Origin of the sequence: Microvirga sp. KLBC 81 (assembly GCF_003075415.1) — a bacterium.
Taxonomy (GTDB): domain Bacteria; phylum Pseudomonadota; class Alphaproteobacteria; order Rhizobiales; family Beijerinckiaceae; genus Microvirga.
Genome location: NZ_QDAH01000002.1, coordinates 166801 through 223135, shown reverse-complemented (window position 1 = coordinate 223135; position 56335 = coordinate 166801). Strand labels below are relative to the sequence as shown.

General features: G+C 63.8%; 55 protein-coding genes (2 of these 55 running past the window's edge). 35 read left to right on the top strand and 20 right to left on the bottom strand.

All coding sequences use genetic code 11. From position 1 onward, the window contains the following. Nucleotides 1–1304, bottom strand: the 5' portion of a protein-coding gene (locus DC522_RS02635) for an HlyD family type I secretion periplasmic adaptor subunit (protein WP_116527129.1). It extends 19 nt beyond the left edge of the window; only the first 1304 of its 1323 coding nucleotides appear in the window; its start codon is at nt 1302–1304; its stop codon lies off the left edge, out of view. Beyond that, nucleotides 1305–3140: a type I secretion system permease/ATPase gene (locus DC522_RS02630; RefSeq protein ID WP_245443923.1), complete on the bottom strand. Its 1836-nt coding sequence runs from the start codon at nt 3138–3140 to the stop codon at nt 1305–1307. A gap of 339 nt (nt 3141–3479) precedes the next feature. Here DC522_RS02630 and DC522_RS35345 point away from each other — a divergent pair, with 339 nt between their 5' ends. Then, nucleotides 3480–4328, top strand: a complete 849-nt coding sequence (locus DC522_RS35345) for a hypothetical protein (RefSeq protein WP_205769471.1) — start codon at nt 3480–3482, stop codon at nt 4326–4328. On the opposite strand, the gene DC522_RS36790 is transcribed toward DC522_RS35345, so the two are convergent. The 7 genes from DC522_RS36790 to DC522_RS02595 all read right to left on the bottom strand — a co-directional run bounded on the left by DC522_RS36790 (nt 4329) and on the right by DC522_RS02595 (nt 10010). Beyond that, a complete protein-coding gene (locus tag DC522_RS36790) occupies nt 4329–4460 on the bottom strand; it encodes a hypothetical protein (protein ID WP_256369827.1) in 132 nt (43 codons plus the stop codon). Next, nucleotides 4460–5509, bottom strand: a complete 1050-nt coding sequence (gene cydB, locus DC522_RS02620) for a cytochrome d ubiquinol oxidase subunit II (RefSeq protein ID WP_116527128.1) — start codon at nt 5507–5509, stop codon at nt 4460–4462. Before cydB ends, DC522_RS36790 begins: the two co-directional genes overlap by 1 nt. Nucleotides 5510–5521: 12 nt before the next feature. Next, nucleotides 5522–6958 carry a cytochrome ubiquinol oxidase subunit I gene (locus tag DC522_RS02615; protein ID WP_116527127.1) on the bottom strand — a complete coding sequence of 479 codons (1437 nt, stop codon included), beginning with the start codon at nt 6956–6958 and terminating at the stop codon, nt 5522–5524. Nucleotides 6959–7133: 175 nt separating this feature from the next. Beyond that, nucleotides 7134–8012, bottom strand: a complete 879-nt coding sequence (locus DC522_RS02610; protein WP_116527126.1) for an MBL fold metallo-hydrolase — start codon at nt 8010–8012, stop codon at nt 7134–7136. 75 nt (nt 8013–8087) lie between these two features. Beyond that, the gene (locus DC522_RS02605; RefSeq protein WP_133239215.1) at nt 8088–8423 is read right to left on the bottom strand and encodes a hypothetical protein; all 336 of its coding nucleotides are present in this window, start codon (nt 8421–8423) and stop codon (nt 8088–8090) included. Nucleotides 8424–8482: 59 nt separating this feature from the next. Next, nucleotides 8483–9652: a DNA topoisomerase IB gene (locus DC522_RS02600; RefSeq protein ID WP_116527124.1), complete on the bottom strand. Its 1170-nt coding sequence runs from the start codon at nt 9650–9652 to the stop codon at nt 8483–8485. 28 nt (nt 9653–9680) lie between these two features. Continuing rightward, a complete protein-coding gene (locus tag DC522_RS02595) occupies nt 9681–10010 on the bottom strand; it encodes a SemiSWEET family sugar transporter (RefSeq protein ID WP_116527123.1) in 330 nt (109 codons plus the stop codon). Between the two features lie 105 nt (nt 10011–10115). On the opposite strand from DC522_RS02595, the gene DC522_RS02590 reads away from it, so the two are divergent. From DC522_RS02590 to DC522_RS02565, 6 genes are all read left to right on the top strand, one after another. Further along, nucleotides 10116–11261, top strand: a complete 1146-nt coding sequence (locus DC522_RS02590; protein ID WP_116527122.1) for a glycosyltransferase family 4 protein — start codon at nt 10116–10118, stop codon at nt 11259–11261. Continuing rightward, entirely contained in the window at nt 11258–11902 is a 645-nt protein-coding gene (locus DC522_RS02585) for a methyltransferase (protein WP_116527121.1), read from the top strand. Before DC522_RS02590 ends, DC522_RS02585 begins: the two co-directional genes overlap by 4 nt. 236 nt (nt 11903–12138) lie before the next feature. Continuing rightward, entirely contained in the window at nt 12139–13410 is a 1272-nt protein-coding gene (ispG, locus tag DC522_RS02580) for a flavodoxin-dependent (E)-4-hydroxy-3-methylbut-2-enyl-diphosphate synthase (RefSeq protein WP_116527120.1), read from the top strand. A 289-nt stretch (nt 13411–13699) separates the two neighbouring features. Then, entirely contained in the window at nt 13700–15637 is a 1938-nt protein-coding gene (locus DC522_RS02575) for a potassium transporter Kup (protein WP_116527119.1), read from the top strand. A gap of 45 nt (nt 15638–15682) precedes the next feature. Further along, entirely contained in the window at nt 15683–16231 is a 549-nt protein-coding gene (locus tag DC522_RS02570; protein WP_116527182.1) for a GNAT family N-acetyltransferase, read from the top strand. A 79-nt stretch (nt 16232–16310) separates the two neighbouring features. Beyond that, complete coding sequence (locus DC522_RS02565; RefSeq protein WP_245443921.1) at nt 16311–17225, top strand: DMT family transporter; 915 nt, start codon at nt 16311–16313, stop codon at nt 17223–17225. A gap of 142 nt (nt 17226–17367) precedes the next feature. On the opposite strand, the gene DC522_RS02560 is transcribed toward DC522_RS02565, so the two are convergent. Beyond that, nucleotides 17368–18294: a polyprenyl synthetase family protein gene (locus DC522_RS02560; protein ID WP_116527118.1), complete on the bottom strand. Its 927-nt coding sequence runs from the start codon at nt 18292–18294 to the stop codon at nt 17368–17370. Here DC522_RS02560 and mtgA point away from each other — a divergent pair. From mtgA to DC522_RS02545, 3 genes are all read left to right on the top strand, one after another. Then, a complete protein-coding gene (gene mtgA, locus DC522_RS02555) occupies nt 18293–19084 on the top strand; it encodes a monofunctional biosynthetic peptidoglycan transglycosylase (protein WP_371678701.1) in 792 nt (263 codons plus the stop codon). The genes DC522_RS02560 and mtgA overlap by 2 nt on opposite strands. Nucleotides 19085–19228: 144 nt before the next feature. Then, the gene (rpmF, locus tag DC522_RS02550; protein ID WP_116527117.1) at nt 19229–19411 is read left to right on the top strand and encodes a 50S ribosomal protein L32; all 183 of its coding nucleotides are present in this window, start codon (nt 19229–19231) and stop codon (nt 19409–19411) included. A gap of 284 nt (nt 19412–19695) precedes the next feature. Then, nucleotides 19696–21318 (top strand): EAL domain-containing protein, encoded by a 1623-nt coding sequence (locus DC522_RS02545; RefSeq protein WP_116527116.1) that lies wholly within the window; start codon nt 19696–19698, stop codon nt 21316–21318. Nucleotides 21319–21454: 136 nt separating this feature from the next. Here the strand turns inward: DC522_RS02545 and phaR are convergent, their stop codons facing one another. Then, nucleotides 21455–22027 carry a polyhydroxyalkanoate synthesis repressor PhaR gene (phaR, locus tag DC522_RS02540; RefSeq protein ID WP_116527115.1) on the bottom strand — a complete coding sequence of 191 codons (573 nt, stop codon included), beginning with the start codon at nt 22025–22027 and terminating at the stop codon, nt 21455–21457. Nucleotides 22028–22242: 215 nt separating this feature from the next. Between phaR and DC522_RS02535 the strand changes: the two genes are divergently transcribed. The 4 genes from DC522_RS02535 (at nt 22243) to DC522_RS02520 (ending at nt 26473) form a co-directional block, all read left to right on the top strand. Further along, entirely contained in the window at nt 22243–23421 is a 1179-nt protein-coding gene (locus DC522_RS02535) for an acetyl-CoA C-acetyltransferase (protein ID WP_116527114.1), read from the top strand. A gap of 238 nt (nt 23422–23659) precedes the next feature. After that, the gene (phbB, locus tag DC522_RS02530) at nt 23660–24385 is read left to right on the top strand and encodes an acetoacetyl-CoA reductase (RefSeq protein ID WP_116527113.1); all 726 of its coding nucleotides are present in this window, start codon (nt 23660–23662) and stop codon (nt 24383–24385) included. An 82-nt stretch (nt 24386–24467) separates the two neighbouring features. Continuing rightward, nucleotides 24468–25214: an SDR family NAD(P)-dependent oxidoreductase gene (locus tag DC522_RS02525; protein WP_116527112.1), complete on the top strand. Its 747-nt coding sequence runs from the start codon at nt 24468–24470 to the stop codon at nt 25212–25214. Between the two features lie 383 nt (nt 25215–25597). Then, nucleotides 25598–26473, top strand: a complete 876-nt coding sequence (locus DC522_RS02520) for a DMT family transporter (protein WP_116527179.1) — start codon at nt 25598–25600, stop codon at nt 26471–26473. Here DC522_RS02520 and DC522_RS02515 read toward each other — a convergent pair. Together DC522_RS02515 and gloB are read right to left on the bottom strand one after the other, a co-directional pair. Next, nucleotides 26451–27209 (bottom strand): GNAT family N-acetyltransferase, encoded by a 759-nt coding sequence (locus DC522_RS02515; protein ID WP_165820022.1) that lies wholly within the window; start codon nt 27207–27209, stop codon nt 26451–26453. The two genes, DC522_RS02520 and DC522_RS02515, sit on opposite strands and share 23 nt — an antisense overlap. Nucleotides 27210–27336: 127 nt before the next feature. Next, nucleotides 27337–28104 carry a hydroxyacylglutathione hydrolase gene (gloB, locus tag DC522_RS02510; RefSeq protein WP_116527110.1) on the bottom strand — a complete coding sequence of 256 codons (768 nt, stop codon included), beginning with the start codon at nt 28102–28104 and terminating at the stop codon, nt 27337–27339. A gap of 117 nt (nt 28105–28221) precedes the next feature. On the opposite strand from gloB, the gene DC522_RS02505 reads away from it, so the two are divergent. The 4 genes from DC522_RS02505 to DC522_RS02490 all read left to right on the top strand — a co-directional run bounded on the left by DC522_RS02505 (nt 28222) and on the right by DC522_RS02490 (nt 32911). Further along, complete coding sequence (locus DC522_RS02505; RefSeq protein ID WP_116527178.1) at nt 28222–28965, top strand: class I SAM-dependent methyltransferase; 744 nt, start codon at nt 28222–28224, stop codon at nt 28963–28965. 236 nt (nt 28966–29201) lie between these two features. Next, on the top strand, nt 29202–30155 hold the full coding sequence (locus DC522_RS02500) for an acetyl-CoA carboxylase carboxyltransferase subunit alpha (protein WP_116527109.1): 954 nt from the start codon (nt 29202–29204) through the stop codon (nt 30153–30155). A gap of 423 nt (nt 30156–30578) precedes the next feature. Continuing rightward, the gene (locus DC522_RS02495; protein WP_116527177.1) at nt 30579–31871 is read left to right on the top strand and encodes a murein L,D-transpeptidase family protein; all 1293 of its coding nucleotides are present in this window, start codon (nt 30579–30581) and stop codon (nt 31869–31871) included. 128 nt (nt 31872–31999) lie between these two features. Then, nucleotides 32000–32911: an oxygenase MpaB family protein gene (locus tag DC522_RS02490; RefSeq protein ID WP_205769469.1), complete on the top strand. Its 912-nt coding sequence runs from the start codon at nt 32000–32002 to the stop codon at nt 32909–32911. A 77-nt stretch (nt 32912–32988) separates the two neighbouring features. Here the strand turns inward: DC522_RS02490 and secA are convergent, their stop codons facing one another. Next, nucleotides 32989–35802, bottom strand: a complete 2814-nt coding sequence (gene secA, locus DC522_RS02485; protein ID WP_116527108.1) for a preprotein translocase subunit SecA — start codon at nt 35800–35802, stop codon at nt 32989–32991. Nucleotides 35803–36057: 255 nt separating this feature from the next. Here secA and DC522_RS02480 point away from each other — a divergent pair, with 255 nt between their 5' ends. Then, the gene (locus DC522_RS02480; protein WP_116527107.1) at nt 36058–36954 is read left to right on the top strand and encodes a peptidylprolyl isomerase; all 897 of its coding nucleotides are present in this window, start codon (nt 36058–36060) and stop codon (nt 36952–36954) included. 67 nt (nt 36955–37021) lie between these two features. Here the strand turns inward: DC522_RS02480 and DC522_RS02475 are convergent, their stop codons facing one another. Beyond that, on the bottom strand, nt 37022–37234 hold the full coding sequence (locus DC522_RS02475; RefSeq protein WP_116527106.1) for a hypothetical protein: 213 nt from the start codon (nt 37232–37234) through the stop codon (nt 37022–37024). Nucleotides 37235–37404: 170 nt separating this feature from the next. Between DC522_RS02475 and argJ the strand changes: the two genes are divergently transcribed. The 3 genes from argJ to DC522_RS02460 are packed head-to-tail and all read left to right on the top strand — an operon-like array spanning nt 37405 to nt 40042. Beyond that, nucleotides 37405–38646: a bifunctional glutamate N-acetyltransferase/amino-acid acetyltransferase ArgJ gene (gene argJ / locus DC522_RS02470; protein WP_116527105.1), complete on the top strand. Its 1242-nt coding sequence runs from the start codon at nt 37405–37407 to the stop codon at nt 38644–38646. 42 nt (nt 38647–38688) lie between these two features. Further along, nucleotides 38689–39114, top strand: coding sequence for an 8-oxo-dGTP diphosphatase MutT (mutT, locus tag DC522_RS02465; RefSeq protein WP_116527104.1), 426 nt, complete (start codon nt 38689–38691; stop codon nt 39112–39114). A 10-nt stretch (nt 39115–39124) separates the two neighbouring features. Beyond that, on the top strand, nt 39125–40042 hold the full coding sequence (locus DC522_RS02460; RefSeq protein ID WP_116527103.1) for a DMT family transporter: 918 nt from the start codon (nt 39125–39127) through the stop codon (nt 40040–40042). Here DC522_RS02460 and DC522_RS02455 read toward each other — a convergent pair. The 4 genes from DC522_RS02455 to DC522_RS02440 all read right to left on the bottom strand — a co-directional run bounded on the left by DC522_RS02455 (nt 40026) and on the right by DC522_RS02440 (nt 43191). Beyond that, nucleotides 40026–40460 (bottom strand): thioesterase family protein, encoded by a 435-nt coding sequence (locus DC522_RS02455; RefSeq protein WP_116527102.1) that lies wholly within the window; start codon nt 40458–40460, stop codon nt 40026–40028. The two genes, DC522_RS02460 and DC522_RS02455, sit on opposite strands and share 17 nt — an antisense overlap. Nucleotides 40461–40468: 8 nt before the next feature. Continuing rightward, nucleotides 40469–41617, bottom strand: coding sequence for an iron-containing alcohol dehydrogenase (locus DC522_RS02450; protein ID WP_116527101.1), 1149 nt, complete (start codon nt 41615–41617; stop codon nt 40469–40471). 243 nt (nt 41618–41860) lie between these two features. Then, nucleotides 41861–42226: a DUF427 domain-containing protein gene (locus DC522_RS02445; RefSeq protein WP_116527100.1), complete on the bottom strand. Its 366-nt coding sequence runs from the start codon at nt 42224–42226 to the stop codon at nt 41861–41863. A gap of 80 nt (nt 42227–42306) precedes the next feature. Further along, a complete protein-coding gene (locus DC522_RS02440; protein ID WP_116527099.1) occupies nt 42307–43191 on the bottom strand; it encodes a methyltransferase domain-containing protein in 885 nt (294 codons plus the stop codon). A gap of 432 nt (nt 43192–43623) precedes the next feature. Here DC522_RS02440 and DC522_RS02435 point away from each other — a divergent pair, with 432 nt between their 5' ends. The 6 genes from DC522_RS02435 to nhaA all read left to right on the top strand — a co-directional run bounded on the left by DC522_RS02435 (nt 43624) and on the right by nhaA (nt 47901). Continuing rightward, on the top strand, nt 43624–44340 hold the full coding sequence (locus DC522_RS02435) for a ComF family protein (RefSeq protein WP_245443919.1): 717 nt from the start codon (nt 43624–43626) through the stop codon (nt 44338–44340). A 48-nt stretch (nt 44341–44388) separates the two neighbouring features. After that, the gene (gene grxC, locus DC522_RS02430; RefSeq protein ID WP_116527098.1) at nt 44389–44646 is read left to right on the top strand and encodes a glutaredoxin 3; all 258 of its coding nucleotides are present in this window, start codon (nt 44389–44391) and stop codon (nt 44644–44646) included. A 15-nt stretch (nt 44647–44661) separates the two neighbouring features. Further along, nucleotides 44662–45528: a carbon-nitrogen hydrolase family protein gene (locus DC522_RS02425; protein ID WP_116527097.1), complete on the top strand. Its 867-nt coding sequence runs from the start codon at nt 44662–44664 to the stop codon at nt 45526–45528. Nucleotides 45529–45565: 37 nt separating this feature from the next. Further along, nucleotides 45566–46009 carry a DUF1178 family protein gene (locus DC522_RS02420; RefSeq protein ID WP_116527096.1) on the top strand — a complete coding sequence of 148 codons (444 nt, stop codon included), beginning with the start codon at nt 45566–45568 and terminating at the stop codon, nt 46007–46009. 54 nt (nt 46010–46063) lie between these two features. After that, nucleotides 46064–46582, top strand: coding sequence for a metallophosphoesterase family protein (locus DC522_RS02415; RefSeq protein WP_116527095.1), 519 nt, complete (start codon nt 46064–46066; stop codon nt 46580–46582). 104 nt (nt 46583–46686) lie between these two features. Further along, nucleotides 46687–47901 carry a Na+/H+ antiporter NhaA gene (gene nhaA, locus DC522_RS02410; RefSeq protein WP_116527094.1) on the top strand — a complete coding sequence of 405 codons (1215 nt, stop codon included), beginning with the start codon at nt 46687–46689 and terminating at the stop codon, nt 47899–47901. Here the strand turns inward: nhaA and ubiG are convergent. Then, entirely contained in the window at nt 47874–48617 is a 744-nt protein-coding gene (ubiG, locus tag DC522_RS02405) for a bifunctional 2-polyprenyl-6-hydroxyphenol methylase/3-demethylubiquinol 3-O-methyltransferase UbiG (protein ID WP_116527174.1), read from the bottom strand. The genes nhaA and ubiG overlap by 28 nt on opposite strands. Before the next feature lie 129 nt (nt 48618–48746). On the opposite strand from ubiG, the gene DC522_RS02400 reads away from it, so the two are divergent. From DC522_RS02400 to DC522_RS02370, 7 genes are all read left to right on the top strand, one after another. Further along, the gene (locus tag DC522_RS02400; protein WP_116527093.1) at nt 48747–49985 is read left to right on the top strand and encodes an aspartate kinase; all 1239 of its coding nucleotides are present in this window, start codon (nt 48747–48749) and stop codon (nt 49983–49985) included. A 103-nt stretch (nt 49986–50088) separates the two neighbouring features. Next, nucleotides 50089–52356 carry a phosphoenolpyruvate--protein phosphotransferase gene (ptsP, locus tag DC522_RS02395; RefSeq protein WP_116527092.1) on the top strand — a complete coding sequence of 756 codons (2268 nt, stop codon included), beginning with the start codon at nt 50089–50091 and terminating at the stop codon, nt 52354–52356. Further along, on the top strand, nt 52356–53444 hold the full coding sequence (gene prfA, locus DC522_RS02390) for a peptide chain release factor 1 (protein WP_116527091.1): 1089 nt from the start codon (nt 52356–52358) through the stop codon (nt 53442–53444). Before ptsP ends, prfA begins: the two co-directional genes overlap by 1 nt. Next, nucleotides 53441–53863, top strand: coding sequence for a FosX/FosE/FosI family fosfomycin resistance hydrolase (fosX, locus tag DC522_RS02385; RefSeq protein WP_116527090.1), 423 nt, complete (start codon nt 53441–53443; stop codon nt 53861–53863). The genes prfA and fosX overlap by 4 nt, the downstream gene beginning before the upstream one ends. A 9-nt stretch (nt 53864–53872) precedes the next feature. Beyond that, nucleotides 53873–54352 (top strand): endonuclease domain-containing protein, encoded by a 480-nt coding sequence (locus DC522_RS02380; protein WP_116527089.1) that lies wholly within the window; start codon nt 53873–53875, stop codon nt 54350–54352. A gap of 91 nt (nt 54353–54443) precedes the next feature. After that, nucleotides 54444–55271, top strand: coding sequence for a peptide chain release factor N(5)-glutamine methyltransferase (prmC, locus tag DC522_RS02375; protein WP_116527173.1), 828 nt, complete (start codon nt 54444–54446; stop codon nt 55269–55271). A 355-nt stretch (nt 55272–55626) separates the two neighbouring features. Continuing rightward, a protein-coding gene (locus DC522_RS02370) for a DUF4167 domain-containing protein (protein ID WP_205769468.1) crosses the window boundary here: on the top strand, nt 55627–56335 show its 5' portion. The gene runs 227 nt beyond the window's last position; the window shows 709 of its 936 coding nt (coding positions 1–709); it begins with the start codon at nt 55627–55629; its stop codon lies off the right edge, out of view.

Below are 56335 nucleotides of genomic sequence, written 5' to 3'. Positions count from 1 at the left end.
CGGGCGATCTGGTCCTTCATGGGCTTGAAGAAGTATTCGAGAGGCGTGCGCTCGTTGACCTCGACGAAGACCTCTGCCTGCATGCCGGCGATCAGATGCAGGTTTTCAAGGCGCTTGATCTCGTCCTGCGGCAGCTCCACGCGAATCGTGTAGAAGGTCGCACCCGTTTGCTGGTCGCGGGATACGTCGGCCGAGATGCGGCTGACGGTGCCATGGAGGTCAGGCATGTTGCGCGCATTCGAAGCATGCACCTTCACGGTCGCTTTCTGCCCGATCTTCACCTGATCGATCTCGTTAGGGAGAACCTTGGCTTCGAGCTCGAGCTTCTCGTTGGTCGGAACGATGAGCATGACAGGCTCGGCCGGCGAGATGACGCCACCGATGGTGTGGACATTCAGCTGGTGCACATAACCGTCGCTGGGGGCGCGGATGTCGATACGCTTCAGCTGATCCTCAGCCGCGACGCGACGCTCCGTGTACTCGGCGATCTTGCTCTGCATCTCGCGCAATTCCTGCATGGCTTCCGCGCGCATCTGCTCGTCGATCTGGATGATCTGGAACGAGGTTTCGGCAATGCGGCTCTCCGCCTGCGCCACGGATGCGATCAGCTGGCCACGCTGGCCTTCGATGCTGGCGGCATCACGCTCGAGAGCGTTCAGGCGCGGAAGCTGCACCAGGTTCTTCTGGTAGAGTTCGCGGACGCCTTTGAGCTCCTCGGTGATCAGCGCCGCCTCGCGGGCCTTCGCCTCCTGCTGAGCCCTCAGACCCTTGATCTCATCCTGAGACTGGGCGATCCGCTTCTTGAGCTGATCCTTCTGCGCATCGCGCGTGGCGCGGCGCGCGTCGAAGAGGGTACGCTCAGAAGACATGATCTTCTGAACGGCCGGATCGTTGAGGCGATTGGCGAACTCCGGCGGCATCTTGATCTCGGAGGCGCCGTCGCGCTCGGCCTCGAGGCGCGCCTGGCGACCGATATATTCGTCGAGCTGCTTTGCAACCACCTGGAGATTGGCGCGGGTCACCGTCTCGTCCAGACGGACCAGGAGATCGCCCGCTTTGACGCGCTCGCCATCCTTCACCTTCAGCTCGCCGACGATGCCGCCGGTGGCGTGCTGAACCTTCTTGACGCTGCTGTCGACCACGAACTGACCGCCGGCGACGACCGCACCCGACAGGGTCGAGGTGGCGGCCCACAGACCGATCGTGCCGGCGAACAATGCGATCATGGCCACGCCGGCAACGCTCGACTGACGCAGAACCTTCTCGTGCAGCGAAGGCTTCTGAGGCTGCTGTAGGACGATCATTTAACCAACCTCCCGCAGGTTCGAGGCCTGCGCCTGCGCCGGCTGCACCCGTACCGTCGGGGTCTGCGCCGGGACCGTATTGCGTTTCATCACGCTCTGCAGGACTTCGTCCCGCGGGCCGAAGGCCTTGATGCGGCCCTCTTCCATGATGGCGACCTGATCGACCTGTCCGAGAGCGGCAGGACGATGGGTGATGACGACGACGATACCGCCACGCTGCCGGACCGAAAGGATCGCCTGATTGAGCGCCTCGTCGCCGGCGCCGTCGAGGCTGGCATTCGGCTCGTCGAGCACGACCATGAACGGATTGCCGTAGAGGGCGCGGGCCAGGGCGACACGCTGGCGCTGACCACCCGAGAGGGAGGCGCCGGCCTCACCGAGAACCGTATCGTAGCCGTCCGGCAGGTTGAGGATCAGCTCGTGAGCGCCGGCCGCCTTCGCCGCGGAGATGATGTCCTCCGGCTTGGCCTTCGGCTGGAAGCGCGCGATGTTCTCGGCAACGGTGCCTTCAAACAGCTCCACGTCCTGCGGCAGATAGCCGATGTGGCGGCCGAGAGCATCCGCCTCCCACTGGTCGAGCGCCGCACCATCGAGGCGGATTTCGCCGCGCATGGCCGGCCACACGCCGACGAGGGCGCGGGCGAGCGTCGACTTGCCGGAGGCGCTGGGGCCGATCAGGCCCAGACCCTGGCCGGCCTGAAGCTTTAGCGAGGCGGCCTGGACGATCGGGAACTGAGCTCCCGGAGCGGCGATGTAGACGTCTTCCACCGAGACGGCTGCTTTCGGAGCAGGCAGCGGCATGCGCTTTCCCTGCGGCGGAACCAGGGTCATGATGTGCTGGAGACGACGGTAGGCCTGACGGGAAGCGGTGAAGCCTTTCCAGTGGGCCACGGCGATTTCGATGGGCGCGAGAGCGCGGGACATCAGGATCGAGCCTGCGATCATGAGGCCGCCCGACATCTGCCCTTCGATCACCAGGAGAGCACCAAGACCCAGGATGCCCGACTGGAGAATCATGCGGAACACCTTGGCGAAGGCACTGATTCCGGCGGAAGATTCGCTGGCGGCCAGGCCGTCATTGACGTGGCGGACATGCACCTCGTCGTAGCGCTTGCCAAGAAAGCTCAGCATGCCGAGCGCCCGGATGGCTTCCGCATTGCGGCGGCTGGTCTCAGCGATGGCGTGGCGCTCGGCACCGCTCTTCGTCACCTGCAGGGACGGCTCCTTGCTCTTGGCGTCCGTGTAGATCGTCAGGAAGATGATGCACACGCCGCCGATGACGGAAAAGACGCCGATCCAGGGATGGATCATGAAGCAGCCGATGAGGAAGATCGGCATGAAGGGCATGTCGAAGAGAGCCGTGGGGCCGAGGCTCGAAAGGAAGCCGCGGATCGTGTCCACGTCACGGATCGGCTGCATGCTCTCGGCCTGCTTGGCGCCCTTCAGCGGCATGGTCGCAACGAGATCGAACACGCGGGGCGCGAGGATCTCGTCGAAGCGGGCGCCGATGCGCGCCAGCATCCTGCCGCGCAGCATGTCGAGGCCGCCCGAAAGGGCATAGGCTGCCAGGACGATGAGGGAGAGACCGATCAGGGTCGGGATGCTCCGGCTCGACAGCACGCGGTCATAGACCTGCAGCATGTAGATCGAACCGGTCAGCGCCAGGATGTTCACGACGGCCGAAAAGCCAGCCACACTGGTAAAAGAAGGTAAGCACGATTTCAGAGCGTCTTGGACCTCCGTGCTCTCTTCCCGATGTCTCGATGCCTGCTTCATTATCTTCTTTCCATCGATGGTCCGGTTGCCCGGCACATCGTTCAGCTGCAGTGCCGCCATGCACGGTTATATCCTAGCATGGCGTTTGCCATCTTGCGATGGCTTCGATGTCGGGCTTTGGACCATAAAAGCATATCTTAGCAGGACCAGGCAGAAGCGCCCGGCTTTTTCATGGCTCTTATGGATATGAGATGCCCCCAAAGTCGGCGCCTTCCGTTACGCCACTTCTGTTGTAACCCTATTTCATGTATCTATGTCAACTAAAACTCTTGGCAACATTTAGGCAAGATTTTCTTGCCCTCCATTCGGAGAGGGAACGTAACGTGACCCTCTCCCTAACGTAACTATTTAGTAAAATTTGATGGTTAAGCAGATGTGACCCACAAATGAGGTCGCAATATGGACTCGATCAATCTCTCTTGCCCTCTCCCTGCGGACCATGGTCGCACCGGCGAACCGGCAGCGGGCCCTGTCCAGATCGACCCGGCCGCCAGCGCGGCTCTGGCCGAAGCCGTCAGAAGTGCCCGCCAGGGTCTGATGCCGACGCCTACGCCTGCTCAGGAGGAAAGCACAAACCAGGAAGCTCCTGCCGCTGCGTCATCTTCCAGAAGCTCCTTTCTGACGCAGGCCGCGACGGCTGTCCTGCTGATCGGTGCCGGATGGCTTGCCTCCTATATGGGGACCTTGGCCAATCGGGAGGCCATTCACCGCATGGAGGCCGAAACCGCGCGCAGCCAGGAGATCCTGTCCAAGCTCACGGATGATCTGGCGGCCCTGAAGAGCACCATGGCGGCGGCCCGGGACGTCGCGCATACCGCATCCATCTCCAAGGCCTCTGACCAACCCAAGCTCGCAGAAAAGGTCGATCGCCTCGCCATTGCGATCCAGGAGCCCGGGAAGAAACTGTCTGCTCTTGAGGAACGGCTCAACCGCATGGAAAGCCAGATCATGGCGAGCCTGAACGGCTTGAGCGCGAGCAAGCCTGCCGCGACGGCGGCAGCCCCTGCCAACGAGTCCGAGCGCGAGAGCGCCCCCGCTGCGAAGCAGGCCAGGACCGAACCGGTCGAGGGCTGGGTGCTGCGCGAGGTCTATAACGGTTCGGCTCTCGTGGAGAGCCGCAATCGCGGCATCTATGAGGTGATGCCCGGCAATGTCATCCCGGGAGTCGGGCGCGTGGAAGCCATCGAGCGCCGGGGTGGCCGCTGGGTCGTAGTGACTGACAAGGGTCTTATCAGCACCTACCGCTGATCAATGCGGAATGATGAATCTCAGGCCATAGACGAGAGCGGCGAAAGCCGCGAGGCTCACGAGATAAATCAGCACGAACCAGAAAAGGCGTTTGATACGCCTCTCCGGCGGACGATGGGTATCGGCTTGCATCAATGATATCCGTAGCCGCCGCCCTGGATTTCCTCGGCCACCTTCCCGCGGAACACGTAATAAGCATAGGCCGTGTAGGCGAAAGTGATCGGCAGCACGATGGCAAATCCCACAAGCGCGAAGAGCTGAGAGTTCACCGTATTGGCCGTATCCCAGATCGTCAGGTTCGGCGGCACGTTGAACGGGAAGAGGCTGACGCCGAGGCCGAGATAGCCGAGCAGGAAGAGCGCGATCGCGAGGAAGAAGGGCCTGTAATGCCGCCCGACTTCCAGATCGCGGAACAACCGATAGGCCGTATAGACCGTGATCAGCGGGATCGGAGCGAGGAACGCAATGTTGGGCCAGGAGAACCAGCGCGTTTCGATTTGCCGCCCGAGGAACGGCACCCACAGCGACACGACGCCCATGGCGATGATCGTTGCGATCAGAAAGCGAACCGCCATGCGCCGCGCCCAGATCTCCAATTCACCCGTCGTCTTCATCACGCACCAGGTGGAGCCGAGAAGTCCGTAGCCGCAGATGAGGCTGATGCCGGTGACGACACTGAAAGGAGTGAGGAAATCGAACGTGCCGCCGGTGAACTGGCGGCCATCATTGGCAAAGCCCTGCACGAAGGCGCCGAGAACCATGCCCTGGAAGAAGGTCGCGAGCAGCGAGCCGAAGAAGAAAGCATTGTCCCACAGGAACTTCGAACGCTCCGATTTGAAGCGGAATTCGAAGGCCACACCGCGAAAGATCAGCGCGATCAGCATGAGAATGATCGGCACATAGAGCGCCGGCATGAGCACCGCATAGGCGACGTGGAACACGGCAAAGAGGCCGCCGCCGCCGAGGATGAGCCAGGTCTCGTTGCCGTCCCAGATGGGAGCGACGGAGAACATCATCCGGTCGCGCCAGTTCTCGCTGCGCGCGGCCTTGAAGAGAATGCCGACGCCGAGATCGAAGCCGTCGACGATCACATACATGGCCACCGCCACCGCGATCAGCCCCGCCCAGATCAGCGGCAGCCAGAAGGCGAGGCCCTCGTATTCGTTGCCAAACCCGAACATGCCCTCACCCTCCTATTCCGCCGGCTGCGCCCGGTGACCGGGCCTGCCTTCGATTCCTTCATCCGGCACGGAGAACGGCCGCTTCGGCTTCTTGGAAATATCGTCGCCGCGGATATCCTCGACCGGATCGGGTCCACGCCGCAGGAGCTTGGCGAGATAATAGGAGCCGAAGCCGAAGATGAAGGCATAGACGACGAAGAACGTGAGAAGCGATGCCGTCACCGCGCCCGCGGCCACGGGCGACACCGCATCCGCCGTGCGCAAGTGGCCATAGACCACGAAGGGCTGGCGGCCGATCTCGGCGGTGAACCAGCCGAAGAGCACCGCGCCAAAGCCTGAGGGCGTCATGAGCATCGTGGCGGTGAGGAACGGCCTGTTCGTGAACAGCGTGCCCTTGAAACGAAGATAGAGGCTCCACAGGCCGATGCCGAGCATCGCGAAGCCGAGGCCCACCATGATGCGGAAGGAGAAGAAGACGGGCCAGACCGGCGGACGATCCTCCTTCGGCACTTCCTTGAGACCCAGCACGACGCCGTCATAGGCATGGGTCAGAACCCAGCTTCCGATCTTCGGAATAGCGATCTCGTAATGATTGGTTTCCGCCTCCTCGTCGGGAATGGCGAAGAGGCGCAGCGGCATGTTGGACATGCGATCCCAGTTGCCTTCGATGGCTGCAAGCTTCGTCGGCTGATGCTCCAGCACGCCCAGGCCATGAAGGTCGCCGATCACGATCTGGACCGGCACGAAGATGGCGGCGAACCAAAGAGCCATCGAGAGAGAGCGACGCGAGCCCGCGAGCTTTGCCTCCGGCGCATCGTGCGGATGACGAAGCAACATCCAGGCGGACATCCCAGCCACCGCGAAAGCCGTGGTAATGTAGCAGCCCAGCACCATATGCGCATAACGCAGCGGGAAGGACGGGTTGAAAACGACCTTGAACCAATCGACGGGCACCGCCTTGCCGTTCTCGATGGCAAATCCATCCGGCGTCTGCATCCACGAATTGGCGGAGAGGATCCAGAAGGCGGAGATCAGCGTGCCGAGGGCCACCATGCAGGTGGCGAAGAAATGCAGGCGATCACCTACCTTCTCCCAGCCGAAGAGCATGATGCCGAGGAAGGCAGCTTCAAGGAAGAAAGCGGTAATCACCTCATAGGCGATGACAGGGCCCAACACATTGCCGGTGAATTCGGAGAAGCGCGACCAGTTCGTGCCGAACTGATAGCTCATGACGATGCCCGACACGACGCCAAGGCCGAAGGACACCGCAAAGACCTTCACCCAAAAACGGAAGAGGTTGCGGTAGAGCGGGTTGCCCGTGCGCAGCCAGTTGAATTCCAGCGCCGCGAGCCAGCTCGCCAGACCGATGGTGAAGGCCGGAAAGATGATGTGGAACGCAATCGTGAACGCAAACTGGATGCGCGAAAGCATCAGGGCATCGAGTTCCATACCGCTTCCCCTTCAAAGCATCGGACGAGAAAAGTGGAAGGCACTTTCGGGATCGGTCCGATGCTTCTCCTATGATGAGCGCATCGCTTGGGGCGAACCGGAGGTCCGCACGATGCGCTGACGTCCTGCCCTGCTTTTAGGGCGGCAGGGATGCTGGGACCAGAGGCCCGGTGTATTAGGAGTAATGCATATAAGGAATGGATTCAGCCCTCAGCGGCCGCCATCCTGTACTGAGGCGCTGCAAGGCTTCGAGTTCCACGGGGTCGTGGCTGCAGAAGATTCTCACGTTGCTGTGAGGGTCGTTGGCCAGGGTTCTGAGGCGCTCCTGGTTGTGGAGGCGCAGGGGCCGGTCCTCCTCCATCAGGCGCTGATAGGCAAGGAGCCCCGGGGTGCAGGACGGCTCCTCGTCCATCTCATGACGATGGAAATAAGCATCGCCCGCATTGAGCAGCCAGCCTTCCGGCGTGTCGATGGCAATGCCGGCGTGGCCCATCGTATGACCGGGCAGCGGAATCATCAGGATTTCGGGCGGCAGGCCGTCGAGATCGCGCACGGAGCCGAAACCGAACCATTTTTCCCCGGACGGATCATAGAAATGCCAGTCGCGTACGCCATCCCATTGTTCCGGACGGTAGCGACGGCGATGAATGAAGCCTCGGCGCACCTCGGCCTCTTCGGCTTCGGCGCGCAGCACATGCACCGTCGCCTCGGGGAAATCCTCCAGGCCGCCCGCATGATCGAAGTCGAGATGCGTCAGAACGATGTGCCTCACATCCCGGGGAGAGAAGCCCAGGCTCTTGACCTGCTCCAGGGCGGTGTAGCGATGATCCAGCTGGATGCGATTGACGTGGACGAAAAGCGGACTGATCCGCTCGTAAGGATCCTCCACGTCGCGGGAGCCGATCCCCGTATCGACGAGGACAAGTCCGTGACGGTCCGTCTCGATCAGCTGGCAATGACACACGAGTTGTCCGGTCAGACCCCGGCTCACGCCATCCCAGAGCTTTCCACCCAGAGGGCACATGCAGCCGCAATTGAGATGATGAATGCGCATGGAGAGCCTCGCTGCCGGGATGGAGCGAAACCCTAACGCCGGAGCTAAAGAGAATGTTCGAATCCGCAGCCGCTCTTAACGTTCCTTGCGGCAGGCGAACGGCGGGAACGTGCTCGCGGTTCCGGCATTCATGGCGGCGACCACCATCATGTTCGCGAGCGCCAATTCCTCGGAGGACCGGGGACACACATCGGCCTTCGTCGTGCAGCCGGAGGACAGGAAGGCTTCGTGCCGGTCGAGGAACTCCTGCCCCAGCCCCTTCTTGCCCGTACGCGAGAGAGCTTCGGACCATGCCTTCTTGTAGCGGGCGCATTTGACCTCGGGCCAGCTCGGCTCCTGCGCAGAGGCGCCGACATTCAAGCCAGCCAGCATCAATACGGGAACGACAAGTGCTGTGATCGTGCGGCCCATCCTATCCTCACCTTCATCGCCGATGGGATGGAGCATGGAGGAGGATGAGGGTCAAGGTGTCACGCGCGCATCTCGGGCTGACCTGTGCCCTGCTTCTTGGCCGCCGTTGCGGGACGGCCTTTCGCGGGCTCCGTCGCCTGCTGCTCGACCTCACGGGACAACCGCTCCTGCAGCAGGGTCAGCACCGCCGCTTCTTCCGGCCTCAGGGACGGCAGATCCTCGCGCAGCTCGGTCTCGATCTCCTCCTTGATCTCCAGAAGCAGGCTGCCTTCGAGATAGCAGGAGAACACCTCCGGGTGCACATAGCACTTGCGGCAGATCGTGGGCGTGTTGCCGAGGCGGGCAGAGACCTGCTCGATGGCCGCGCGGATGTTCTTCTTCGCCTTGGCCTCGCTGTCGAACTGCTCGAATTCAGACAAGGCCATAGCGGCGAGCACGGTGCCCGCCCAGGTCCGGAAATCCTTGGCCGTGATGTCGCGCCCCGTGATTTCTTTCAGGTAAGCATTCACGTCCGAGGACGTGATCGATTGCTGCTCGCCATTCTCGTCCAGATACTGGAACAGATCCTGCCCCGGCAGATCCTGGCAGGCCTTCACGATCTTCGCGACACGACGATCCTTCACCTGCAGTTTCCAGGTCTTGCCGCTCTTGCCTTTGAACTGGAAGCGCAGCTCGCTGCCATCCACCTTCACATGCGGATCGCGCAGGGTGGTGAGACCGTAGCTCTTGTTCTGCTTGGCGTAATCTTCGTTGCCGACGCGGATCAGCGTGTTTTCGAGAAGATGCACCACCGTCGCCAGCACCTTCTCGCGCGGCAGGCCACGCCGGCTCATATGCTCGTCGATGGTCTTGCGGATATCGGGCAGGCCCTTGGCAAATTCAAGCATGCGCTCGTATTTCGTGCTCTCCCGCACTTCACGGAAAGCAGGATGATAGCGGTATTGCTTGCGCCCCTTCACGTCACGCCCCGTCGCCTGGATGTGACCGTTCGCCTTGGGGCAGATCCACACATCCGTATAGGCGGGCGGAATGGCGAGCGACTTGATGCGATCGAGCGTCGCCTTGTCCTCGACCTTCTTCTGGTCGGGACGTAGATAGGTGAAACCCTTGCCGGACTTCTTGCGCCGGATGCCGGGCTCCTCGTCGGAGACATAAGTCAACCCCGCCGTTTCGGCGGCGTCCCGCGGATCGACGATCGTGTCGTTGGAGGAGTTCGGGTCCAGCAGCATGGTTCGCCTTGCTTTGAAAAGCAGAGGGTCAACCGGGCTGCGCCATGCCCGGTTCCCTGCGTGATGCCGACGCATCTCTCCCCGCACGGGCATCCTGCCGGTCGTTACGGATCTTCAGGGCAAGGATGGTGCCACTCAAAGCCAGACTCAGCAGGTTGAAGACGATGAGCGGCATGGCGCCGATGAGGAAGCCGTAAGTCGACCACAGAACGAAGGCGGTGACGGTCACCATGTACATCCGCTTGGAGATCGCCGCCGTATCGCGCTCACGCCAGGCCTTGAGCACCTGCGGGACGAAGCTCGCCGTGGACAGAATCCCCGCCATTGTCGCCAGGATCGTCGGCAACCACTCACTCATTCACGCCTCCTTTCCGGGCCGAGTGCAACGGGCTCACGAAATGGGTGGTTCCCTCGAAGGGTCTGGACCGTTAGAACGGCACGGCTCTTTCATTTAAGGTTCCCCTTGTCCGATCTTCCCAACCTCTCGGGCCGCAAGCTCGTCTTCATCGTCACCGAGGACTGGTTCTTCGCCTCGCATTTTCTGCCGATGGCGCGGGCCGCGCGCGAGCTGGGGCTTGAGGTTGCGGTCGTCACCCGCGTGCGTGCGCATCGAGAGGTCGTCGAGGCCACGGGTGCGCGGGTGATTCCGCTCGAGGCCGAACGGCGCAGCATCAACCCCATGAAAGCCGGCTATGCCGCAGGCCAGCTCGCCGCGATCCTGAAGGACGAGAAGGCCGACATCGTCCATTGCATCGCACTGAAGAGCATCCTGGTCGGAGGCTTTGCCGCGACCCTCGCCGGAATCGGCCGCCGGGTCTACGCGCTCACAGGCCTTGGATTCCTGGGCGCGAGAACCGACCGGATCGGGCGCCTGTCGCAACGTGCCGTGCGGCTGCTGGTCCGTAGCCTCGAAACCGCGAAGACGCGGTATCTTTTCGAGAACACGGACGACCCCAGGCTCCTCGGCCTCGATCCGACAGGATTCAACGTCACCGTTATCGGAGGCGCGGGTATCGACCCTGAGGCCCTTGAGCCCTCTCCCCTGCCCCCGCAGCCGCCGCTGAGGATTGCCCTCGTCGCCCGCATGCTCTGGTCGAAAGGCGTCGATCTCGCCGTCGAGGCTTTGCGCGCGGCTCGGGCGCAAGGAGCGGCCATCGAGCTCTCCCTCTATGGGGCGCCCGACCCGTCGAATCCAAAGGCCATTCCGGAAGAAACCCTGGAGACCTGGAGCGCGGAACCGGGCATCTCCTGGCATGGCGCGACCCGGGACATCCCCTCCGTGTGGCGCGATCATCATGTCGCCTGCCTGCCCTCCCGGGGCGGCGAGGGCCTTCCTCGCACGCTCCTCGAAGCGGCCGCCTGCGGACGTGCGATCGTCACCACCGACGTTCCCGGCTGCCGCACCCTGGTGCGCAACCGCGTGGAGGGCTTCCTTGTCCCGCCCAGCGACGCTGCGGCTCTCAGCGACGCTTTCCTGTCGCTTGCCACCGATCCGGCGCTCGTTGCGCGCATGGGCGAAGCAGCGCGCGCCCGCGTTCTCGATGGCTTTACGGAACGGGACGTGATGGATAGCGTCAAAAGGCTTTACGCATCGATGCTGAGCCCATGATCGTCGATCCTAAAGCCTTCATCCGCGCCGAGACACGGCTTCTGCCCGTGCCTCACACGCCGGAACTCTCTCTCTACGTGGCCGACGAGGCGACGGAGCTGTGGCAGCGTACGGAGGAGGAGCTGGGCGAGATCGGCCTGCCTCCGCCCTTCTGGGCCTTCGCCTGGGCCGGTGGACAGGCACTGGCCCGCTACATCCTCGACCACCCGGAAACCGTGCGCGGACGACGCGTTCTCGACTTCGCATCGGGCTCGGGCCTTGTGGCGATTGCAGCCATGAAGGCGGGCGCCGCCGAGGTCGCCGCCTGCGATATCGACAGCTTCGCCATCGCCGCAATCCGGCTCAACGCCGAGGCAAACGGCGTCACCGTCACGCCCGTTCAGGCGGATTTGATCGGGCAGGATCTGGGATGGGACACGGTTCTGGCAGGCGACATCTGCTACGAGCGCGATCTCGCGGAGCGGGTCACGGATTGGCTGTTCGCCCTGAGCCGGAGAGGCGCCACCGTTCTCATCGGCGATCCGGGCCGCAGCTACCTTCCCAAGGAGCGGCTCGACAGGCTTGAGGTCTACGAGGTTCCGGTCACGCGGACCCTGGAAGATGCCGAGATCAAGAAGACCAGCGTCTGGGAATTTCGGTAAAGATACCAATAGCTTACGGCAGACACCGTTGCAGGAGAGCAAAATCTGTGAGCGGATTGCGGCAATGCCCCCTCAGGACGTCGCTTGAGGTTCTCGCGCCTGCTGGCCGCTGCGCCCATTGCTGATTCAAGACCGCTCCTGCCGGCCTGTTGACCATGCCGCGCTTGACGGGAAAGGCTTTTGGCATCAGCTAAACGGCGACGGCCTGATCCCGAACGGCCGCCGTGGATTGCAGCATGTCTTTGATGTCCCCTTCCCCTGAGAGCCTCGCAGGCCCCGCCCCGCGCCACCGCACGGTGGGTGTGCGGGTCGGCTCCGTCATGGTCGGTGGCGGCGCGCCGATCGTCGTCCAGTCGATGACCAACACGGATACGGCGGATGTGGATTCCACCGTCGCCCAGGTGGCGGCGCTCAGCAGGGCCGGTTCGGAACTCGTGCGCATCACGGTGGACCGGGACGAGGCCGCGGCAGCGGTGCCGAAGATCCGCGAGCGGCTCGACCGGCTTGGGCTGTCGGTGCCGCTCGTGGGCGATTTCCACTATATCGGCCACCAGCTCCTCGCCGATCATCCGGCCTGTGCGGAAGCCCTCGACAAATACCGCATCAACCCCGGCAATGTGGGCTTCAAGGAGAAGAAGGACCGTCAGTTCGGCACAATCGTCGAAATGGCGATCAGGTACGGCAAGGCCGTGCGCATCGGTGCCAACTGGGGCTCTCTCGACCAGGAGCTTCTCACCCACCTGATGAACGAGAACGCTGCTTCCGCGAACCCGCGCGACATGCGCTGGGTGACGCGAGAGGCGATGATCCAGTCCGCCCTACTCTCCGCGGCCCGTGCGGAAGAGATCGGCCTCGCTAAGGACCGCATCATCCTATCCGCCAAGGTCTCGGCGGTGCAGGACCTGATCGCCGTCTATCAGGAACTGGCCCGCCGTTCCGATTACGCGATCCATCTGGGCCTCACCGAAGCCGGCATGGGGACGAAGGGCATCGTGGCCTCTTCCGCGGCCATCGGCATCCTGCTGCAGCAGGGCATCGGCGATACGATCCGTTATTCCCTCACGCCCGAACCGGGCGGCGACCGCACGATCGAGGTGAAGACGGCTCAGGAATTGCTCCAGACCATGGGTTTCCGCACCTTCGTGCCTCTGGTCGCGGCCTGTCCGGGCTGCGGGCGCACCACCTCGTCCGTCTTCCAGGAGCTGGCGCGGGATATCCAGAACTGGATTTCCTCTTCCATGCCCGCGTGGCGGCGCACCTATCCCGGCGTCGAGAATCTGAACGTGGCCGTGATGGGCTGCATCGTGAACGGCCCCGGCGAGTCGAAGCACGCCAATATCGGCATTTCGCTCCCCGGCACGGGCGAGCAGCCGGCCGCGCCCGTCTTCATCGACGGAAAGAAAGCTATGACATTACGCGGCCCGACGCTCGCTCAGGACTTCCAGAAGATCGTGCTCGACTATATCGAGAAGACCTATGGTCAATCGGGGCGCGATGCCGCCGAATAAGGTGCATGGAACCCTGATCGAAATTCCGTTTTAAGCTCAGGCGCGATATGCTAGACAGCCGCCGCGCCGGCAGTGACGGCCGCTGCACTCACCAGCGCATCGTGTGGAAAAGTGGATCCGGTTTTCCACTTAAACGATGCGCTCCCTGAGGAAGAGAGCATCGGATGGATCCCAAAAGTGGTATCCACTTTCGGGTCCGAGGCTCAGAGAAGGGGCCGCCCTTCGTCGTTATTGCAGAGTGACTTGGAACAAGGGCCGCCCGCGGGCCATCCGCAGCAGAAAAGCACACATGGCAGAACAACAAGCTGTCGCTCCCGGGCACGCGGATTCCGCAGCTCCGGAGGCTACCCTCCCCGAAGCTCATGCCCATACCCCCGGGGGTTTTTGGACACTCATGCTCGGCGCCATCGGCGTCGTGTTCGGCGACATCGGCACGAGCCCGCTCTACGCCTTCAAGGAATCCGTTGCCGCGGCTTCCGCAGGTGAACCTCTGACGCGCGATGTCATTCTCGGCGTCCTGTCCCTGATCCTGTGGTCGCTCGTTCTGGTCGTGACCATCAAATATGTCGTGATCCTGCTGCGCGCGGACAACAAGGGCGAAGGCGGAACCTTGACCCTCGTCGCTCTGGCGCAGCGCGCCGTCCGACACAGAGGCGGCCTCGTGCTTGCGCTCGGCATCATGGGCGCGGGCCTCTTCTATGGCGATGCGGTTCTCACCCCCGCCATCTCGGTTCTTTCCGCGGTGGAAGGCCTGAAGCTCGTCGCCCCTGACCTCGAATCCTACGTGGTGCCGATCACGCTCGGAATTCTGGCCGCCCTCTTCATCGTCCAGAGCCGCGGAACGGGCAAGGTCGCCTCCTTCTTCGGCCCCATCATGCTCGTCTGGTTCGCGGCTCTCGCCATCGCGGGCGCAATGCATATCGCCGACGACCCCACGGTTCTCACCGCCATCAACCCGCTTCACAGCATCAGCTTCTTCATCAACCATCCGGCCGTTTCGCTCGCCGTCCTGGGTGCCGTCTGTCTGTCGGTGACCGGCGCCGAAGCACTCTACGCGGACCTCGGCCATTTCGGTGCAAAGCCGATCCGCAGCGCGTGGCTCTATCTCGTTTTCCCGGCGCTCGTGATCAACTATTTCGGCCAGGGCGCGATGGTGCTTGCCCATCCCGAGACGGCCGAGTCGCCTCTCTTCCATCTGGTCCCGGAATGGGCGCTGGTGCCCATGATCATCCTGGCGACGCTCGCCACGATCATCGCGAGCCAGGCCGTGATCACCGGTGCGTTCTCTCTCACCCGCCAGGCGATCCAGCTCGGTCTTCTGCCGCGCTTCGAGATCCGCTTCACGTCGGAAACCCACCAGGGCCAGATCTATCTGCCGCGCGTCAACTGGATGCTGCTGTTCGGCGTGATCGTGCTCGTCCTGATCTTCGGCTCGTCGAGCAACCTGTCGCACGCTTACGGCGTGTCCGTGTTCGGATCGATGTCGGTGGATGCGATCCTCGCCATCATCGTGATCTGGAAGGGCTGGCGCTGGTCGCCGGGCCTGACGCTCGCGATGATGCTGCCCTTCCTCTTCATCGATCTCGCCTTCTTCGGCGCGAACCTGCTGAAGCTGTTCACGGGCGGCTATGTGCCAATCATCCTCGCCTCGGTTCTCATCGTCACCATGTGGACCTGGGTGAAGGGCACGAACATCCTCTTCGAGAAGACCCGCAAGATCGACGTGCCCCTGCTCGAACTGGTGCAGATGCTCGAGAAGAGCCCGCCGCACCGGGTGAAGGGCACCGCCGTCTTCCTCACGAGCGATCCCGACACCGCACCCGCGGCCCTTCTGCACAACCTCAAGCACAACAAGGTGCTGCACGAGAAGAACGTGATTCTCACCGTTCGCAGCGAGGACATTCCGCGTGTGGAGGACGAGGACCGCGTCGCCATCGAGCATGTGGGCGACTCGTTCTGGCGCATCCGCCTGAGCTACGGCTATATGGAGACTCCGAATATCCCGCGCGGTCTCGCGATCCTGCGCAAGCAGGGCTTCAAGTTCGACATCATGGCGACGTCGTTCTTCCTCTCGCGACGCTCGATCCGCCCGGCCAGCCAGTCCGGCATGCCTCTCTGGCAGGACAAGGTGTTCATCAGCCTTGCGAAGTCGGCGAGCGACGCCACCGACTTCTTCCAGATCCCCACCGGCCGCGTGGTGGAAGTGGGCACTCAGGTCACTGTGTAACGCTTGCAAGTTGCCATTCCATCTCCGGAGTGGCAGCTTCCCGGCATGACGATCACGCTCCTTCGCCCATGCCTCGAATGGTTGCCGGCCTATGAGCAGGCGCTCATACAAGGCTGGTCTCCCAATGCGGACAGCAACAACGGCCCTCAGCAGCTGATGGCGCTGAGGGCCGATCCCGAGCGCTTTCTTCACGAACTCCGCAACAGCACGACCGTCCGCCAGCCTGACGGACGTGTCGTGCCGCGTTTACCCGCGCATGATTTCTGGATCAGCGATGGAGAATTCTGCGGACGCATCAGCTTCCGCTTCGAGTGGGGCGTGAAGGAACTCACTCCCACATCCTACGGCCATGTCGGCTATTCCATCGTGCCTTGGAAGCAACGGCGCGGCTATGCGACCGAGGCCCTGCGACAGGTTCTCTTTGTCGCTCATGAAGAGGGGTTTGCGCGGGTTCAGATCACCTGCGACGACGACAACGAAGGCTCTCGCAAAGTGATCCTCGCCAATGGCGGCATTCCGGATGGCACCTTCCCGCATCTCACGCGGCCGGGCCATCGGAAGCTCTCCTTCTGGGTGCCCACGCACGCGCGCTGATCGCCCGTCACCATCCGACTGCCTTGACCAGGGGAGAGATTGCTCCTAACCGACGCTCTTTCCGCCGAGGACTTCTCTCTTGAGCACCGCTCCTTCTTCGTCCACCCCTGCCTTCACCCTCAGCCGCAGCGAGGCTGTGCTGGTGGCCGTCACGATGATCTGGGGCGCAACCTTCCTTACCGTCCAACTCGCTCTGAGCGTGAGCGGACCGTTGTTCTTCGTCGGTCTTCGCTTCGGCACCGCCGCCCTGATGATGGCGCTCATCGCCGCGCCGGTGCTGCGCGGGCTGACGTGGAAGGAGATCAAGGCGGGCGTGATGATCGGGATCGCGATCTTCTTAGGCTACACGCTGCAAACCTGCGGGCTGCAATACATCCCCAGCAGCAAATCGGCCTTCATCACGGCGCTCTATGTGCCCATCGTGCCGCTGCTGCAATGGCTCGTGCTGAAGAAGCCGCCTGGCATCATGGCCTGGACGGGCGTCGCCTTCGCCTTCATCGGCCTCGCGCTGCTGGCAGGTCCCGATGGAACCTCCATCGGCCTTGGTCTCGGTGAATTGCTGACGCTCCTTTCCTCCATCGCCATCTCGGCCGAGATCATCCTCATCGGTGGCTTCGCCGGAAAGGTCGATGCGCGCCGCGTCACCGTCGTGCAGCTCGCGACGACGTCTCTTCTCGCGCTCGGCCTCATGGCGCCGCTCGGTGAGCCGCTGCCGGAACCGTCATGGCTTCTCATCCTCAGCGCTGTCGGTCTCGGGCTTGCCAGCGCCGGCATTCAGCTCGCGATGAACTGGGCGCAGAAGACGGTGTCGCCCACGCGCGCCACGGTGATCTATGCGGGCGAGCCTGTATGGGCCGGAATCGTCGGCCGCATCTATGGCGAGCGGCTGCCTGCCGCTGCATTGATCGGCGCAGCGCTGATCGTTGCCGGCGTGATCGTCAGCGAGATGAAGCTGCCGCGCTGGTTCAGGAGCCGGCAATCGGCGAGCGCATAAGACACATCACACCACCGCCCTCATCCTGAGGAGGATTGCGTCAGCAATCCGTCTCGAAGGAGGTTTCAGAATGCACTGGAGCTTCCTTCGAGACGCAGCCTAAAGGCTGCTTCTCAGGATAGGGGGAGAAGATGGAAACGTACTAAACCTCGCGCTCGACGACGAAACGCACGGCATCGCGCAAGGTCTGCGCCCTCTCGCCGAAACCCTCAAGCGCGGCATCCGCCTTCTCGACGAGCTGACGGCATTCGCGCTTGGCGCCATCGAGTCCGAGCAGATCGACCAGCGTCGCCTTGCCTTTTTCCTGATCCTTGCCCGTGCGCTTGCCGAGCGCCTCAGGCGTTGCCTCGCGGTCGAGGATGTCATCGGCCACCTGGAACGCAGCACCGAGAGCGCGCCCGTACTCCACGAGGCTTCGGCGCGCACCCGCATCGGCCTTTCCGAGGATCGCGCCGGCTTCCACCGAAAAGGCGAGGATCGCGCCCGTCTTCATCATCTGAAGCTGGCGCACCGCCGCTTCGCCCATGGTTACAGCGCCATAGCGGCCCTCCGCCGAGAGATCGAGCAACTGCCCGCCCACCATGCCGCCAAGACCGGAAGCGCGGGCAAGCCCCAGCACGAGATCGGAACGCACGGCGGGATCCGAATCGGTTTCAGGATCGGCCAGCACCTCGAAGGCCAGCGTCTGGAGCGCATCTCCCACGAGAATCGCAGTCGCCTCGTCATAGGCTTTGTGCACCGTGGGACGGCCACGGCGCAGGTCGTCGTCATCCATGGAGGGCAGATCGTCATGCACCAGGGAATAGCAATGCAGGAGCTCGATGGCCGATCCTGCCCGCAACGGGCCCTGCCCCTCGGAGCCGAAGAGACGAGCCGCCTCGATGGTGAGGAAAGGCCTCAATCGCTTGCCGCCTGCCAGTACAGCATGCCGCATGGCCTCCATGAGCCGGGCGGGCCGGGCAATCTCGCCGTGGCGGAGATTGTCTGCTAGCAAGGCTTCGAGATTGGCTTCGACAAGCCTTGCGGCCTCGTTGAGTCGCGCGCTGAAGGTGCTGGTGGATGGCGTCATGATGAGCCCGAATTCGGAAGGGGCGGCCGCTCCCTCCGAGGAGAATGTTGGTGGACGAACGGGCCGGCGATGGACGTTGCGGTGGGAGCACGCGCGCGAGCCGATGACGGCCGCCCGTTTCTTCCGCCGCCTCGTCCAGATCGGCCTTGGCGCTATTCTCTTATGGGTTGGAGCCGTTCTTTGGCTAGGGCTTTCGTACTGGGTCGTGCCCCCGGTCTCGACTCTCATGCTCGGCCGCTGGCTCACCCTGCAGAGCGTGGAACGGGACTACGTGCCCCTCGACGAGATCTCCCCTCACCTGCCGCTCGCGGTCATGACCTCGGAGGACAGCCGGTTCTGCGAGCACATGGGCGTGGACTGGACCGCCCTGCGCGAGGTGGTGGAAGAGGCCGACGAGGACGGGCCCTCCCGCGGGGCCTCGACCATTCCCATGCAGGTGGCCAAGAACCTGTTTCTCACGCCGAGCCGCTCCTATATCCGCAAAGGACTGGAGATACCGGTTGCCCTTTATCTCGACCTCATCTGGTCCAAGCGGCAGATGATGGAAGTCTATCTCAACATAGCCGAGTGGGGCGAAGGGGTCTTCGGAGCCGAAGCTGCGGCGCAGAAATATTTCCGGAAACCCGCCAAGAACCTGACCCGCCGGGAGGCCGCCCTGCTCGCCCGGGCGCTTCCCAATCCGCTCAGGCGCAATCCGGCCCGGCCGACCGCCCGTCTGAGTGCTCTGGCAGGCCAGCTTCAGGCGCGGATGGCGGGGGCTGCCCCCTACAGCGAATGCCTGAAGCCCTGACCTGCGACCACGAAAGCCCTTTTGATGCAGGAAAGGGCTAGATATTTCCTCCAAGACCTTGTATGAGGCGCAACCTCATCAAGTTTGAGATGTGAGCGTTCCCCGGTTGAGCGGGCGCTCCGCTTTTTTGACCGGAGACGAGAAATGGCCGTTCCTAAGAGAAAAACGTCGCCCTCGCGGCGTGGCATGCGTCGCTCCGCCGATGCCTTGAAGGCCCCGACCTACATCGAGGACAAGGATTCCGGCGAGCTTCGCCGTCCTCACCACATCGACCTGAAGACCGGCATGTACCGTGGCCGTCAGGTTCTGAAGGTGAAGGCTGAGTAAGCTGACGCGGCATGCGAGATAAAAGAGCCGGCGCGCAATGCGCCGGTTTTTTTTATGCCCGCAATCCCCAAGAGCATCGTTGACTGCGGAACGGGAGATCCGCGTCAGCGAAAACCGGATCCACTTTTCCGCATAATCCCCAAAATCCCTGATTTTCCTTGATCTTTTACAGTTCATTAAGCCTGAAGGCCGATCCTTGAGCCTCGATTTCGAACGGGGCGAAGCCTTCCGGCGCATCGCGCGTCTCCGCCCCCTCTGTGTTTGCGTATCCGAGGGTGAGAGTGATGGCGACGAAGCGGCCGGGTCGGGCGGGGATTTTTGAAGGAACACCCCGGACGCCGCGCAAGCGCCAAGGCCCTGAGGCCTTCCCGACCTCCCATTCCGGCGCCGCCTATTCCTGGGACATTCTGTCCGACACCCTGGCCTGGAGCCCCAATGCGGCCGCTCTGCTGGGCCTCTCGGCCCGCGATCTGCCACGGACAGGCAAAGCCTTCGCCCAGCTCGTGGAGCCGGGAAGCGGCGCCGACCGCCAGGAGGCGATCGCCGCTGATGGCAATTGCAGCTTCGAGACCCGCTATGCCCTGCGTCTCGGGCCCGATCAGATTCTCATGGTGGAGGATGCGGGCCGCTGGCAGCCGGATATCCAAGGCCGCCCCGCTTTCGTACGGGGCCTGCTGAGGGCCGACAGGAGCTTGGCCCCCCAGGCGCTGCCCGCACGGATCCAGGCCCGGTCCGGCCTGCTGCGGCAGATCCAGAACGGCATCAACGAGGCCCTTCGCCTCTCCCAGACCTGCACCCTGATCGCCGGTTCTCTCGACGGGGAGGATGCGGATGCGCTCGATATCATCGCCCGCAAGCTCCGCCCGATGATGCGGCGGCACGACCATTTCGGGGCCCTGAGCGCGAGCCGCTTTACCCTGACCCTGACCGGCTGCCCGGCCCTGGAGGCCGCCGGCGCCATGAAGCGGGTGGCGAGCTTGCTGAAGGATTGCTCGGGCCGGCTGACCCTCGCCGCCGCCTGCGCTCCCGACCATACGTTCAAGGCCACGAAGCTGCTGCGCTTTGCCGAGCAGGCCCTTGAGGCCGCGCTTGCAGGCCGTGAACCCTTCAAGCTCTACGATTCCCGGCCCGCGCCCCGTTCTGCAGCGGCCGAGAAGGCCCCCTTCGATGTAGTGGCGGCCCTTAACGCTAGGCGCCTGACCCTGGCCTGCCGGCCCATGATCGACGCCCACAGCCGCAGCCCCGTTCTGATGCAGGCCATGGCCGCCCTGCCCGACCCCAACGGGCGAATGATCTCGCTCGGTCCGGTACCTGCTCTGAACGATGCGAACCTGAGCCTCCTCGTGGACGGGCGCATGCTGGAACTGGCGGCGGATTACCTCGCCTGCCACCGCCAAGAGCGCCTTGCCCTGCCGGTCTCCCCCGCAACCTTGAAGGATGCGCAATGGCTGCCGATGCTCGCCGCCCATCTCGGCGCGCGGCCTGGCATCGAGTCCCGCCTCGTGATCGCGGTGCCTGAGATCGCGCTGGCCAAGGATGCGTCGCTCGTCGGACGTCTCCATGCCATGAAGGCCATCGGCATCGGCCTGTCGCTGTCCGGCTTCGGCCTCGGGCATGTGTCGCCGGCAGCCCTGCGCCACATGCCCTTCGACATGCTGAAAATCGACGGCGTCTTCATCCAACCGCTCAAGCGCTCGACGGAGGGTCGCCTCTTCGTGCGCGCCCTCGTCGATCGGGCGCAGACCATGGGTATCGCCATTGCCGCCGAGTGGGTGGACGACGAGGCAAGCGCGCGGCTGCTGACCGCCTGGGGCGTGGATTACCTGGAAGGCGCTCTGTTCGGCGAGCCGGAGGCTGTCGTGCAACCTCAGAATCTGCAGCAGATGCTGAAGAAGGCCAGGGCCTGAGCCATGACTGCTTTCCTCCACCCCGTCATCACCGGCCTTGTGCCGGTGACCCCGCTTCGGTGAGGCGCAGGGAGCGCCTTTCTCATCGAGATGGCCGGGACAAGCCCGGCCATGACGAGGAAGAGATAAACTAGCTTTACTTGTTCGCCAGCCTGTCGAGCTTGGCCTGCATGTCGGCCATCTGGCGCTTGAGGGCGTCGAGGTCGCTGGGCTCCTCGGCTTGAGGAGGAGCCTTCGCGGGAGCGCCGGCCCCTCCCTGAGGGAAAGGCGAGAACATGCGCATGGCTTCGGTGAAGAAGCTCATGTTCTTGCGCACCTGCTCCTCCATGGCCTGGAAGGCCGAAGGGCCGAAGGCCTGGGCCATCTGGTCCCTGAGCTTCTGCTGCTCCTGGGACAGATTGTTCATGGAAAATTCGAGATAGCTCGGCACCAGGGCCTGCATGCTGTCGCCATAGAAGCGGATGAGCTGGCGAAGCACCGTCACGGGCAGAAGGTTCTGCCCTTCCTTGTTCTCCTGCTCGAAGATGATCTGGGTCAGGACGCTGCGGGTGATATCCTCGCCCGACTTTGCGTCGTAGACCACGAAATCCTCGCCCTGGCGGACCATGCCGGCCAGATCTTCCAGCGTCACATAGGTCGAGGTGCCGGTGTGATAGAGGCGGCGGTTGGCATATTTCTTGATGACAGTCGGCTGTTTTTCCGTCGCCATGTGGCCCGATACGCTCCTGAAAACCGGTGGCCGGGGCTCCCAGAGGGATCTCAGCCGCCTTAACGATTATAAGCCTTATGCTCCGCGATCAAAGCGCCAAAAGTCTAAGAGCATCCCGGCCGGGTTGATCTATCCTGTTCTTGACATCCCCCCATATGGGGCTTTGATCGCACAAGCACTATTTCATTCAAGAGTACGAGAGACAGGAGAGAGGAATGGCCCAAGACAGCATCGTCATCGTCGGCGCCGCGCGCACCGCGGTCGGCTCCTTCAACGGCGCTTTTGCCAATACCCCGGCTCATGAGCTGGGCGCCGTCGCCATCAAGGCGGCCCTCGAGCGCGCCAAGGTCGACGCAGGTGAGGTGGACGAGGTGATCCTCGGCCAGATCCTCACCGCAGGCCAGGGCCAGAACCCGGCCCGTCAGGCCGCCATGGCTGCGGGCGTGCCGCAGGAGAAGACCGCCTGGGGCCTCAACCAGCTCTGCGGCTCGGGTCTTCGCACCGTCGCCATCGGCATGCAGCAGATCGCCAACGGCGATGCCAGCGTCATCGTGGCCGGCGGCCAGGAATCCATGTCGCTCGCCCCGCATGCCGCGTATATGCGCGCCGGCACCAAGATGGGCGACTTCAAGCTCGTCGACACCATGCTGAAGGACGGCCTGATGGATGCCTTCAACGGCTACCACATGGGCAACACCGCCGAGAACGTGGCCCAGCGCTGGCAGCTGACCCGCGAGGAGCAGGACCAGTTCGCCACCGCCTCCCAGAACAAGGCCGAGGCCGCGCAGAAGGAAGGCCGCTTCAAGGACGAGGTCACGCCCGTCACCATCTCGACCCGCAAGGGCGACATCGTCGTGGACCAGGACGAGTACATCCGCGCCGGCACGACCGTCGAGGCGCTCGCCAAGCTGAGGCCTGCCTTCTCGAAGGACGGCACGGTGACCGCCGGCAATGCCTCGGGCATCAATGACGGCGCCGCCGCCCTCGTGCTCATGACGGAGGCCGAAGCGCAGAAGCGCGGGCTCACGCCGCTTGCCCGCATCGCCTCCTGGGCGACGGCCGGCGTCGATCCGGCCGTCATGGGCACGGGCCCGATCCCGGCCTCCCGCAAGGCGTTGGAGAAGGCCGGCTGGAAGGTTCAGGACCTCGAGCTCGTGGAAGCGAACGAGGCCTTCGCGGCTCAGGCGCTCGCGGTCAACAAGGATATGGGCTGGGATCCGTCCATCGTGAACGTGAACGGTGGCGCCATCGCCATCGGTCACCCGATCGGCGCCTCCGGCGCGCGCGTGCTCGTGACCCTGCTGCACGAGATGGGCCGCCGCAACGCCAAAAAGGGCCTCGCCACCCTCTGCATCGGCGGCGGCATGGGCGTTGCCATGTGCCTGGAGCGCTAAGACGCTTCTGGCAGACCTCTTCTCAGCACTATTGCTGATCATCGAGACGGCTTGCACCTCAAAAGGTGCAAGCCGTTTTCGTTAGGCCAAATGGCCTAAGTGAAATAACGGGCCTACACCCTTCCACACCGCGCCACATGTAATAAGCTGGGACTGGAAGTTGCCGGCCAACGGCACTCCACCTCACCATGGGATTCACCAGAGATCCACCAAGGAAACGCTTGAGGAAGGAAACAGTATGGCGCGCGTTGCATTGGTCACCGGAGGCACCCGCGGCATCGGCGCCGCGATCTCAAAAGGCTTGAAAGACGCAGGCTACAAGGTTGCCGCCAATTACGGCGGCAATGACGAAGCCGCCAATCAGTTCAAGACAGAGACCGGCATCCCGGTCTTCAAGTTCGATGTTTCCGATTCGGCATCCAGCGAGAGCGGCATCAGAGCCGTCGAAGCCGAACTCGGCCCGGTCGACATCCTGGTCAACAACGCAGGCATCACCCGCGACGGCATGTTCCACAAGATGACGTTCGATCAATGGTCCGCCGTGATCCGCACCAACCTCGATTCCATGTTCACCTGTACGCGTCCCGTGATCGAGGGCATGCGCGAGCGCGGCTTCGGCCGCATCATCGTGATCTCGTCCGTTAACGGCCAGAAGGGCCAGATGGGCCAGGCGAACTATTCCGCCGCCAAAGCCGGCGTGATCGGCTTCGCCAAGGCGCTCGCGCAGGAGAATGCGAACAAGGGCATCACGGTGAACGTGATCGCCCCCGGCTACATCGCCACCGAGATGGTGAGGGCCGTTCCCGAGGAAGTGCTGAAATCCAAGATCCTGCCGCTCATTCCGGTCGGCCGCCTCGGCGAGGCCGAGGAGATCGCGCGCGGCGTGCTGTTCCTTGCCAGCGACGAGGCCGGCTTCGTGACCGGCTCGACTCTCACCATCAATGGCGGCCAGTACATGGCCTGACAAAAGGGCTGTCCCGGACGCAGCATTGGCCCTGCGTCCGGGCTCGTACACGCGCTGCACAATCTTTCGGATGGGGCAATGAATGAATCGGATCGACATGGCAGGCCGGACCGTGGTCGTCACCGGCGGAGCGCGGGGCATCGGCTATGCCATCGGCGAGAGGCTCGTTCAGTCGGGCGCGAGAGTCGCCATCTGGGATCTGCACCTCGAGGACGCTGAGGCGAGTGCCGCCGCCCTTTCCAAGGACTGCGTCGGCCTCAGCGTCGATGTGGCGGACAGCCTCTCCGTCGAGCACGCCACGCAGCAGACACGCGCCGCTTTCGAGCGCATCGACGGGCTGGTGAACGGGGCCGGCATTACCGGCCCGGTCAAGCCCTTGACGGAGTATTCGGCTGACGAATGGCGCAGCGTCGTCGAGGTCAACCTGACGGGGACCTTCAACTGCTGCCGGTCCATCGTGCCGATCATGCAGGAGAACAACTACGGCCGTATCGTCAACATCGCGTCGGTCGCCGGCAAGGAGGGCAATCCCAATCTCGCCGCCTACAGTGCCGCAAAGGCCGGCGTGATCGGCCTTACCAAATCACTCGGCAAGGAGCTCGCGAAGACGGGTATCGCCGTCAACTGCATCACGCCTACCACCGCCAAGACCAAGATCCTCGACACGCTGACGCCGGAATTCATCGAATACATGCGTGTGCGAATTCCACGGGACCGCTTCGTTGAACTGCACGAGATCGCCGCCATGGTGGCCTGGCTTCTCTCCGAGGAGAACTCCTTCACGACGGCCGCCACCTTCGACCTGAGCGGCGGGCGCACGACCTATTAGGGTCGTCTCACAAAACACCGCCCTCATCCTGAGAATCTGGCTCACAAAGATTGTGACGCATGTTTCCCTCCCCCTGGCGGGGAGGGCCAGGGTGGGGATCGGAAAGTCGGAGCGCTGCGACATTCCAGAGAGCACAACACTCATGCAACGTCATGGCCGGGCTTGTCCCGGCCATCCCGATCGGCAAAGCGTCATGCTCCACGCATCGGGATCACCGGCACAAGGCCGGTGATGACAGTTCTGCTGGTTTCATCACTCACCCGGTCGCACCACTCCCACCCCTGCCCCTCCCCGCAAGGGGGGAGGGAAATCACGCCTTTACTGGCAGCAACGCCACTCTCTGCTTCGCTTTCTTACGGATGACATGCTAGGTGGCGGGCATCATGACGACTCGCACCGCCACCTCCATCGGCCTCACCGCCATCCTGCTCTGGTCCATGCTCGCCCTTTTCACGGCAGCCACGGGCAAGATCCCTCCATTCCAGCTCAACGCCATGACCTTTCTCGTTGGCGGGCTTGTCGGCATGGTGAGCTGGATCGCGCGCCCCGAAGGCATCAAGGCGCTGCGCCAGAAGCCTGTCGTCTGGGCGCTTGGGATTGGCGGCCTGTTCGGCTATCACGCGCTTTATTTCGCAGCGCTCCGCTGGGCGCCGCCGGCTGAGTCGGGCCTGATCAATTATCTCTGGCCGCTTCTGATCGTGCTGTTCTCGTCACTGCTTCCAGGCGAGCATTTGCGCCCCGCGCACCTTGTCGGCGCGCTTCTGGGATTTGCGGGTGTCGTCGTGCTGATCGCCGGGCGCGGCGCATTCGATGCACGGGCGGAGTATCTGCCCGGCTATCTGTGTGCCTTCGTGGCCGCCTTCGTTTGGGGGGCCTACTCGGTGCTCTCGCGGCGCTTCGGCCAGGTGCCGACCGATGCGGTGGCCGGATTCTGCCTCATGACATCGCTGTTGAGCTGGGTCTGCCACTTCGCCTTCGAGACCACGGTGTGGCCGGAGACGACGACGCAATGGCTGGCCGTTCTCGCGCTGGGCTTGGGCCCCGTGGGCGCGGCCTTCTATGTCTGGGACATCGGCATGAAGCGCGGCGACATTCGCCTTCTCGGTGTTGCATCCTATGCGGCACCCGTGCTCTCGACGCTCCTGCTCGTTCTCGCTGGCTACGCAGAGCCGACGCTGACGCTCGCGCTCTCCTGCGGCCTTATCGTTGCAGGGGCACTCGTTGCTACATTGACACCTAGGCGGACCGTCCGGGCATGACCCGGTGGGTGTAGCGGTAGGCCGTCTCGAAGCCGACCGTCTTATAAAGCGAGAGTGCGACCTCGTTCTCTTCGCGCACCTGGAGATAGGCGCTATGCGCGCCCTCCTGGCAACCCCAAGCCATGAGGCTCGCGACGACGCGGCGGCCAAGGCCGATGCCGCGCAGTTCGGGCAACACCACGACGTCGTAGAGCCCAATATAGCCGCGCTCGACAACGCCCAAGCCCCAGGCCACCGGCTTCTCGTCGAGGTCGAGCGTGGCGAAGGCCGCTTTCGGACGGATGCGGGAGACGATCTGCATCAGGGTCGCGTCGTCGGCCTTGTCGCCGCCATAGGCTTCCGCCGCCTCGCGCACCCAACGCTTGGAGGCATGCGGCTCAAGACCGATCTCGGGATCGACTTCGCAATCCCCAGCCTTGATCGGCGCCATAAGCACATGCGTCGGCTCGATTTCCTTGAAGCCGCGCATTCTCAGGCGCTCGTCCACATCCGCAGACTGTAATCCATTCAGGCGGAAGGTGGGGCGCACATTCGCCTCGACGAAGCGGGCGATCATGTAATCGATGAGCTCTTCGTCGAGATCAGCATTCGGCAGGAAGGGCGTCGCGGAATTGGCGCGCTTGGAATAGCCGTTGGCGAGACGCAGGATCCAGCCCTCATAGGCTTGATAGTCGAACGACGGCCAAGCGTTCAGGAGCCTGCTTTCGAGTCCGATGATGAGGCTGTGGTCGTTCATGGGACGTGCCGCTCCTGCCATGCTGTCCTCTAGAGCCGCTTCCACTTGCGTGGAATCTGCTCCCTTCTTTGCTCAGCCGCATTTTTGAACGGCGAACCGGATCCACTTCGCCGAAAAATGCTCTCCGTCAGAACCTGTTCTTCCATTCCCGCAGGGATTGGAAGACCTCCACGGGCGCAGCCCCTTCCTTATGAACGGTTTTCGCGAGCGCAGGCTCCCCTGCTCGCAAGAAGGGATTGGTGGCCTTTTCCTGTCCGACGGTCGTCGGCACGAGGAAGCGCCCTTCCGCCTTCGCCTGCTCGGCCTCCCGAGCACGTGCCTTCAGCGCGGCATTGTCAGGATCGGCCGCCAGCGCGAAGCGCGCGTTCGAGAGCGTGTAGTCGTGGCCGCAATAAACGCGCGTGTCATCGGGCAAAGCGGCAAGCCGCTGCAGCGTGCGCCAGAAATCGGCATAGGTGCCCTCGAACATGCGTCCGCAGCCGAGGGTGAAGAGGGTATCGCCTGCGAACAATGCGCTATCCTCATCGAACCAATAGGATACGTGATCGGCGCAATGGCCTGGCGTTTCGAGAACCCTGGCTTGGAGGGTGCCCACCAGGACCCCATCGCCTTCGCGAACCCACAGATCAGCGCTCGGCACCGCCTCGCGGGCCTTGGCGGGCGCCACAACCCGGCAGCCGGTGCGGCCCTTCAAGGCATCGATGGCCTGCACGTGATCGCTGTGACGATGGGTGACGAGAATGTCGGTGAGGCTCCATCCTGTCTCGGCGAGAGCCGCGAGGATCGGCCCCTCCTCGGGCGCGTCGATCGCGGCGCAGGCGCCCGTCTTGGGATCGTGGATCAGAACACCGATATTGTCCTGCAGGCAGAGAAAGGCGTGGATCTGGGCTGACATCGAGGAACCTTGTCTTGATGCGCTCTGAGCTATCATGGAACACTCGAACCTTGAAACCAGATCCCGCTCCGACATGAAAGGTTGTCGGGCCGGATCGAAAGGCACCGTGACGAGGCCATGAGCATCGACATCACCGACCTGCGCAGCTTCTATGCGAGCCCCCTCGGGGCCGTGACGCGCCGCTATGTCGGCCGGGCGGTCGATAAATTCTGGGGGCCGCTGACGGGCCTGCGCGTGCTCGGCCTCGGCTATGCGCCGCCGTACCTCTCGGGCGTGAAGGGCGATTGCGAGCGCGCGCTCGCCTTCATGCCCGCAAGCCAGGGCGTGGTGAACTGGCCGAGCACCGGAGCCTCGGCCTCGGCGCTCGTCGATCCGCTCATGATGCCCCTGCCGGACGCCTCCATCGACCGCGTGCTCGTGGTCCACGCTCTCGAGACCGTGGAGAGCCCGAGCGAGCTTTTGCACGAGATCTGGCGCATCCTGACCCCCGGCGGACGCATCATCATGGTCGCCCCCAACCGGCGGGGCCTTTGGGCGCGGATGGACACCACCCCCTTCGGCTATGGCCAGCCCTATAGCCGGTCGCAGCTCAAAAGCCTGATGCGGCAGACCTGGTTCTCGCCGGAAGGATGGGCCGAAACCCTCTACGTGCCGCCCCTCACCAACCGCCTGGTGCTCAGCACCGCCCAGGCCTGGGAGCGGATCGGCTCGGGCTTCTCCCTGCCCTTCGCGGGCCTTCACATCGTGGAGGCCACCAAGCAGCTCTATCGCCCCGGCACCGCCATGGCGGTGCGCCGCGCTCGCCGGGCGGCTCCGGTTTTCGTACCGGCACCGGCGACCCGGATGGGCGGCCTCCCTTGATTTCGCCCGGTTTTAGGGGAGTAAGACAGGGCTCAACTTGACTTGGACCGCCTAAATCGCCAGTGTCCGCCCGTCCCGGCGAGGCTATTCAGTCACGCCGGCATTCATTTTCCATAGAGCATCGTGCGGAAAAGTGGATCCGGTTTCCGCCCGGACGATGCTCTTGTTTAAGGAGAAAGCATCGGGTTGGTCCCAAAAGTGCAAATCCACTTTTGGGCCCGATGCAGTAGAGTCTGATGCGCAGTTATCTCGATTTCGAAAAGCCCGTCGCCGAGCTCGAGGCGAAGGTCGAAGAGCTCCGTGCCCTTGGTGAGAACCGGGATGCCGTTTCCATTTCGGATGACGTCTTGCGCCTCGAGGCCAAGGCGGCCGAGGCCCTGAAGGATCTCTATTCCAGGCTCACGCCCTGGCAGAAGACCCTGGTCGCGCGCCATCCGCAGCGGCCTCATTTCGTCGATTACTGCGCGGGCCTCATCACCGAGTTCACGCCGCTCTCCGGCGACCGCAAGTTCGCCGATGACGAGGCGATTCTCGCCGGCTTCGGCCGCTTCCGGGGCCAGCCCGTCTGCGTGCTGGGCCAGGAGAAGGGCCATAACACGGAAACCCGCATCCGGCACAATTTCGGCATGGCCCGCCCCGAGGGCTATCGCAAGGCCGCGCGCCTGATGGAGATGGCGGACCGGTTCAGCCTGCCGGTGATCTCCTTCGTGGACACCGCCGGCGCCTATCCGGGCATCGAGGCGGAGGAGCGCGGCCAGGCCGAGGCCATCGCCCGCTCGACAGAGATGCAGTTAGGCCTTGGCGTCCCGAACGTGTCCATCATCATCGGAGAGGGCGGCTCGGGCGGCGCGATTGCGATCGCCACCGCCAACAAGGTGCTGATGATGGAGCATGCCATCTACAGCGTGATCTCGCCGGAAGGCGCGGCCTCGATCCTCTGGCGCGACGCGGCTCGCGCCCAGGACGCCGCCACCAACATGAAGATCACCGCCCAGGACCTCCTGCGGCTCGGCATCATCGACGGCATCGTCACCGAGCCCGTGGGCGGCGCCCACCGGGATCCGGAGGCCGCCATCAAGGCGGCCGGCAATGCCATCGAGGAAGCCCTGCACGATCTCGGCAATATGGGCCCCGCGGAGATTCGGGATCACCGGGCCGAGAAGTTCCTCAATATCGGCCGCAAGCTCTAAGCAGCCGAGATGTGCTTCGCACGTCATCACCGGCCTTGTGCCGGTGATCTCGCTTTGCCTTTGTCTCTGTCCTTATCCTGAGGAGCAGAGTTTCCAAAGATCGGGATGGCCGGCACAAGGCCGGCCATGACGTGGAGAGCTTGGGGTTCGGTTGAAGTCTCACTCAGTCGCCCCTGCCCCTCCCCGCGAGGGGGAACCGGACGGCCCCGACGCTTTACAGGCACCTGAATACCTCCGGAGAGGTGACTCGTCGGGACGAGAAACCCAGTAATACATTCCCCTAAAGAGGCGAATTTACCTCCCATTAACCATGACTCCATCACCACCCCGCTTGCAGTAAGGGGCAGTTAAGGCTAACGATTTAAGCGTTAAGGGGAACTGTCAGGCATAATGCCGGCAGATCAGAAGATTGCGGGGTCCCCCATGTTGAAGCGTATCGCACTGGCTGCGAGCCTGGCGCTCGCGCTTGCGGCCTGCCAGGACGAGAATCTCGCCCGAGGCTCCACGCGCCACCTTGTGCCGATTCCGCCGGCTGCCATGGCCCTCATGTCCGCCAAGGGCATGACCAAGGACGATCCGATCCTGATCCGAGCCTACAAGAAGGAATCGGAGCTGGAGGTCTGGAAGCGCGGCTCCAACGGCAAGTACGCTCTCCTCAAGACTTACCCCATCTGCCGCTGGTCCGGCCAGCTAGGCCCGAAGACCCGCGAGGGCGACCGTCAGGTGCCGGAAGGCTTCTACACGGTCACTCCGGCGCAGATGAACCCGAATTCCGCCTATTACCTGTCGTTCGATACCGGCTACCCGAATGTGTATGACCGTTCGCTGGGCCGCAACGGCGGCGACATCATGGTTCACGGCTCGTGCACCTCGCGCGGGTGCTTTGCCATGACTGACCAGAACGTCGCGGAGATCTACGCCATCGCCCGCGAGGCGTTCGCCAGCGGACAGCGCGCCTTCCAGTTCCAGTCCTATCCGTTCCGGATGACGGCCGAGAACCTCGCCAAGCACCGCCTCGATCCGAACATCGCGTTCTGGAAGAACCTGAAGGAAGGTTCCGATACCTTCGAGGTGACGAAGGAAGAGGTGCAGGTGGCGGTCACCAACAAGCGCTATCAGTTCGGCAAGGACGCTTCCGTGGCTGAGGCCGTGATGCAGAAGCAGAGCCAGGACGAGAAGGAAGTGGCCGATCTCGTCGCCCGCGGCACGAAGCCGATCAAGCTCGTGTACAACGACGGCGACACGCACGAATCCTTCCGCACGGCTCTCGCCAATGTCACGGGCGTGAGCGATCCCAAGCTCGGTTACGTGAGCCGCATCGAAGGCATCTCCTCCGGCCCGCAGCAGGTCGCGCTCGACGACAGCGGCCGCGAGAAGATCGAGACGCCGACGACGGCTCTCGCCTTCGCCTCGATGAAGGAAGTGCCGGCAGAGGCTCCTCAGCCGAAGGCTGTCGCCTCGGCTCAGCCGGCTGCTGCTCCTGCTCCCGCCGCTGCCACGACGACGTCGGCCTCGCAGGAGACCCCCTTCTACAAGAAGATGTTCGGCGGCGTCGCCGACCTCTTCAGCACCTCGTCGTCACAGCCTGCCGCCGAGACGGCCCAGGCCGCGCCGACAACGGCTCCCACTGCTGCTCCCGCCGCCAAGATTCCGGCGAAGCCGCAGAAGCGTGCCGAGGCCATCTCGGGTGTGAAGGTGGCTCAGGTCAGGAACTGAGCGGTATTACGGTAAATCCTGACGCAAAGCCCGCCCTTACGGCGGGCTTTTTTATTGGGCTGCGGGCGGGCTGAGGACAGCGCGGCAACCTTCCGGCTTTCAAGTGGATTGTCGATCGGAGGTTCGCCGTGTTCTACGATCCGAGTGTCATCACCTTGCCTGGGCCGCTGCACGCGCAAATCGATCGTTTGGCTCAATCGCTCCTTCAGCCTGTCCAGACCATCGACTTTTCCGTTCCGCCTCTGGAGCCTGCGCTGATTCCGGCCGAATCGGTGTCCTGGCGCATCTTCAAGAATCCCGTTGCCGTCTTCATCGGCGGCGTGACGGCGGTCCTGCTGGAATTCGCCGAACCCCGCGTCCGCGACGGCGTCTGGCAGCACAGCAGCTTCCGGTCGGATCCGCTGAACCGGCTGCGGCGAACCGGGCTCGCCGCGATGATCACCATCTACGGCCCGCGCAGCAAGGCGGAAGCCATGATTGCCGGTGTCGTCAGGAGACATGAGCGCGTCGTTGGGCAAACCAGCGAGGGCGAACCGTATCATGCAAACGATCCGATGCTCCTCAATTGGGTCCACACAACCGCAGGCTTCGGCTTCACGGAGGCCTACCACGCATATGTGAGGGAGCTGACCGCGGATGAGCGCAGTTCGTTGTTCACCGAGGCCTCACCGATTGCGCGGCTTTACGGGGCTGTCGGTGCCCCCGCATCGCAATGCGAACGCGATACCATGTTTGAGAGCATGCAGCCGAGGCTTGTCGCATCGCCCATCGTGCTCGAGTTTCTGGACATCATGGCGCAGGCTCCGATCCTGCCGGGTCCAGCGCGTCCCTTGCAACGGATCCTGCTCAAGGCAGCCGTCGAGATCCTGCCGCCCTGGATGCGCGAGCGGCTCGGGCTTAAGGCTGCATGGTCCCTCAATTCCGTCGAGCGGATTCTGGTGCTCAGCATCGCCAAGGCAGGCGAGCGGCTCGTTCTTCCGTCATCGCCTGCCATCCAGTCGTGCCGCCGTCTCGGCCTGCCCGACGATTATCTCTATTAAGACTGAGAAGCGGTCATTCGTCCAAAGCAAAAGCCCGGCACGATGGCCGGGCTTTCTCGTTTCCTCTCAGCTTTCGCTTACGCCACGAACTGGCCGTGGCAGTGCTTGAACTTCTTGCCGGAGCCGCAGGGGCAGGGCTCGTTCCGGCTGACCCGGCCCCAGGTGGAGGGGTTGTTCGGATCGCGCTGACCGCCCGTGGACGGGTTGATGGCTGTCGCGGCAAAGCCTTGAGGTCCGCCCTCGCCGAAGGCCGCGCCCTGCGGCATGTCGAACTCGTTCTCGCCGGTGGCGGGATCGAGATGCTGCGGGAACATGGGCGGCAGCGTCTGGGCCTCGGGCTGCTGGAACACGACCTGAATCCGCATGAGCTGACCCGTCACCTGCTCACGCAGATGGCCCACAAGCGTGTTGAACAGCTCGAAGGCTTCCGACTTGTACTCGTTGAGCGGATCGCGTTGAGCGAGACCACGCCAGCCGATGACCTGACGCAGGTGGTCGAGGGTCACGAGGTGCTCGCGCCAGAGATGGTCGAGGCTCTGCAGCAGAACCTGCTTCTCGACGTAGCTCATCACCTCGGAGGAATTCGCCTCCACGCGCTGCGCGTAGGCTTCGTCCGCGGCCTTGGTGATGCGCTCGCGGATCTCGTCATCCGCAATGCCTTCCTCCTGCGCCCATTCCTCGACCGGCAGATCGAGGTTGAGGAAGTTGGCGATATTCTGCTTGAGGCCCTGAATATCCCACTGTTCCGCATAGGCGTTCTCGGGGATGGCGCGGGCGACGATGTCTTCGATCACGCCGTGACGCATGTCGTCGATAGTGTCGCGCACGCTCTCTTCCGCCATGAATTCCTTGCGCTGTTCGAAGACGACCTTGCGCTGGTCGTTCATGACGTTGTCGTACTTCAGGATGTTCTTGCGGATATCGAAGTTGCGCGCCTCGACCTTCGCCTGCGCGCGCTCGATGGCCTTGTTGATCCACGGATGGATGATGGCCTCGCCTTCCTTCAACCCGAGCTTCTGCAGCATGCCGTCCATGCGGTCGGAGCCGAAGATGCGCATCAGATCGTCCTGGAGCGACAGGTAGAACTTGGAGCGGCCCGGATCGCCCTGACGGCCCGAGCGGCCGCGCAGCTGGTTGTCGATGCGGCGGGACTCGTGACGCTCGGTGCCGAGCACGTAGAGACCGCCGGCTGCGAGCGCACGCTCCTTGAAGGCCGCGACCTCGTCGAGAATTTCCTTCTCGCGACGCGCACGCTCCTCGCCCTCGAGGCCAGCGAGCTCGCGCTCGAAACGCATCTTGGCGTTACCGCCGAGCTGAATGTCGGTGCCGCGGCCTGCCATGTTGGTGGCAATCGTGATCGCGCCCGGCACACCGGCCTGCGCCACGATGAAGGCCTCCTGCTCGTGGAAGCGGGCGTTCAGCACCGCGAAGTGCTTCGTGCCGCGACCGGCGCGCGCATCCTTGTAGAGGGGTTCGAGCGCCTGCGGATTCTCGAAGTCGATGAGCTTGTAGCCTTCCTTGATCAGAAGCTCGGCCAGATACTCCGACTTCTCGATGGAGGTGGTGCCCACCAGGATCGGCTGCCCCTTGGCCGAAGACTCCTCGATATCGCGGATCACCGCCCTGTAGCGCTCTTCCGCCGTGCGATAGACCTCGTCGTCATCGTCGACACGGGCAACGGGACGGTTGGTCGGGATCTCGACCACTTCGAGGTTGTAGATCTCGAGGAACTCGTCGGCTTCGGTGGCCGCCGTACCGGTCATGCCGCCGAGCTTGTCGTAAAGACGGAAGTAGTTCTGGAATGTGATGGAGGCGAGCGTCTGGTTCTCGGGCTGAACCTGCACGCGCTCCTTCGCTTCGAGCGCCTGGTGCAGGCCTTCCGAATAACGGCGGCCCGGCATCATGCGGCCGGTGAATTCGTCGATGATCACCACTTCGCCGTTGCGGACGATGTAGTCCTTGTCGCGCTGGAACAGGGTGTGGGCGCGAAGCGCCTGGTTCATGTGGTGAACGAGGGTGGCGTTCTGCGCGTCGTAGAGATCGCCTTCCGTGAGGAGGCCCTCGGCGCGAAGCAGCTCCTCGATCTTCTCGGTGCCCTCTTCCGTGAGCGCCACGGAGCGCTGCTTCTCGTCGAGCTCGTAATCGCTCTTGTTGAGACGCGGGATCACCTTGTCGATGGCGTTGTAGAGATCGGAGCGATCGTCGAGCGGACCGGAGATGATGAGCGGCGTGCGGGCCTCGTCGATGAGGATCGAGTCCACCTCGTCGACGATGGCGAAGTTGTGCCCGCGCTGGACCATCTGCGCCATCTCGTACTTCATGTTGTCGCGTAAGTAGTCGAAGCCGTACTCGTTGTTGGTGCCGTAGGTGATGTCGGCCGCATAGGCCTGGGCACGCTCCACATCGTCGAGGCCGTGGACGATCACGCCGACGGAGAGGCCGAGGAAGCGATAGATCTGACCCATCCACTCGGCGTCGCGCTTGGCGAGGTAGTCGTTCACCGTGACCACGTGGACACCCTTGCCGGCAAGCGCATTCAGGTAGACAGGCAAGGTCGCGACCAGGGTCTTGCCTTCACCGGTGCGCATCTCGGCGATCGAGCCCTCGTGGAGCACCATGCCGCCGATGAGCTGCACGTCGAAGTGGCGCTGGCCGAGGGTACGCTTGGCGGCCTCGCGGACCATGGCAAAGGCGGGGACCAGGATGTCGTCCAGGGTCTTGCCGGCGGCGAGCTGGGCCCTGAACTCCTCCGTACGGGCCCGCAGCTCACCGTCGGACAGGGCCTCCAGCTCGCCCTCCAACGCGTTGATGGCCGCAACCTTGGGCCGATAGGACTTCAGCCGGCGATCGTTGACCGAGCCAAAGATTTTCTTCGCGAGAGAACCGAACATCGAGAGCCTTCGAAAATTCCAGAATTCAGGAGATAAGGGGCGCTTGGGCCGCCTTATAGACCTAATTATGCGGAAGCGCATCTTAAAGGCTGTGCCTGAATGGCGCAGCCTTAGCTTCCACAGGCAGGGCCTCATAAAGGCCACGCTGTGGGGGATGCTGTGGCATAAATATGCCGTCGCTTGCAAACGTAAACCGGTTGGGCCATCTCATCGTTGCTGTCCGTGGGCCCATCAGTGCCCACCAGAGGAACGTCCATGTCTTATCTTACGGTTCGTAAAAGCCTTCTCGCCCTTGGAGCCGCCCTGCCCCTGATGGCCGGCGCCGCCCTCGCCCAGACGCCTCCGGCCTCGGCCCCGGCCACTTCGCCGGCCACGGTCCCCGCCGTCGATCCCGCCAAGGTGGTCGCCCGGGTGAACGGCTTCGAGATTACGGAAGGGGATCTGGCCATCGCCGCCGAGGACCCGGCTCTCCAGATGCCGAACGTGCCCGACGAGCAGAAGCGCGAGATGCTGACCGGCTACCTGATCGACCTGAAGCTCGGCTCCAAGGCCGCCGAGGCCGCGAAGATCGGCAGCGGTGCGGATTTCGCCCGCAAGCTCGCCTACAACCGGGACAAGACCCTGCTGGACGAATACCTCGACCAGACCGCCAAGAAGGCCGTGACGCCGGAAGCCGCCCGCAAGCTCTATGACGAGACCGTCAAGAGCATCCCGGCCGAGCAGGAAGTTCGCGCCCGCCATATCCTCGTGGAGAACGAGGACGACGCCAAGAAGGTCGCCGGCCGCGTGAAGGGCGGCGAGGACTTCGCGAAGGTGGCGGGCGAGGTTTCCAAGGACCCCGGCTCCAAGACCGATGGCGGCGATCTCGGCTTCTTCACCAAGGACCGCATGGTCGAGCCCTTCGCCGAAGCCGCCTTCAAGCTCGAGGCCGGCCAGATCTCCGATCCGGTGCAGAGCCAGTTCGGCTGGCACGTGATCAAGGTCGAGGAAAAGCGCACGAAGCCCGCGCCGTCCTTCGAGGAGACCAAGGATCAGGTGGAAGCCTATCTCGGCCGCAAAGCGCAGCAGGATCTCATCATGAGTCTGCGCAAGGACGCCAAGATCGAGAAGCTGGACGACAAGGGCAACCTCGTCGAGCAGAAGCAGCAATAAGCGCGTTTCGCATGTTCAAAGGGCGGCCTTCAGGGCCGCCCTTTTCGTTTGCGATTGTCGTTGCCGGCTACTTGTTCGTCCGCCCCATGCGGTTCGGATCGACGCCGCCCTCACGGTTCGTCTGGTTCTCCACGTCGCCCTGGAAGGTCGAGCCGCCGTCGAGATCGCGCGGATCCTCGCCGGTCATGTAGGAGCCTTTGGACCGTCCGATCCCTGGATCGACCTCGAGATCGCTGCGCGGCCGTTCCTGAGGCTTGGTCTTGGGGTGCTTGCCTGTCATGCGAGGCCTCCATGGTTCTTCAGACCGGGTCAACGAAGACACAGCACGCACGTTCCTTGGCCTATGCAAGCCATGTTTGCTGCAGCTTTGACTTGACAAGAAGCCTTAAAAAACCACAGGTCGCCTTTCCTAAACGGTATTCCATCCGCTCACTTCTTGAGACCCTTAGCATGTCCAAAACCGTGTCTCCGCTCGCGCCCAAGACATTCCCGACCCTCCCCGCCATTGAAGGCGTGAGGCTCGCGACTGCGGAGGCCGGCATCCGATACAAGAACCGAACGGACGTGCTCTATGTGACGCTCCCGAAGGAGACCACGGTGGCGGGTGTGTTCACGCGTTCCAAATGCCCGTCGGCTCCGGTCGACTGGTGCCGCAAGAATCTCGCCAAGGGCACGGCGCGCGCGCTCGTGGTGAATTCCGGCAATGCCAATGCGTTCACCGGCAAGAAGGGTGCGGAAGCCGTGAAGCTCACGGCCGAGATCGCGGCGGAAGCGGCAGGCTGCCGCGCCTCTCAGGTCTTCATCGCCTCCACCGGCGTGATCGGCGAGCCGCTCGATGCCACCAGGTTCGAGGGCGTGCTCGAAGCCTGCGAGAAGAAGGCGAAGCCCAGCGCCTGGCTCGATGCCGCAAAAGCCATCATGACCACCGACACCTTCCCGAAGGTGGCGACCCGCACGGCAACCATCGGCGGCGTCGAGGTGACGATCAACGGCATCGCCAAGGGCGCGGGCATGATCGCGCCCGACATGGCGACCATGCTCTCCTTCGTCTTCACCGATGCGCCGATCGCGGCACCCGTGCTGCAGGCCCTGCTCAAGAAGGGCGCCGACAAGAGCTTCAACTGCGTGACGGTGGACAGCGACACCTCCACCTCCGACACGCTCCTCTTCTTCGCGACGGGCGCGGCCGCGAATCGTGGCGCCCCGGCCATCTCCCTGCCGAGCGACCGCCGCCTCAAGGAATTCCGCGCGGCGCTCGAGAGCCTGCTCAGCGATCTCGCGCAGCAGGTGGCCCGCGACGGCGAAGGCGCACGGAAGTTCCTGACCGTGAAGGTGACGGGCGCGACGGGTGCGACGTCGGCCAAGCGCATCGCCATGGCGATCGCCAACTCGCCCCTCGTCAAGACGGCGGTCGCGGGCGAGGATGCGAACTGGGGCCGCGTGGTGATGGCCGTCGGCAAGGCGGGCGAGCCTGCCGAGCGCGATAAGCTCGCCATCTGGTTCGGCAATATCCGCGTGGCCGTGAAGGGCGCGCGCGACCCGGAATACAGCGAGGCGAAAACCTCCGCCTACATGAAGGGCGACGAGATCACGATCCGCGTCGATCTGGGCCTGGGGCGCGGCGAGGCCACGGTCTGGACCTGCGACCTCACCAAGGCTTACGTGGAAATCAACGGCGATTACCGCAGCTGATCATAGCTTAGGGATGATGGTAGTTCTTCGTTACGCTCTCTCATGACCACGAACACGCCCCCTCTCAAGCTCACCCTCGTCGTTGCCGTCGCCCTCGTCGACGCGGACAACCGGATTCTTCTGGCGCAGCGCCCTGAGGGCAAGCAGCTCGCGGGCCTGTGGGAGTTTCCCGGCGGCAAGGTGGAGCCCGGCGAACGGCCGGAGGAGACGCTCATCCGTGAACTGCGGGAGGAGCTCGGCATCACGGTGAAGGAGCCCTGCCTCGCGCCGCTCACCTTCGCGAGCCATGCCTATGAGAGCTTCCACCTTCTCATGCCGCTCTACATCTGCCGCCGCTGGGAAGGCTTCGTGCAATCCATGGAAGGGCAGGCCCTGAAATGGGTGAAGCCGCAGGAGCTGCGCAGCTATCCCATGCCGCCGGCCGACGAGCCGCTGATCCCCTTCCTTCTCGATCTTCTCGGCCCCTAGGGCTGCACCAATGTCAGCCCAACCAGCCGGGGCGGCTTTCGCTCCGACGCCCGTCTTTATCCTGTCCAATCTCCTCATCTGCTCCTTTCTGTGGGGCAGCGCCTTTCTGTTCGTGAAGCTGAGCGGAGATCTCAATCCCTTCGTCCTGGCTGCCATGCGTGGCGTGATCGGGGGCACGACCTTGGCGGCGTGGTTCATGCTCCGGGGCAAGAGCATCCTGCCGCGGCGCCATGAGTTCAAGGTCTGGGCCTTTCTCGGCACCTTCAACGGCTGGCTGCCGAACGTGCTCGTGGCTTACGCGCTCACGCAGATCGCGACCGCGCCTGCCGCGATGATCCAGGCCTCTTCCCCGCTCATCGTCGCGGTGATGTCGCATCTGATGTTCGCGGACGAGCGCTTGAGCCTTCAGCGGCTGTTCGGCGTTCTTGTCGGCCTCATCGGCATGGGCCTTCTCATCGGGCCAGCGGCGCTGCCCGATAGCGGCATCAATCCCATCGGCATCATCGCCATGGTGCTGGTGGCCTGCAGCTACGCGGCGGCGAACATCTATGTGCGCACCGTCAAGGCCATGGACCCTGGACGCATGGCGCTGGGCCAGCAGATCAGCTCCGGTTCTGCCGCGACCGTGCTGGCGCTTCTGGTCGCAGGACCGTCAGCCTTCGCGCCTGTGCCGCTGCACATTGCACCGCTGCTCGCTCTTGGTGCCATGTCGACGGCGTTGCCGATCCTGCTCTTCATGCACATGATCCGCCGCACGGGACCGACGCGGGCTTCGATGGTCGGCTATCTCGCGCCGGTCTGGACGATCCTGCTCGCGGTTCTGTTCCTGAACGAGAGCGTGGGATTGCGCGAATTGCTCGGCGGCGCGGTGGTGCTCTCGGGCGTCGCTCTCGTGTCGTTCACCGGAAGGCTCAGGCGAGAGCGCTGAGAGCCTCGCGCGCTCTTGCCGGAATATCGACGGGACGCTGGGTTGCCCGATCCACATGCACATGCACGAAGTGCCCCTGGGCTGCTGCAAGCTCAGCGCCTTCCTTGAAGATGCCGATCACATAGCGCACCGATGAACGGCCGAGATGCGCCACGCTGATGCCGGCCTGGAGTTTTTCGGGGAAGGCTACGCTCTCGAAATAGATGCAGCCGGTTTCCACCACGAGTCCGATCACGGGGCTATGGGCGATGTCGAGCAATCCCTCCTCGACAAGCCAGCCGTTCACCGCAGTATCGAAATAGGAATAGTAATGCACGTTGTTCACGTGCCCATAGGCATCATTGTCCATCCAGCGCGTGGCAATGGGACGAAAGAGCCTGAAGGCGGAGCGAGGAAGCCGCGCGGGACGTTCGGACATGGAGGTTCTCACCAAGCAGCTTCGTAGATCGCGCGTGCATCATCCAAGGAGAGCGAGCGCGGATTGTTCACGAGAAGACGCGTCTGCTTCATCGCATCCTCCGCCAGCGTCGACAACGCATCCTGCGGAATGCCCACATCGCGCAGGCGTGGCTGGAGACCCACTTTTGTGCACAACTCGGCGAGAGCTTCGGCAAAAGCATCAGCGCTGGCGCGCCCTTCGAGTTCAGGGAAGGCATGCGGCGCAAGCTCCCCATAAGCCCTCTCGCAGGTGCTTGCATTGAAGCGCAGCACATGCGGCAGCACGAGCGCATTGGACAGGCCATGCGGCACACCGAAATGCCCGCCGATGGGATAAGCGAGCGCATGCACGGCAGCGACCGGCGAATTGGCGAAAGCCTGTCCTGCCAGCATCGAGCCGAGCAGCATCGCCGCCCTCGCCTCGCTGTCCTGGCCGTGATGCACGGCGCGCTCGATATTGCGCCCGAGCAGTTGCAGCGCCTCTTTCGCGAGCGCTTTCGAGACCGGATTGTTGTTGGCGCTTGTCGAGGTATAGGCCTCGATCGCGTGAACCATCGCATCGATGCCGGTCGCGGCCGTCACATGCGCCGGAAGGTTGAGCGTAAGGTCGGGATCGAGCAGCGCGATATCGGGAATGATGAGAGGCGAGACCACGCCCTTCTTCTCGTGCGCGCCGGTGGTGACGATGGAAATCGGCGTTACCTCCGATCCCGTGCCCGCTGTGGTTGGGACAGCGAGAAGCGGAAGCCTCGGCCCCTTCGCAACGCCGACACCGTAGGTTTCAGCAAGACTCTCGCCGCTGCGAGCGAGCAGCGCGACGAGCTTCGCCACATCGATGGACGAGCCGCCGCCGAAGCCGATCACGGCCCGGGCGTCGAACGCACAAGCCTTCTCGACCGCCGCCAGCACAACCGCCTCGGGCGGATCGGCCACGACGCCATCGAACACGTCGACCGCGATGCCTGCTTCCTCCAGCGCGTGCAGAGCCTTTTCAAGGAGACCCGCCTTCACCAGCCCGGCATCGGTGACGAGCGCGACGCGGGGTCCGAGATGCTGCGCCGCAATCTCGCCGATGCGGGTGATGCTGCCGGAGCCGAAGATCAGGGATGGGGCTGTGTTGAACGTGAATGGCGTCATGGGGTCACTCGGTTTTTCAGCAGAGTGGCCCGGAGGCGCGGGGTCAGCAAGCCCCACTAGAGCCTCGGACGTGAAAAGTGGAATCCACTTTTGGGATCCATCCGATGCTCCCTTCTAGAGAGAGCGCATCGTTCTTAGCGGAAAACCAGGTCCACTGTTCCGCACGATGCGCCAAAAGCCCATTCGCCAGCCGCGCGACCTCGCCCGCCTCACCGAGGATGGGCCGGAGCAGGCGAAAGCTTCTCAGTCCTGGAATTCCTCGATGTCGTCGACCTTCTCCGGATAGAAGGCGATGTGCTCCTTGATGGCGGCGACGGAGGGCGCTGGCTCCTCGTAGCTCCAGGCGGCATTCTCACGCACGAGCCCGCCGCCCGACACGGTGAAGTAGGAGGCATCGCCCTTATAAGGGCAACGGGACCTGTGGTCGGTGGGATCGAGCAGGTCCATGCGCACGTCCTGCCGTGGAATGTAGTGCACCGGCGGGAGCGTCGCTTCCCGAAGGGTCAGCGCCTGCGTCGTTTCGGCGACGATGAAGCCGCCGAGCATGACCCGGATGCGGTGCGGGTTTTGCGTGATCGTAATCGGATGATCCGGACCGGGCTCTCTCATGGCGCAGGGCTCTCCAAGGGGCTGTCTCGACAACTGAGATAGCGCAGCCCGGTTTCAGCTGAAGGTCCCGATACGAAAGATCATTCCTTTTTTGGTTGCGGAGCGGGCTGCCCTTCCTTCACACCGAGCGCATCGGCCAGCCGCATCCTGGCCGAGCCTGGCCGCAACGGCTTCTGCTGGCTCTCATGTGGCGTCCAGCCGGAGAGCCAGACGATCTCGAAGGTGGCGGGAATGCGCCCGTCCGGATCGGCGAAGCGCTCGGCATAAACCTGAGCCGCCCGCATCAGGGTGCCGCGCTTGAGCGGCGTCCGGCGGCGGTCGTTGAGCGCATTGGTCAGGCCCATGGCGCGCAGGTCGCGCATGAGCGCGAAGGCATTGGCATAGCGCACACGGACGATGTCCGAATCCGTGACCGGGAGGGCAAAGCCCGCCCGCTGGAGCAGGCCGCCGATATCCCGTAAGTCGGCAAAGGGCGCCACGCGCGGGCTCACGCCGCCTTCCACTTCAGCCTCGGCCTGGGTCAGGGCCTGGCGCAGCTCTGTCAGTGTGGAGCCCCCGAGCAGCGCCCCGATGAAGAGGCCGTCGGCTTTCAGAGCCCGGCGGATCTGGATGAGCGTACCCGGCAGATCGTTGACGCCCTGGAGCGCCAGGAGCGACACCGCGAGATCGAATTGCTCGCCGGAAAAAGGCAACCGCTCCTCATCACCCCAGACACTCCCGGCCTCGGGCGTGGGCGAGAGGCGCACAACCTCCTTCGCAAGACCTCCTTGCAACAGAGCCTTAGCGGCAAGCGGCGTCGGCGTTCCCACATCCAGAGCCAGCGGAAAGGAACGCAACACTGTCGAGAGACGCTCCTGCAGATCCTCCGCGGCGCGAACCAGGAGGAAATCGGCATAGCCGGCCTTCAGCGCCCGTGACAGGCGCTGGCGAACGAGGGAGCGGTCGAAGACTTCAGGTGTGCTCATAAGGCGCTCGATATGGCGTGGATCGGACGCCGCGCCAAGACATTTCAGAGATGCGATCTTCCTCTCCCTTGCGGAGGAGGGTCCGGGTGAGGGTTGCAACGTCAAACCGCTGGGCTCTATCCACCGGAGCTCTGCCCGTCATCGCCGGCCTTGTGCCGGTGATCCCGCTTCGGCGAGGCGCTTCTTTCCATCGGGATGGCCGGGACTGATCCCCGGATCAAGTCCGGGGACGGCCATGACGCGCAGGGCTTGCGAAGCGGTGCACCGGATCGGCCCCTCGCCCAGCCGATCCATCCCCACCCCTGCCCCTCAAGGGAGAGGGGAAAGACCACCTCGCTCTTCAGCAGGCGATCGGCTAAGCTTAAATCCATGACCATGGAGCCCCGGCCCAGCCCCTTGCCGCTCAGTCCCGCGCTGTCTTTCAGCGCGCGGATGGCGAAGGCTGCGATCGGCCTCCTCTATCCGCCCAGCTGCATCGCCTGCCAGGCTGCGACGGGCGAGGCCCACGGCCTGTGCGCCGCCTGCTGGTCCGGCATCCGCTTCATCGAGCGCCCCTTCTGCGAACGGCTCGGCACACCGTTTCAGGTCGATCTCGGCCAGCCCCTCCTGTCGCCTGCCGCCATCGCCGATCCGCCGGTTTTCGGGCGCGCCCGGGCGGTGGCGGAATATGACGGGACGGCGAGCCTGCTCGTGCACCGGCTCAAATACGATGACCGCCTGGAACTGGCCCGCGCCTTAGGGGTCATGATGACCCGGGCGGGCGCAGAGCTTTTAGGCGAGGCCGATGTGATCGTGCCCGTACCGCTTCACCGCTGGCGGTTGTGGCGGCGGCGCTTCAACCAGGCCATGGCTCTGGCGAAGGTCGTATCCCGGGAAAGCGGCGTGCCCTGCGATCCCTTGGCTCTCGCCCGCATCAGGCGCACCCGCCGTCAGGTGGGGCTCACCAAGGCGCAGCGGCAGGAAAACCTGCAGGGCGCCTTCCGCGTGCCGCCGGAAGCCAAGGCGCGTCTGAAGGGCAGAAGGGTGCTTCTCGTCGATGACGTGCTGACCACCGGCGCCACGGCCAATGCCGCCTCGCGGGCCCTTTTGAGAGGCGGCGCGGCCTCGGTGGATATTCTGGCCTTCGCGAGAGTTGTGCAGGAGTTGTGACAGAGACCTGATTGTTCCTATATCTAGGCGCAACATTCGGAGACATTCATGCCGTCCATCACGATCTACACCAAGGGCTGGTGCCCCTATTGCTCGGCCGCAAAGAGGCTCCTCGACGAGAAGGGAGCCGCCTTCACCGAGATCGATATCGAAAAGAAACCCGAAGCGCGGGCGGAGATGATCCAGAAGGCCGGCGGGCGCACCACCGTGCCGCAGATCTTCATCGATGGAAAGCATGTAGGCGGCTGCGACGACCTCTATGCTCTTGACGACCGGGGCCAGCTCGAGCCTCTTCTGCAGGCCTGACGGAGACAACCTTTCATGAATCCCACCCGCTTTACCGCCGCCTGCATCCAGATGCGCTCCGGCCGCGACGTTCTGAAAAACCGCGATGCCGCCGTCGCCCTTGTGCGCGAGGCTGCCGAGAAAGGCGCGCATTTTGCCCAGACGCCGGAGATGACCTCCCTCGTCTGCCGGGAGCGGGCGGAGATGTTCGAAAAGGTCGGCCCGCAGGCGCAGGATCCGGTTCTCGCCTCCTTACGCGAGGTGGCGCGGGAGAAGGGCATCATGGTCCAGATCGGCTCCATTGCCGTGAAGGAGGGCGACAAGGTCGCCAACCGCGCGTTCCTCATCGACACGGACGGCGAGATCGTCGCTGCTTACGACAAGATCCACCTCTACGACGTGGACCTGCCGAACGGCGAGAGCTGGCGCGAATCGGCGACCTATACCGGCGGCAGCAGGGCGGTTCTGGCCGAGACGCCCTGGGGCTATCTCGGCATGACGATCTGCTACGACGTGCGTTTCGCCGCGCTCTACAAGGCGCTGGCTGAGAACGGCGCGTCGTTCCTCTCGGCTCCCGCCGCCTTCACCAGGCAGACAGGCGAGGCACATTGGCAGATCCTGCATCGCGCCCGCGCCATCGAGACCGGCTCCTTCATGATCTCCGCCGCGCAAGGCGGGTTGCATGAGGACGGCCGCGAGACCTTCGGTCATTCGATCATCATCGATCCGTGGGGCCGTGTGCTGGCGGAAGCCGGCACGGAGCCCGGCGTGATCCTGGCCGAGATCGATCCTGCCCTCGTGACAGAAGTGCGCGGGCGCATTCCGACGCTCAAGAATGCGCGCCCCTTCAAGGTGGAGGTCGTCTCGAACTCTGAAACTCCCGGTCGGGCGGCTTCCGCCTGACCGGCTTTGTTGCGTCTGGTGAAACCCTGACAAGGACATGATCAAATACGCCCTGGCCTGCGAGCAGGCCCATGAATTCGAGAGCTGGTTTCCGTCGAGCGAGGCGTTCGAAACGCAGCGCAAGCGCGGTCTCGTCACCTGCCCGTTCTGCAGCTCGTCAAAAGTGGACAAGCAGATCATGGCGCCCTCCATTGCGCGCACGGACAAGGCACCCGCCGTGCAACCGGGGGCGCAGCCCGTTGCGGTCCTCTCCGACCAGGAGAGAGAACTTCGCGCCGCCCTTCGCGCCCTGCGTGAGCACGTGATGAAGAATGCGGAGAATGTCGGCAAGGATTTCGTCGACGAGGCCCGCAAGATGCATTACGGCGAAGCAGAGGAACGCTCGATCTACGGCGAGGCCGATCCTGCGGAAGCGCGGGCGCTCCTGGAAGAAGGAATCGACGTCCTGCCGATTCCCGTCGTGCCGGATGACAGGAATTAGCCGCAAGCTCTGCGAATGGCGCCTCCTCTGACCTTTTGAAAGGCAAATCTCTCCTTGGCGATCTTCTTCACGAGCGACACCCATTTCGGCGATTCACGCGTGCTGCGGATCGACAAGCGTCCCTTCAAGACGATCCCCGAACATGACGAGGCGCTCATCGCCAGGTGGAACGAGACCGTCTCGCCCGAAGACGAGGTCTGGCATCTCGGCGATTTCGCCCTGCATGCGCGCCCGGAGCGCATCGACGAGCTGCTGTCCCTCCTTCACGGGCGCAAGCACCTGATCATCGGCAACAATGACGGCCAGGGCACTCTCGCTGCGAAGGGCTGGGAGAGTGTGCAGGCCTATGCGGAGCTCAATGTGGATGGCCGCGCCGTCGTCATGTGTCACTACGCCTTCCGCACCTGGAAGAACATGAGCCGCGGCTGGATCGACCTCCACGGCCACTCGCACGGCAAGCTCAAGCCTCAGACGCGGCAATACGATGTGGGCGTCGATCTGTGGGACTATCGGCCCGTGACGCTCGACACGATTCTCAGCACCAAGCGACGCCGCGTGCCGGCTCACGCCTGAGGAGCAGAGTTGCTCCTGGTTTCGTTACCAGAAGCTGGGCCATTCGCCCTTTATCTCAGAACCTTTCGTCTTGATAACTGGTTTTGGTGAAAGAGGAGACACGCATGGATCAGCCCGGCAGCAGCGCGAAACCGAAGCGACGCATCTCGTTGATGCGCAATTTCTTCGACAGCGAAGCCTCGGGCGGCATGATCCTCATGGGGGTGACGGTGATCGCCCTCATTCTCGCCAACTCTCCATTGGCCGATGCCTATTTCGGTGTCCTGAAGACCTACGTCTTCGGTCTCAGCATTCTTCACTGGATCAACGATGCGCTGATGGCCGTGTTCTTCCTGCTGGTGGGGCTCGAGATCAAGCGCGAGATGCTTGACGGCCAGCTCTCCACCTGGCCACGTCGAATCCTGCCGGGCATCGCCGCTTTGGGCGGCATGATCGTGCCGGCCCTGGTGTACCTCGCGATCACGCGCAACGAGCCGCAGCTCCACCACGGCTGGGCCATTCCGGCCGCCACCGACATTGCCTTTGCGCTTGGCGTGCTGGCTGTTCTCGGCTCGCGCGTGCCAACGTCCTTGAAAATTTTTCTCACGGCGCTCGCGATCCTGGACGATCTCGGGGCGATCATCATCATCGCCCTGTTCTACACGAGCGGTCTCTCGCTCGCGATGCTCGGCGCGGCCGTGCTCTGCCTTCTCATTCTCGTTGCCTTCAACCGCTTCAGCGTCACGAGCCTTCTGCCCTATCTGCTCGTCGGCGCGGTGCTGTGGTTCCTCGTGCTGAAATCGGGCATTCACGCCACGCTGGCGGGCGTTGCCCTGGCGCTCACGATTCCGCTCCATCCTGACCCGAAGAAGACCCGCGCGGAGGATGCCCCGCTGCATCGCCTCGAGCATGCACTCCACGCCCCCGTCGCCTACGGCATCATCCCGATTTTCGGTCTTGCCAATGCGGGCGTGTCGCTGTCGGGTCTCTCGCTCGATGCGCTCACCAGCCCCCTGCCGCTCGGCATCGCCATGGGCCTTTTCATCGGCAAGCAGGTGGGTGTCTATGCCTTCTCATGGATCGCCATCAAGCTTGACTGGGCCGACATGCCCGCCGGTGCGTCACGGCTGCAATGCTACGGCGTCGCCCTGCTCTGCGGCATCGGGTTCACCATGAGCCTGTTCATCGGCGCGCTCGCCTTCCCGGGCGAGCCGGAGCTGGGTGATGCCACCAAGATCGGCGTGCTCATGGGTTCGGCTCTCTCTGCCATCGCAGGCTACGTGCTGCTCAGCTTCGCCCCGCGCGAAAAAATTCAGGTCCGCGAAGCCAGGAGCATGTAGTTGACGGAAAGATCCCGAGAGAGAGACCAGCTGTCCCGCAACGGATTGTAGCCGACGCCCGTGATGTCGTTCACGGCAAAGTCCGCTTGCCGGAGGGCATCCGTCAGCTCGTCGGGGGTGACGAACCTGTCCCATTCATGCGTGCCTCTCGGCAGCCAGCCGAGGATGTATTCGGCGCCCACGATGGCGGACGCGAAGGAGCGCAGGGTCCGGTTGATCGTGGCCATGACGAGGACGCCGCCCGGCTTCACGGCCTGGACGCAGGCATTCACGAAGGCCTGCACGTCCGCCACATGCTCCACCACCTCCATGGCGAGCACGACGTCGAAAGCCTCGCCCCGCGCCACGATCGCCTCGACGGTCTCGTTGCGAAAATCGATCGCCAACCCCGCGCGCTCCGCATGGAGCCGGGCCACCGAGATGTTGGTCGGGGCGGGATCGAGCCCCGTCACCCTGGCGCCAAGCCGGCCTAAAGGCTCCGAGAGCACTCCGCCGCCGCAGCCCACATCGAGGATCGTCAGCCCCTCCAGGGACCGGGCGGAGCGCGGATCGCGTCCGAACCGACGGCAGGCCTCGTCCCGGATATAGGCGAGGCGGACGGGGTTAAACTTGTGCAGGACCTTCATAGGGCCGTTCGGGTCCCACCAGGTTTCAGCGATCCTCTCGAAACGGGCGACTTCGGCCGGGTCGATGGTCGTGGAGGCGGCGTCTGTCATGAGATCCGATTCCTTGAGTGAAAGAATTGAATTCCGCGCGTTGACAGCGCGCGGCCTGAACGTCATGTATACGCGCCTTCTCGCCTCGCGAAGGGCAAAAATTTTCCCTTAACCCACGGCCTTCTTCGCATGCCCCGTCTTGTCATGAAGTTCGGCGGTACATCCGTCGCCAACGTAGAGCGCATCCGCAACGTGGCGCGGCATGTCAAACGCGAGGTCGAAGCCGGCTACGACGTAGCCGTGGTGGTCTCGGCCATGGCCGGCAAGACCAACGAGCTGGTCGGCTGGGTGAAAGAGGCCAACGCCCTCTACGATGCCAAGGAATACGACGTGGTCGTCGCCTCCGGCGAGCAGGTGACGTCGGGTCTCCTGGCCATTGCCCTGCAGGAAATGGGGCTCAAGGCCCGCTCCTGGCAGGGCTGGCAGATCCCGATCATGACCTCGGACGCCCACGGCTCGGCCCGCATTGCCGACATCGACGGCTCCGGCATCATCGAGGGCTTTGAAAAGAACAAGGAAGTCGCCGTCGTGTCCGGCTTCCAGGGCGTCCACCAGGAGACCCGGCGCGTCACGACGCTCGGCCGTGGCGGCTCGGACACCAGCGCCGTAGCGCTGGCCGCCGCCATCGGGGCAGAGCGCTGCGACATCTATACGGATGTGGACGGCGTCTACACCACCGATCCGCGCATTGTGCCGAAGGCCCAGCGCCTGGATAAGGTTTCTTACGAGGAAATGCTGGAAATGGCCTCGCTGGGGGCCAAGGTGCTCCAGGTGCGCTCGGTCGAGCTCGCCATGATGCACCGGGTCCCCACCTATGTGCGCTCCAGCTTCGACGATCCCGCCGACCCCAAGCTCGGCACCCTCATCTGCGACGAGGAAGACATCATGGAACAGCAGGTTGTCACGGGCATCGCCTATTCGCGCGACGAAGCCCAGATTACGTTGCGGAATGTGGCCGACAAGCCGGGCATCGCCGCCTCGATCTTCGTGCCCCTGGCCGAAGCCAACATCAACGTGGACATGATCATCCAGGTGGTCTCGGACGACACCACCACCACGGATCTCACCTTCACGGTCCCTTCCGCCGAGTACGAGCGGGCCTGCGCGGTGCTGAACGCCCACAAGAACGAGATCGAGTTCCGCGACCTTCAGGGCGCGACCGACGTGGTGAAGGTTTCGGCCATCGGCGTCGGCATGCGCAGCCACGCCGGCGTCGCGGCGAAAGCCTTCAGGGCCCTGGCGGAGAAGGGAATCAACATCCGGGCCATTACGACCTCCGAGATCAAATTCTCCGTTTTGATCGATTCGGCCTACACGGAGCTTGCCGTACGCACGCTCCACTCGCTATACGGCCTGGATAAGGCCTAATCGGGGTTCGGCCTGATTGACGCCGGGTCAGTCGGGCTGCAACACTCGTTGGACAACCGCCGGTTGGCTTCGCCGGCTCCGAAGGACGGGAACCTAAAAGCTCATGCCAAGCGCTCCCGGCGGTCCGCGCCTTCTGCTGCGTCGCCTCCGCGAGATCATGGCGGAGCCGGTGGGGGCGCAGGACCGCCTCGACAAGATCGTCAGGCAAATCGCCGCCAACATGGTGGCGGAGGTGTGCTCCGTCTATGTGATGCGCGGCGATGGTGTGCTTGAGCTGTTCGCCACCGAAGGCCTGAACCGGGAAGCGGTCCATCTTACCGTCATGCGCTCGGGCGAAGGCCTCGTGGGCCTCATCGCGTCCACCGCCGAGCCGCTCGCCCTCTCAGATGCCCAGAGCCATCCGGCCTTCTCCTACAAGCCCGAGACAGGCGAAGAGATCTACCACGCCTTCCTTGGCGTTCCGCTGCTGCGCGCCGGCAACACGCTGGGCGTTCTCGTCGTCCAGAACCGCACCTACCGGGTCTATACGGAGGAGGAGGTCGAGGCGCTTCAGACCACCGCCATGGTGGTGGCCGAGATGCTGGCCGCGGGAGAGCTGCAGGCTCTCGCCCCCGTGGACACGGGCATTGCCCTGCGCCGTCCCGTCTACCAGAAGGGAACGTCGCTGGCCGACGGGGTCGGTCTCGGCCACGTGGTGCTGCACGAGCCCCGCGTCGTCATCAAGAACCTGATTGCCGAGAACGTCGATGCGGAGCTCCAGCGCCTGGACAAGGCCATCGGCGAGGTGCGCATCTCGATCGACGAGCTGATCGAGCGGGGCGACGTGGCCCATCACGGCGAGCATCGCGAGGTGCTGGAAACCTTCCGCATGTTCGCCCATGATCAGGGCTGGCTGCGCCGCATGCGCGAGGCCGTGGCTTCGGGCCTCACCGCCGAAGCGGCCGTGGAGCGGGTGCAGTCCGACAACCGCGCCCGCATGCTGCGCCAGACGGATCCCTACCTCCGCGAGCGTCTGCACGATCTCGACGATCTCGCCAACCGCCTGCTTTTCCGCCTCGTCGGACGCGACATGGTGGCCGAGCGCAGCTCATTGCCCGACAACGCCATCATCGTCGCCCGCTCCATGGGCCCGGCGGCGCTCCTCGATTACGACCGCTCGCGCCTGCGCGGCCTCGTGCTGGAGGAAGGCGGTCCGACAAGCCACATCGCCATCGTGGCCCGCGCGCTCGGCATTCCCGCCGTGGGCGAGGTGTCGAACGCAACCTCGCTCACCGAGCCGGGCGATGCCATCATCGTCGATGGCGCGGCGGGCGAAGTGCAGATCCGGCCCAATGCCGATGTGGAAGCCGCCTATGCCGAAAAGGCACGGCTCCGCGCCAAGCGCCAGGAGCAGTATCTCAAGCTGCGCAACGTGCCCTCCGTCACCAGGGACGGCGTCGAGATCACGCTGCAGCTGAACGCGGGCCTTCTCGTCGATCTGCCGCATCTTGCCGAGACCGGGGCTGCTGGCGTCGGACTGTTCCGCACCGAGCTGCAGTTCATGATTGCGGAGAGAATGCCCTCGGCCTCCGACCAGCAGGCGCTCTACAGCGCCGTGTTCGCAGAGGCCGGCGACCGGCCCGTCACCTTCCGCACCCTCGATATCGGCGGCGACAAGATCCTGCCCTACATGCAGGCGGTCGAAGAAGAGAACCCGGCCTTGGGCTGGCGCGCGATTCGCATCGGCCTCGACCGGCCGGGCCTGCTGCGCGCGCAGGTGCGCGCTCTCCTGAAAGCTGCCGGCGGGCGACCCTTGAAGATCATGTTCCCGATGGTGGCGACCTGCGACGAGTTCGAGCGCGCCAGGACCATCGTGGAGCGCGAGAAGAGCTATCTCTCGCATCACGGCCACGCCCTGCCCTCGGATCTGAAGCTCGGCGTGATGCTGGAGGTGCCCTCGCTCCTGTTCCAGCTCAAGGAAATCTGCGAGCGGGCCGATTTTGTCTCCATCGGCTCGAACGACCTGATGCAGTTCCTCTTCGCCATCGATCGCGAGAACCGGCGCGTGGCGGATCGCTTCGACCCGTTGAGCGCGCCGATGCTGCGTGCCCTGAAGCTCGTGGCGGAACAGGCGCAGGCGTCGGGCTGCCAGGCGACCCTGTGCGGCGAAATCGGCGGCCGTCCGCTCGAAGCCATGGCGCTGCTCGGCCTTGGCTTCCGCTCGCTCTCCATGTCTCCGGCCTCCATCGGACCGGTGAAAGCCATGCTGCTCGCGCTCGATGTCGCCGAGCTCAACGCCTTCCTTCAGGACGAACTGGAAAATGCGGGAAGCGGCGATACGCTGCGCCCGAAACTTGCTCAATTTGCCGAAAGCCGTGGTATTCCGGTCTGATGACGATTGCTCCTCCTTCCGACCGTTTGAACGCTATTCTTGCCCGCCATGACATCATCACGGCGACGCTCAATGCCGGCCCCGATCCGGAAACCTTCGTCGCGTTGTCGCGCGAGCTCGCGGAGCTCGACGGCGTCGTGGGCGCGATCCGCGCCTATCGCGCGATGGAAGACAACCTGCATGGCCTTCAGTCGCTGATCGAGGATCCCTCGACCGATACCGAGATGCGCAAGCTCGCCGAGGAAGAATTGCCGCAGGCGCGCGACGACCTGGAAAAGGCAGCGCAGGATCTGCGGATCATGCTGCTGCCGAAGGACGAGGCTGACGAAAAGAGCGCGATCCTCGAAATCCGCGCCGGCACGGGCGGCGACGAAGCCGCGCTGTTCGCGGGCGATTTGCTGCGCATGTATACGCGCTATGCGGACCTCAAAGGTTGGAAGGTCGAGATCGTCTCCGAGAGCGAAGGCACGGCAGGCGGCTACAAGGAAGTGGTGGCCGAAGTCAAAGGACGCGGCGTGTTCGCGCGGCTCAAATTCGAGAGCGGCGTGCATCGCGTGCAGCGTGTCCCCGACACGGAAACACAAGGGCGCATTCACACCTCCGCCGCCACCGTCGCCGTGCTGCCGGAGGCGGAAGATGTCGATATCGTCATCAACGATGCGGATCTGAAGATCGACACGATGCGAGCGCAAGGCGCGGGCGGTCAGCACGTGAACAAGACCGAATCCGCCATCCGCATCACGCATATTCCGACAGGCACCGTGGTGTTCGTGCAGGACGAGCGCTCGCAGCACAAGAACCGCGCGCGTGCCATGGCGCTCCTGCGCTCGCGTCTCTACGACGCCGAGCGCACGGCAAAGGATGCGGCACGCGCCGCCGACCGCAAGTCGCAGGTCGGCTCCGGCGACCGCTCCGAGCGCATCCGCACCTACAACTTCCCGCAAGGCCGCGTGACGGATCACCGGATCAACCTCACGCTCTACAAGATCGAGGAAGTGATGGCCGGCAATGCGCTCGACGAATTGATCGACGCGCTGATCACCGAGCACCAGGCGGCCCAGCTCGCCGATCAGGATCAGGCCGCATGATCGAGGGCAAGATCGAAGGATTGAGCCATATCACGCTCATGACCAGCGATCTCGCGCGCATGACCGCGATTGTTGAACAGGTTCTCGACGGCAAGGAGATCTACTCGTCCGGCGATGAGACCTTCTCGCTCTCACGTGAAAAGTTCTTCATCGCCGGCGGGCACTGGATCGCCGTGATGGAGGGCGAGAGCCTGCCCTCGCGCACCTACAATCACATCGCCTTCAAGATCCCGGCCTCGGCCATCGACGATTATCGCGCACGCATCGAAAAGCTCGGGCTGGAATTCCGCGAATCGCGCCCCCGCGTCGAGGGCGAAGGCCATTCGCTCTATTTCTACGATCACGACAACCATCTGTTCGAGCTGCACGCCGGCACGCTGGAAGAGCGGCTTGACCGGTACCGGCAAGGTAGGCTTTAACCGGCACCAATGGTGAAGAACTGGAGCGACGATCCTTCCAGGCAGCCTTCGACAAGGCAGAGAAACCGCGCGCGCTCCCTCCGCCGAAACTTGACGGAGCCTGAGAAGAAGCTCTGGTGGCACTTGAGACATCGTTTACCGCTTGAAACGGGTCATTTCAGACGTCAGGTACCCATTGGTCCTTACATCGCAGATTTCTGCCATCTGTCATCCAAGCTGATTGTCGAAGTCGATGGTAGTCAGCATGGTCATGAAGCCAATGCTGTGCATGACGAGCGGCGAACCCATGACCTGAATCAACGTGGCTTCACGGTTATTCGTTTTACGAATCGAGAAGTGATGACCCCAGTTGATATCGTTTTAGACGCAATCCTTGCCCATTTGAGCGCGTGTTCCCTCCCCCCTGAGGGGAGGGATGAAGGGTGGGGGTCGGAAAGTCAGAGCGCCACGCGAAATCTAGACAGCGCGAAGGTCGATACCGGTGCCTGATCCGTCAAAACGCTCACCCGGTCGCACCACCCCCACCCCTACCCCTCCCCGCAAGGGGGAGGGGACAGGCGCACCGACCCGTGCGACTGCTCTGAAGAATTTACGCCGGACACTCTCCGAAGCGGGTTTCGAAACGGCTGCCCTGGACGCGCGGCTGCTCCTTCTGTCGGTCCTGCACGTTCCGGCGACAGAGCTCATCACCAATCCCGATGTGCCGCTGACCGCCGATGAAGCCGACCGTCTCGAGGCCGTCACCCGCCGCCGCCTCGCCCATGAGCCCGTGGCGCGAATCGTCGGGGAGCGGGAGTTCTGGGGCCTGCCCTTCGCCCTCTCGCCCGAGACCCTCGTGCCGCGCCCGGATACGGAAACCGTGGTCGAGACGGCGCTCGACCTGCTGCCTGACCGGCAAGCCCCGCTGCTGATGGCGGATTTCGGCACCGGCTCCGGCTGCCTGCTGGTCGCCCTCCTCCACGAGCTGCCTCGGACCACCGGCCTTGGTGTGGATCTTTCGCTCGGCGCCCTCGAGACCGCCCGACGGAACGCCTGGGCCAATGGCGTGGGGCAACGCAGCCTTTTCGCCCTCTCCCACTGGGCCGACGCGATTACGGGCCGGTTCGACCTGATCGTCTCCAACCCGCCCTATATCGCCTCTCCGGTCATTCCGACGCTGGACCGGGAGGTGCGGGAACATGACCCGATCCTCGCCCTGGACGGCGGCCCGGACGGCCTGGAGCCCTATCGAATCCTGCTCGGCGAGGCAAAGCGCCTCCTGGTTCCCGGCGGGCTTCTGGTGGTCGAGATCGGCTTTGACCAGGCCCAAGATTTAAGGAGCTTGGCCGCAACCCACGGCCTTGAAATCCTAAGGGTCGCGCACGATCTATCTGACAGCCCCCGATGCGTTGCCATGAGGCATCCGTGACCGTGCAGGGTGAGGCATTCTTGTCTCAGGCGGGGGTAAAAGCTGAAATATTGCTTGTTGGACCGGGAGGAACCCGCTAGATTCGATCATAGAGATCGTCCTCGGTCGTAAGAAAACGGTAGTCCCGAGGGGACATGCCGGAAGACCAAACGATATCCATCGCGCAGGCAGGGGCTTTTGAACAGCCGGGCGCGATCATCTGAACCCGATACTGAAGGATAGCCAGGAGCTGAACGGGCTCTGGCTGAACGACAGAAGGTTTGCCACGCGAACGGTGGGCGTTGAGCCCGTTCGGTGAACATTGGCTTGCAAATCGCGTGGGCTTGAAGAACCAGCGAGGCTCGTAGAGCAAAAAATGAGACCAGGACAGAACAGGCGTATGCGCGGTCGCAACCGCAACAACGGAAACAAGGGTCCCAATCCCTTGACCAAGAGCTATGAGTCGAACGGCCCGGACGTGAAGATCCGCGGCACGGCTCAGCATATCGCCGAGAAATACAGCCAGCTCGCCCGAGACGCTCAGGCCAGCGGCGACCCGGTGGCGGCCGAAAACTATTTCCAGCACGCCGAGCACTATTACCGCATCATCGCTGCCGCCCAGGAGCAGCTGCGTGAACAATATGGCTACCAGCAGCGCTTCGACGACGAAGGCGACGAAGAGGGCTTCGCCCAGGAGCGCCCGAGCTTCGAGCGCGCCGGTGCCGGCAATGGCGAGGACACGGACCTCGGCTCCCAGCCGCAGCCCTATGAGACGCGCGGCGAAGGCGAGCAGCGTCCCCCCCGCTTCGAGCGTGGCGAGCGCCAGGATCGCGGGGACCGCCAGGACCGTCCGGAGCGCGGAGACCGTCGTGAGCGCTTCCAGCGCGATCGCGGCCCCCGTCAGGACTTCCAGCGCGACGATCAGCCGTTCGAGGGCCGCGGTGAAGGCGAACAGCGCGAACAGCGCCCGTCCCGCTTCGAGCGTGGCGATCGCCCCGAGCGCGGCGAGCGTCAGGACCGTCCGGAGCGCGGAGACCGCCGTGAGCGCTTCCAGCGCGACCGCCGCCGTGAAGAGGCTGACGCCT

Bases quoted from the DNA above. Each gene is read 5' to 3' on its own strand.
- DC522_RS02520 (WP_116527179.1), top strand. From the start codon at position 25,598: ATGACGACTCGCACCGCCACCTCCATCGGCCTCACCGCCATCCTGCTC.
- cydB (WP_116527128.1), bottom strand. From the start codon at position 5,509: ATGTTCGGGTTTGGCAACGAATACGAGGGCCTCGCCTTCTGGCTGCCG.
- ptsP (WP_116527092.1), top strand. From the start codon at position 50,089: ATGCCAAGCGCTCCCGGCGGTCCGCGCCTTCTGCTGCGTCGCCTCCGC.
- argJ (WP_116527105.1), top strand. From the start codon at position 37,405: ATGTCCAAAACCGTGTCTCCGCTCGCGCCCAAGACATTCCCGACCCTC.
- DC522_RS02455 (WP_116527102.1), bottom strand. From the start codon at position 40,460: ATGTCCGAACGTCCCGCGCGGCTTCCTCGCTCCGCCTTCAGGCTCTTT.
- DC522_RS02610 (WP_116527126.1), bottom strand. From the start codon at position 8,012: ATGCGCATTCATCATCTCAATTGCGGCTGCATGTGCCCTCTGGGTGGA.
- ubiG (WP_116527174.1), bottom strand. From the start codon at position 48,617: ATGACAGACGCCGCCTCCACGACCATCGACCCGGCCGAAGTCGCCCGT.
- DC522_RS02575 (WP_116527119.1), top strand. From the start codon at position 13,700: ATGGCAGAACAACAAGCTGTCGCTCCCGGGCACGCGGATTCCGCAGCT.
- ispG (WP_116527120.1), top strand. From the start codon at position 12,139: ATGTCTTTGATGTCCCCTTCCCCTGAGAGCCTCGCAGGCCCCGCCCCG.
- DC522_RS35345 (WP_205769471.1), top strand. From the start codon at position 3,480: ATGGACTCGATCAATCTCTCTTGCCCTCTCCCTGCGGACCATGGTCGC.
- fosX (WP_116527090.1), top strand. From the start codon at position 53,441: ATGATCGAGGGCAAGATCGAAGGATTGAGCCATATCACGCTCATGACC.
- DC522_RS02500 (WP_116527109.1), top strand. From the start codon at position 29,202: ATGCGCAGTTATCTCGATTTCGAAAAGCCCGTCGCCGAGCTCGAGGCG.
- mutT (WP_116527104.1), top strand. From the start codon at position 38,689: ATGACCACGAACACGCCCCCTCTCAAGCTCACCCTCGTCGTTGCCGTC.
- DC522_RS02435 (WP_245443919.1), top strand. From the start codon at position 43,624: ATGGCGAAGGCTGCGATCGGCCTCCTCTATCCGCCCAGCTGCATCGCC.
- DC522_RS02545 (WP_116527116.1), top strand. From the start codon at position 19,696: ATGGCGACGAAGCGGCCGGGTCGGGCGGGGATTTTTGAAGGAACACCC.
- DC522_RS02420 (WP_116527096.1), top strand. From the start codon at position 45,566: ATGATCAAATACGCCCTGGCCTGCGAGCAGGCCCATGAATTCGAGAGC.
- DC522_RS02495 (WP_116527177.1), top strand. From the start codon at position 30,579: ATGTTGAAGCGTATCGCACTGGCTGCGAGCCTGGCGCTCGCGCTTGCG.
- secA (WP_116527108.1), bottom strand. From the start codon at position 35,802: ATGTTCGGTTCTCTCGCGAAGAAAATCTTTGGCTCGGTCAACGATCGC.
- gloB (WP_116527110.1), bottom strand. From the start codon at position 28,104: ATGTCAGCCCAGATCCACGCCTTTCTCTGCCTGCAGGACAATATCGGT.
- DC522_RS02515 (WP_165820022.1), bottom strand. From the start codon at position 27,209: ATGAACGACCACAGCCTCATCATCGGACTCGAAAGCAGGCTCCTGAAC.
- phaR (WP_116527115.1), bottom strand. From the start codon at position 22,027: ATGGCGACGGAAAAACAGCCGACTGTCATCAAGAAATATGCCAACCGC.
- mtgA (WP_371678701.1), top strand. From the start codon at position 18,293: ATGATGAGCCCGAATTCGGAAGGGGCGGCCGCTCCCTCCGAGGAGAAT.
- DC522_RS02450 (WP_116527101.1), bottom strand. From the start codon at position 41,617: ATGACGCCATTCACGTTCAACACAGCCCCATCCCTGATCTTCGGCTCC.
- DC522_RS02570 (WP_116527182.1), top strand. From the start codon at position 15,683: ATGACGATCACGCTCCTTCGCCCATGCCTCGAATGGTTGCCGGCCTAT.
- DC522_RS02525 (WP_116527112.1), top strand. From the start codon at position 24,468: ATGAATCGGATCGACATGGCAGGCCGGACCGTGGTCGTCACCGGCGGA.
- DC522_RS02480 (WP_116527107.1), top strand. From the start codon at position 36,058: ATGTCTTATCTTACGGTTCGTAAAAGCCTTCTCGCCCTTGGAGCCGCC.
- prfA (WP_116527091.1), top strand. From the start codon at position 52,356: ATGACGATTGCTCCTCCTTCCGACCGTTTGAACGCTATTCTTGCCCGC.
- DC522_RS02605 (WP_133239215.1), bottom strand. From the start codon at position 8,423: ATGGGCCGCACGATCACAGCACTTGTCGTTCCCGTATTGATGCTGGCT.
- grxC (WP_116527098.1), top strand. From the start codon at position 44,389: ATGCCGTCCATCACGATCTACACCAAGGGCTGGTGCCCCTATTGCTCG.
- DC522_RS02595 (WP_116527123.1), bottom strand. From the start codon at position 10,010: ATGAGTGAGTGGTTGCCGACGATCCTGGCGACAATGGCGGGGATTCTG.
- DC522_RS02585 (WP_116527121.1), top strand. From the start codon at position 11,258: ATGATCGTCGATCCTAAAGCCTTCATCCGCGCCGAGACACGGCTTCTG.
- DC522_RS02380 (WP_116527089.1), top strand. From the start codon at position 53,873: ATGGTGAAGAACTGGAGCGACGATCCTTCCAGGCAGCCTTCGACAAGG.
- DC522_RS02445 (WP_116527100.1), bottom strand. From the start codon at position 42,226: ATGAGAGAGCCCGGTCCGGATCATCCGATTACGATCACGCAAAACCCG.
- nhaA (WP_116527094.1), top strand. From the start codon at position 46,687: ATGGATCAGCCCGGCAGCAGCGCGAAACCGAAGCGACGCATCTCGTTG.
- DC522_RS02400 (WP_116527093.1), top strand. From the start codon at position 48,747: ATGCCCCGTCTTGTCATGAAGTTCGGCGGTACATCCGTCGCCAACGTA.
- DC522_RS02425 (WP_116527097.1), top strand. From the start codon at position 44,662: ATGAATCCCACCCGCTTTACCGCCGCCTGCATCCAGATGCGCTCCGGC.
- phbB (WP_116527113.1), top strand. From the start codon at position 23,660: ATGGCGCGCGTTGCATTGGTCACCGGAGGCACCCGCGGCATCGGCGCC.
- DC522_RS02615 (WP_116527127.1), bottom strand. From the start codon at position 6,958: ATGGAACTCGATGCCCTGATGCTTTCGCGCATCCAGTTTGCGTTCACG.
- DC522_RS02440 (WP_116527099.1), bottom strand. From the start codon at position 43,191: ATGAGCACACCTGAAGTCTTCGACCGCTCCCTCGTTCGCCAGCGCCTG.
- DC522_RS02460 (WP_116527103.1), top strand. From the start codon at position 39,125: ATGTCAGCCCAACCAGCCGGGGCGGCTTTCGCTCCGACGCCCGTCTTT.
- DC522_RS02475 (WP_116527106.1), bottom strand. From the start codon at position 37,234: ATGACAGGCAAGCACCCCAAGACCAAGCCTCAGGAACGGCCGCGCAGC.
- DC522_RS36790 (WP_256369827.1), bottom strand. From the start codon at position 4,460: ATGCAAGCCGATACCCATCGTCCGCCGGAGAGGCGTATCAAACGCCTT.
- DC522_RS02600 (WP_116527124.1), bottom strand. From the start codon at position 9,652: ATGCTGCTGGACCCGAACTCCTCCAACGACACGATCGTCGATCCGCGG.
- DC522_RS02560 (WP_116527118.1), bottom strand. From the start codon at position 18,294: ATGACGCCATCCACCAGCACCTTCAGCGCGCGACTCAACGAGGCCGCA.
- DC522_RS02535 (WP_116527114.1), top strand. From the start codon at position 22,243: ATGGCCCAAGACAGCATCGTCATCGTCGGCGCCGCGCGCACCGCGGTC.
- DC522_RS02505 (WP_116527178.1), top strand. From the start codon at position 28,222: ATGAGCATCGACATCACCGACCTGCGCAGCTTCTATGCGAGCCCCCTC.
- rpmF (WP_116527117.1), top strand. From the start codon at position 19,229: ATGGCCGTTCCTAAGAGAAAAACGTCGCCCTCGCGGCGTGGCATGCGT.
- DC522_RS02630 (WP_245443923.1), bottom strand. From the start codon at position 3,140: ATGGCGGCACTGCAGCTGAACGATGTGCCGGGCAACCGGACCATCGAT.